General features: G+C 71.5%; 44 protein-coding genes (1 of these 44 running past the window's edge). 30 read left to right on the forward strand and 14 right to left on the reverse strand.

The features are described from left to right. Positions 1–123 precede the first annotated feature (123 nt). The 7 genes from AC1DZA_RS02970 (at position 124) to AC1DZA_RS03000 (ending at position 7,552) form a co-directional block, all read left to right on the forward strand. A complete protein-coding gene (locus AC1DZA_RS02970; protein WP_476771634.1) occupies positions 124–1,218 on the forward strand; it encodes a Gfo/Idh/MocA family protein in 1,095 nt (364 codons plus the stop codon). Positions 1,219–1,223: 5 nt separating this feature from the next. Continuing rightward, entirely contained in the window at positions 1,224–2,189 is a 966-nt protein-coding gene (locus tag AC1DZA_RS02975) for a family 43 glycosylhydrolase (protein ID WP_476771635.1), read from the forward strand. Positions 2,190–2,341: 152 nt separating this feature from the next. Further along, the gene (locus tag AC1DZA_RS02980) at positions 2,342–3,646 is read left to right on the forward strand and encodes an ABC transporter substrate-binding protein (protein WP_476762225.1); all 1,305 of its coding nucleotides are present in this window, start codon (positions 2,342–2,344) and stop codon (positions 3,644–3,646) included. Positions 3,647–3,826: 180 nt separating this feature from the next. Further along, positions 3,827–4,741, forward strand: a complete 915-nt coding sequence (locus AC1DZA_RS02985) for a carbohydrate ABC transporter permease (RefSeq protein WP_309977772.1) — start codon at positions 3,827–3,829, stop codon at positions 4,739–4,741. Beyond that, entirely contained in the window at positions 4,738–5,658 is a 921-nt protein-coding gene (locus AC1DZA_RS02990; RefSeq protein ID WP_476771636.1) for a carbohydrate ABC transporter permease, read from the forward strand. Before AC1DZA_RS02985 ends, AC1DZA_RS02990 begins: the two co-directional genes overlap by 4 nt. 8 nt (positions 5,659–5,666) lie before the next feature. Further along, positions 5,667–6,341 (forward strand): hypothetical protein, encoded by a 675-nt coding sequence (locus tag AC1DZA_RS02995; protein WP_476771637.1) that lies wholly within the window; start codon positions 5,667–5,669, stop codon positions 6,339–6,341. Next, positions 6,341–7,552, forward strand: a complete 1,212-nt coding sequence (locus tag AC1DZA_RS03000; RefSeq protein ID WP_476771638.1) for an alpha-L-fucosidase — start codon at positions 6,341–6,343, stop codon at positions 7,550–7,552. Before AC1DZA_RS02995 ends, AC1DZA_RS03000 begins: the two co-directional genes overlap by 1 nt. A gap of 25 nt (positions 7,553–7,577) precedes the next feature. Here the strand turns inward: AC1DZA_RS03000 and AC1DZA_RS03005 are convergent, their stop codons facing one another. Together AC1DZA_RS03005 and AC1DZA_RS03010 are read right to left on the reverse strand one after the other, a co-directional pair. Beyond that, entirely contained in the window at positions 7,578–8,885 is a 1,308-nt protein-coding gene (locus tag AC1DZA_RS03005) for a cellulase-like family protein (protein WP_476771639.1), read from the reverse strand. After that, on the reverse strand, positions 8,882–12,163 hold the full coding sequence (locus AC1DZA_RS03010) for a DUF5107 domain-containing protein (protein ID WP_476771640.1): 3,282 nt from the start codon (positions 12,161–12,163) through the stop codon (positions 8,882–8,884). The genes AC1DZA_RS03005 and AC1DZA_RS03010 overlap by 4 nt, the downstream gene beginning before the upstream one ends. Before the next feature lie 89 nt (positions 12,164–12,252). Between AC1DZA_RS03010 and AC1DZA_RS03015 the strand changes: the two genes are divergently transcribed. Both AC1DZA_RS03015 and AC1DZA_RS03020 read left to right on the forward strand, forming a co-directional pair. After that, on the forward strand, positions 12,253–13,116 hold the full coding sequence (locus tag AC1DZA_RS03015) for an AraC family transcriptional regulator (RefSeq protein WP_476771641.1): 864 nt from the start codon (positions 12,253–12,255) through the stop codon (positions 13,114–13,116). A gap of 102 nt (positions 13,117–13,218) precedes the next feature. Continuing rightward, positions 13,219–14,919, forward strand: a complete 1,701-nt coding sequence (locus AC1DZA_RS03020) for an FAD-dependent oxidoreductase (RefSeq protein WP_476771642.1) — start codon at positions 13,219–13,221, stop codon at positions 14,917–14,919. 2 nt (positions 14,920–14,921) lie between these two features. Here AC1DZA_RS03020 and AC1DZA_RS03025 read toward each other — a convergent pair whose 3' ends face one another. From AC1DZA_RS03025 to AC1DZA_RS03035, 3 genes are all read right to left on the reverse strand, one after another. Beyond that, a complete protein-coding gene (locus AC1DZA_RS03025) occupies positions 14,922–15,869 on the reverse strand; it encodes a carbohydrate ABC transporter permease (RefSeq protein ID WP_476771643.1) in 948 nt (315 codons plus the stop codon). Beyond that, positions 15,863–16,783, reverse strand: a complete 921-nt coding sequence (locus tag AC1DZA_RS03030; protein WP_476771644.1) for a carbohydrate ABC transporter permease — start codon at positions 16,781–16,783, stop codon at positions 15,863–15,865. Before AC1DZA_RS03030 ends, AC1DZA_RS03025 begins: the two co-directional genes overlap by 7 nt. Before the next feature lie 97 nt (positions 16,784–16,880). Beyond that, positions 16,881–18,203: an ABC transporter substrate-binding protein gene (locus AC1DZA_RS03035; protein WP_476762289.1), complete on the reverse strand. Its 1,323-nt coding sequence runs from the start codon at positions 18,201–18,203 to the stop codon at positions 16,881–16,883. 286 nt (positions 18,204–18,489) lie between these two features. Here AC1DZA_RS03035 and AC1DZA_RS03040 point away from each other — a divergent pair, with 286 nt between their 5' ends. The 5 genes from AC1DZA_RS03040 (at position 18,490) to AC1DZA_RS03060 (ending at position 26,614) form a co-directional block, all read left to right on the forward strand. Continuing rightward, a complete protein-coding gene (locus tag AC1DZA_RS03040; protein ID WP_476771645.1) occupies positions 18,490–19,791 on the forward strand; it encodes an ABC transporter substrate-binding protein in 1,302 nt (433 codons plus the stop codon). Positions 19,792–19,943: 152 nt separating this feature from the next. Next, positions 19,944–21,947, forward strand: a complete 2,004-nt coding sequence (locus AC1DZA_RS03045; protein WP_476771646.1) for a beta-galactosidase — start codon at positions 19,944–19,946, stop codon at positions 21,945–21,947. 53 nt (positions 21,948–22,000) lie between these two features. Further along, the gene (locus AC1DZA_RS03050; RefSeq protein WP_476771647.1) at positions 22,001–22,705 is read left to right on the forward strand and encodes a ThuA domain-containing protein; all 705 of its coding nucleotides are present in this window, start codon (positions 22,001–22,003) and stop codon (positions 22,703–22,705) included. Then, on the forward strand, positions 22,702–23,811 hold the full coding sequence (locus AC1DZA_RS03055; RefSeq protein WP_476771648.1) for a glycerate kinase: 1,110 nt from the start codon (positions 22,702–22,704) through the stop codon (positions 23,809–23,811). The genes AC1DZA_RS03050 and AC1DZA_RS03055 overlap by 4 nt, the downstream gene beginning before the upstream one ends. A gap of 262 nt (positions 23,812–24,073) precedes the next feature. Further along, positions 24,074–26,614 (forward strand): DUF4062 domain-containing protein, encoded by a 2,541-nt coding sequence (locus AC1DZA_RS03060; RefSeq protein WP_476771649.1) that lies wholly within the window; start codon positions 24,074–24,076, stop codon positions 26,612–26,614. A gap of 28 nt (positions 26,615–26,642) precedes the next feature. On the opposite strand, the gene AC1DZA_RS03065 is transcribed toward AC1DZA_RS03060, so the two are convergent. The 4 genes from AC1DZA_RS03065 to xylA all read right to left on the reverse strand — a co-directional run bounded on the left by AC1DZA_RS03065 (position 26,643) and on the right by xylA (position 31,083). Further along, positions 26,643–26,972: a hypothetical protein gene (locus tag AC1DZA_RS03065; RefSeq protein ID WP_476771650.1), complete on the reverse strand. Its 330-nt coding sequence runs from the start codon at positions 26,970–26,972 to the stop codon at positions 26,643–26,645. Positions 26,973–27,102: 130 nt separating this feature from the next. Continuing rightward, entirely contained in the window at positions 27,103–28,362 is a 1,260-nt protein-coding gene (locus tag AC1DZA_RS03070) for an endo-1,4-beta-xylanase (protein WP_476771651.1), read from the reverse strand. Further along, positions 28,359–29,780 (reverse strand): xylulokinase, encoded by a 1,422-nt coding sequence (gene xylB, locus AC1DZA_RS03075; protein ID WP_476771652.1) that lies wholly within the window; start codon positions 29,778–29,780, stop codon positions 28,359–28,361. The genes AC1DZA_RS03070 and xylB overlap by 4 nt, the downstream gene beginning before the upstream one ends. A gap of 109 nt (positions 29,781–29,889) precedes the next feature. Continuing rightward, on the reverse strand, positions 29,890–31,083 hold the full coding sequence (gene xylA / locus AC1DZA_RS03080) for a xylose isomerase (protein ID WP_476771653.1): 1,194 nt from the start codon (positions 31,081–31,083) through the stop codon (positions 29,890–29,892). 193 nt (positions 31,084–31,276) lie between these two features. Here xylA and AC1DZA_RS03085 point away from each other — a divergent pair, with 193 nt between their 5' ends. The 6 genes from AC1DZA_RS03085 to AC1DZA_RS03110 all read left to right on the forward strand — a co-directional run bounded on the left by AC1DZA_RS03085 (position 31,277) and on the right by AC1DZA_RS03110 (position 39,021). Then, positions 31,277–32,302 carry a LacI family DNA-binding transcriptional regulator gene (locus AC1DZA_RS03085; protein WP_476771654.1) on the forward strand — a complete coding sequence of 342 codons (1,026 nt, stop codon included), beginning with the start codon at positions 31,277–31,279 and terminating at the stop codon, positions 32,300–32,302. Between the two features lie 152 nt (positions 32,303–32,454). Next, positions 32,455–33,747, forward strand: a complete 1,293-nt coding sequence (locus AC1DZA_RS03090) for an ABC transporter substrate-binding protein (protein WP_476771655.1) — start codon at positions 32,455–32,457, stop codon at positions 33,745–33,747. 71 nt (positions 33,748–33,818) lie between these two features. Beyond that, positions 33,819–34,799, forward strand: coding sequence for a carbohydrate ABC transporter permease (locus AC1DZA_RS03095; protein ID WP_476771656.1), 981 nt, complete (start codon positions 33,819–33,821; stop codon positions 34,797–34,799). After that, positions 34,796–35,707 carry a carbohydrate ABC transporter permease gene (locus tag AC1DZA_RS03100; RefSeq protein WP_476771657.1) on the forward strand — a complete coding sequence of 304 codons (912 nt, stop codon included), beginning with the start codon at positions 34,796–34,798 and terminating at the stop codon, positions 35,705–35,707. The genes AC1DZA_RS03095 and AC1DZA_RS03100 overlap by 4 nt, the downstream gene beginning before the upstream one ends. A gap of 2 nt (positions 35,708–35,709) precedes the next feature. After that, positions 35,710–37,887 (forward strand): alpha-xylosidase, encoded by a 2,178-nt coding sequence (yicI, locus tag AC1DZA_RS03105; RefSeq protein ID WP_476771658.1) that lies wholly within the window; start codon positions 35,710–35,712, stop codon positions 37,885–37,887. A gap of 63 nt (positions 37,888–37,950) precedes the next feature. Continuing rightward, positions 37,951–39,021: a LacI family DNA-binding transcriptional regulator gene (locus AC1DZA_RS03110; protein WP_476762417.1), complete on the forward strand. Its 1,071-nt coding sequence runs from the start codon at positions 37,951–37,953 to the stop codon at positions 39,019–39,021. A 52-nt stretch (positions 39,022–39,073) separates the two neighbouring features. Here AC1DZA_RS03110 and AC1DZA_RS03115 read toward each other — a convergent pair whose 3' ends face one another. Genes AC1DZA_RS03115 through AC1DZA_RS03135 form a run of 5 tightly spaced genes read right to left on the reverse strand, consistent with a single transcriptional unit; the run spans position 39,074 to position 46,302 of the window. Then, positions 39,074–40,678, reverse strand: coding sequence for a glycoside hydrolase family 43 protein (locus AC1DZA_RS03115; protein WP_476771659.1), 1,605 nt, complete (start codon positions 40,676–40,678; stop codon positions 39,074–39,076). Continuing rightward, positions 40,675–43,092 carry a beta-xylosidase/alpha-l-arabinosidase gene (locus tag AC1DZA_RS03120; RefSeq protein WP_476771660.1) on the reverse strand — a complete coding sequence of 806 codons (2,418 nt, stop codon included), beginning with the start codon at positions 43,090–43,092 and terminating at the stop codon, positions 40,675–40,677. Before AC1DZA_RS03120 ends, AC1DZA_RS03115 begins: the two co-directional genes overlap by 4 nt. After that, positions 43,089–43,958, reverse strand: a complete 870-nt coding sequence (locus AC1DZA_RS03125; protein ID WP_476762220.1) for a carbohydrate ABC transporter permease — start codon at positions 43,956–43,958, stop codon at positions 43,089–43,091. Before AC1DZA_RS03125 ends, AC1DZA_RS03120 begins: the two co-directional genes overlap by 4 nt. After that, the gene (locus AC1DZA_RS03130) at positions 43,955–44,992 is read right to left on the reverse strand and encodes a carbohydrate ABC transporter permease (protein ID WP_476771661.1); all 1,038 of its coding nucleotides are present in this window, start codon (positions 44,990–44,992) and stop codon (positions 43,955–43,957) included. The genes AC1DZA_RS03125 and AC1DZA_RS03130 overlap by 4 nt, the downstream gene beginning before the upstream one ends. 14 nt (positions 44,993–45,006) lie before the next feature. Further along, positions 45,007–46,302 (reverse strand): ABC transporter substrate-binding protein, encoded by a 1,296-nt coding sequence (locus AC1DZA_RS03135; protein ID WP_476771662.1) that lies wholly within the window; start codon positions 46,300–46,302, stop codon positions 45,007–45,009. Between the two features lie 144 nt (positions 46,303–46,446). On the opposite strand from AC1DZA_RS03135, the gene AC1DZA_RS03140 reads away from it, so the two are divergent. The 10 genes from AC1DZA_RS03140 to AC1DZA_RS03185 all read left to right on the forward strand — a co-directional run. Then, the gene (locus AC1DZA_RS03140; protein ID WP_476771663.1) at positions 46,447–47,637 is read left to right on the forward strand and encodes an ROK family protein; all 1,191 of its coding nucleotides are present in this window, start codon (positions 46,447–46,449) and stop codon (positions 47,635–47,637) included. 196 nt (positions 47,638–47,833) lie between these two features. After that, positions 47,834–49,108 carry a multidrug effflux MFS transporter gene (locus AC1DZA_RS03145; protein ID WP_476771664.1) on the forward strand — a complete coding sequence of 425 codons (1,275 nt, stop codon included), beginning with the start codon at positions 47,834–47,836 and terminating at the stop codon, positions 49,106–49,108. A 115-nt stretch (positions 49,109–49,223) separates the two neighbouring features. Continuing rightward, positions 49,224–50,120 carry a phosphatase PAP2 family protein gene (locus tag AC1DZA_RS03150; protein WP_476771665.1) on the forward strand — a complete coding sequence of 299 codons (897 nt, stop codon included), beginning with the start codon at positions 49,224–49,226 and terminating at the stop codon, positions 50,118–50,120. 109 nt (positions 50,121–50,229) lie between these two features. Then, positions 50,230–51,249: a LacI family DNA-binding transcriptional regulator gene (locus tag AC1DZA_RS03155; RefSeq protein ID WP_476763455.1), complete on the forward strand. Its 1,020-nt coding sequence runs from the start codon at positions 50,230–50,232 to the stop codon at positions 51,247–51,249. Between the two features lie 192 nt (positions 51,250–51,441). After that, a complete protein-coding gene (locus AC1DZA_RS03160) occupies positions 51,442–52,770 on the forward strand; it encodes an ABC transporter substrate-binding protein (protein WP_309973689.1) in 1,329 nt (442 codons plus the stop codon). Positions 52,771–52,840: 70 nt separating this feature from the next. Next, positions 52,841–53,806 carry a carbohydrate ABC transporter permease gene (locus tag AC1DZA_RS03165; protein ID WP_476771666.1) on the forward strand — a complete coding sequence of 322 codons (966 nt, stop codon included), beginning with the start codon at positions 52,841–52,843 and terminating at the stop codon, positions 53,804–53,806. After that, the gene (locus AC1DZA_RS03170; protein WP_309973686.1) at positions 53,806–54,753 is read left to right on the forward strand and encodes a carbohydrate ABC transporter permease; all 948 of its coding nucleotides are present in this window, start codon (positions 53,806–53,808) and stop codon (positions 54,751–54,753) included. The genes AC1DZA_RS03165 and AC1DZA_RS03170 overlap by 1 nt, the downstream gene beginning before the upstream one ends. 39 nt (positions 54,754–54,792) lie before the next feature. Further along, positions 54,793–56,307: an arabinosylfuranosidase ArfA gene (arfA, locus tag AC1DZA_RS03175; protein ID WP_476771667.1), complete on the forward strand. Its 1,515-nt coding sequence runs from the start codon at positions 54,793–54,795 to the stop codon at positions 56,305–56,307. Positions 56,308–56,333: 26 nt separating this feature from the next. Beyond that, on the forward strand, positions 56,334–57,341 hold the full coding sequence (locus AC1DZA_RS03180) for an arabinan endo-1,5-alpha-L-arabinosidase (RefSeq protein WP_476771668.1): 1,008 nt from the start codon (positions 56,334–56,336) through the stop codon (positions 57,339–57,341). Between the two features lie 8 nt (positions 57,342–57,349). Next, positions 57,350–57,671: the start of a D-arabinono-1,4-lactone oxidase gene (locus tag AC1DZA_RS03185; protein ID WP_476771669.1), read on the forward strand. It continues 938 nt past the right edge of the window; 322 of the gene's 1,260 nt are visible here — the first part of the coding sequence; it begins with the start codon at positions 57,350–57,352; the stop codon falls past the right edge of the window.

Below are 57,671 nucleotides of genomic sequence, written 5' to 3' on the forward strand. Positions count from 1 at the left end.
CGCTCGAGGCGGGGCGCGACCCGGGCCTGGCCGACGCCCGCGTCGCGCAGTCGCCCGCCGCCGACGCCTTCGGCATGTGCGGGCGCCTGCGCACCTACCGCACCGACCCCTTGGAGGAGCCCCATGCCTGAGCACACCCCGCTGCGCGCCGCGATCGTCGGCACCGGCGCCATCGCCAACGCGCACGCCGAGGCCATCGCCGCCACCGCGGACGCCGAGCTCGTGGCCGTCGTCGACCGCGACCCCGAGCTCGCCCGCGCCTTCGCCGAACGGTGGAGCGTGCCGTCGACCGCCGCATCGCTCGACGCGCTGCTCGCCGACGGCGGCATCGACGTGCTGCACGTGTGCACCCCGCCGGGCGTGCACGCCGAGCAGGCGATCGCCGCCCTCGATGCCGGCGTGCACGTCGTTTGCGAGAAGCCGGCTGCGCTCTCCCTCGACCAGCTCGACGCGATGACGGATGCCGCGGCGCGCAACGACCGCCGCCTCGCGGTCGTATTCCAGCAGCGCACCGGCTCGGCTGCGGCGCACGTGCGGGGCCTCCTCGACTCGGGCGCGCTCGGGCGACCGCTCGTCGCGACGTGCCAGACCCTGTGGTTCCGGGATCCGGCCTACTTCGAGGTGCCCTGGCGAGGAAAGTGGGCCACCGAGGGCGGCGGCCCCACCCTAGGCCTCGGCATCCACCAGATCGACCTGCTCGCGTGGTTGCTCGGCGACTGGGCGAGCGTGCAGGGCCAGCTCTGGCGCCTGGATCGCGAGACGCAGATGGAGGACGTGTCGACGGCGGTGGTCTCGTTCGCCGGCGGAGCCGTGGCATCCGTCATCACCAGTGCCCTCTCACCGCGCGAGACGAGCTCGATCCGCATCGACACCGAGCTCGCCACCGTCACGGTCGACCACCTCTACGGGCACGGCCACGAGCACTGGCGCATCACCCCGGCTCCGCACGTCGACCCCGAGACGGCCGCCGGCTGGGCGCTTCCCGAGGTCGAGGAGGCGAGCGGGCACGGGCCGCTCGTGCGCGACATCTACGCGTCGCTACAGTCGGGCGCGCGGCTGCCGTCGACCGCGTCGGATGCCGCGCGCTCGTTCGAGATCGTCACCGCGATCTACTCCTCGGCGGCCTCGGGCGCCCTGGTCACTCCCACGACCCTGCGCGACGACGCGGACCGGCGGCGGAGCCTGGAGAGCCCGGTCACCGACCTGCGCCGGGGCTGACCGGGATGCCCGCCGACGCGCCCGACGACGCGCTGTTCCACGACCCCGTGTACGACGGCGCGACCGATCCGACCGTCATCCGCCACCGCGACACGGGGGAGTGGTGGATGTTCTACACCCAGCGTCGCGCGACGGTCGACGAGCCCGGCGTCGCCTGGGTGCACGGGTCGCGCATCGGCGTGGCCCGGTCGCGCGACGGCCTCGCCTGGCGCTACGACGGCACCGTCGCCGGGCTCGAGCTCGGCGCCGGGCCCGCGACGCACTGGGCGCCCGAGGTGATCGACGACGGCGAGCGGTACCGGATGTACCTCACCGTCATCGACGGCATCCCCGACCGCTGGGAGGGTCACGCGCGCCGCATCGTCGAGTACGCGAGCGACGACCTCGAGCGGTGGTCGGTGGTGGGCGAGATCCCGTTGAGCTCCGACCGGGTCATCGACGCGTGCGTCGCGCACTGCCCCGACGGGCGGTGGCGGCTCTGGTACAAGGACGAGGCGGACGACTCGACCACCTGGGTCGCGGCGAGCGACGACCTCGCGGCATGGCGGGTCGAGGGACGCGCGATCGGCGGCCGGCCGCACGAGGGGCCGAACGTGTTCGAGCTCGGCGGCTGGTGGTGGATGCTCGTCGACGAGTGGCGCGGCATGGGCGTGCACCGGTCGCGCGACGCCGTGACGTGGCAGCGCCAGGGCGGGCCCGACGACGTGATCCTCGGCGCGCCCGGGCCGCGGGTCGGCGACACGACGTTCGGCCGCCACGGGGACGTGGTCGTCGAGGGCGACCACGCCGTGCTGTACTACTTCACGCACCCGCACTGGGACGGCTCGGAGCTCGGCTCCAGCGACGCCTCCGCGGCCCGGCTCAGCGCCGTGTTCTCGGCGCCGCTGCGAGTTGTGGACGATCGGCTCGTGTGCATCCGCGATGCCCGGAACGCCGAAACGTCACCTGACCGGGTGATTCGCGCGGTGTGACCGGCGCAGCCGCGGCATCCGATAACGAATTGAAACGATTTTCTGGATTCAGTTGACCCACCTGCCCGCCTGGGCTATCTTTGGGGAAGCGCTTTCCCATGGCGTGACATGCACCAGGCAGACAGAGACGTTTTCATCCCGGGAGGACAACGATGTTCAACATTCGCAAGCGCCGCATGGCGGCCGCCGCAGCGGCGATCGCCGCGAGCGCGGCCCTCGTGCTGACGGGCTGCTCGGGCGGCAGCGGCGGCAGCGAGGCGGCCGCGACCTACGACCCCGACGAGAAGGTCACGCTGAACCTCGCCTTCTGGGGCAACGACGTTCGTGCCGCGCTCTACGACGAGGCCATCGCCGCCTTCAACGAGGAGTACCCGAACATCACCGTCAACTCCTCGTTCCTCGGCTTCCCCGAGTTCTGGGAGAAGCGCCAGACCGAGGCGGCCGGTGGCGGCCTGCCCGACGTCATGCAGTTCGACTACTCGTACCTGCGCCAGTACTCCGAGAACGGGCTCCTGCTCGACCTCGAGCCGTACCTGGGTAACATCATCGACACCGAGCCCCTCGCCGACAACATCCTGCAGATCGGCGTCGTCGACGGCGAGACCACCGGCATCCCCACCTCCACCAACGCGTGGGGCCTCTTCACGAACCCGAAGCTGCTCGAGCAGGTCGGCGTCGAGGAGTTCGAGGGCGGCAGCTGGGAGGACTACTCCGACTGGATGGCCGAGGTCAGCGAGGCCGGCGGCGGCGCGCTCTGGGGCGGCACCGACTACACGGGCCGCATCCAGAACTTCGAGATCCAGCAGCGCGCCAAGGGTGAGGACCTCTTCACCGAAGACGGTGAGCCCAACTTCACCGAGAAGGACCTCGCCGCGTTCTGGGAGCAGGGCGAGGACGTGCGCGCCAACACCATCCCGCAGCAGCGACTCGAGGAGATCTACCCGGTCTCCGGCTTCGACGCCGCGCTCACCACGAGCGAGCTCACCTGGGACAACTTCGGCGCCGGCTACCTCGGCAACCTCGGCGAGGGCTACACCGAGCTGGGCCTCGTCGCCCCGCCGGTGACCGAGGAGGGCGCGAAGGACCTCTACCTCAAGCCGTCGATGCTGCACTCGATCGCCTCCACCACCAAGCACCCCGAGGCCGCGGCCACGCTCGTGAACTTCCTGGTCAACAGCCCCGAGGCGGGCGCGATCTTCGGCACCAACCGCGGCCTGCCCGCGTCGAAGACCATGCTCGAGGGCGCGGAGCTCGACCCGCTGGGCCAGCAGATCAGCGACTACGAGGACTCCATCGCCGACCGCCTCGGCGACGCCCCGCCCGTGCCGATCGTCGGCTACGGCAGCCTGGAGGAGAAGTTCCGCCAGCTCGGCCAGGAGCTCGGCTTCGGCACCCTGACCGTCGACGAGGCCGTCGAGCAGTTCTTCAACGAGATGGACGTCGTCCTCAACCAGTAACACCTGAGCAGTCGTTCCGGGCCCGGTGGGGCGCCACGCCCCGCCGGGCCCGGACTACTGTTTCTCGAGGAACCGGAGAATCACGTGAGCACGGAAACCGAATCGATCGTCACGGCATCCGCCGGGTCGAGAAGCGTCCGGCGGGAGCTGCGCCAGGTCCGCCGAGCAGAGGGCGGCAAGATCCCCTCCACCGCCGGCAGGCGAGCAGCGGTCCGTCGCGAGACCGCGGCCGGGTACGGATTCCTCGTGCCGTGGCTGATCGGATTCCTCGGCCTCACGGTCGGGCCGATGGTCTTCTCGCTCTACCTGGCCTTCACCAAGTACAACCTCTTCACCGAACCCGAGTGGATCGGCTTCGACAACTTCGTGCGCATGTTCACGGAGGACCCGAACTACATCCAGTCGGTGCAGATCACGCTCGTCTACGTGCTGGTCGGCACCCCGATCAAGCTCGCGGCCGCACTCGGCATCGCGATGCTGCTGAACTACCGCGACCGCGGCAGCGGCTTCTTCCGCTCGTCGTTCTATGCCCCCTCGCTCATCGGCGCGTCGGTGTCGGTCGCGATCGTGTGGCGGGCGATGTTCTCCAACGACGGCCCGGTCGACAACAGCCTGAGCTTCTTCGGCATCGACCTGGGCGGCTGGGTCGGCAACGTGCAGCTCGTCATCCCGATGATGATCCTGCTCGCGGTCTGGCAGTTCGGCGCCCCGATGGTCATCTTCCTCGCGGGCCTCAAGCAGATCCCGCAGGAGCTCTACGAGGCCGCCGAGGTCGACGGAGCCGGCCCCTGGCACAAGTTCCGCAACGTCACCATTCCGATGCTCTCGAGCGTGATCTTCTTCAACCTGCTGCTCGAGCTCATCAACGCCTTCCAGGTCTTCGCGTCGGCGTACATCATCTCGAACGGCTCGGGCGGACCGGCCGGCATGACGAACTTCTACACCCTCTACCTCTACAAGCGCGGCTTCGCCGACCTGCAGATGGGCTACGCCTCGGCGATGGCGTGGGTGCTGGTGATCGCGGTCGCGATCATCGCCTTCATCCTGTTCAAGACCCAGAAGTCCTGGGTGCACTACGCCGGAGAGAACCGATGACCACGTTCGAAGCCCCCCGCGTCGAGGTCGTCGAGAACGCCCTCGAGCCCGGCCCCTCCACCCAGCCGCGCCGGCGCGTCAAGCGCCGCACGATCAACACCGTCATCTGGTTCGTGGTGCTGCTCGCCTTCACGGCGATCGTGCTCTACCCGCTGCTCTGGCTGTTCCTGTCGACGTTCAAGCCGTCGAGCGAGTTCGCCCAGAACCCGGGGCTGATCCCCGAGAACCCGACGTTCGACAACTACACGAAGGTCGTCGAGGGCATCGCCGGCACTCCGCTGTGGCGGTTCTTCGCGAACTCGTTCTTCATCGCGATCATGGCCGTGATCGGTACGGTGCTCTCGTCGGCGCTCGCCGCCTATGCGTTCGCCCGCATCAAGTTCCGCGGCGTGGGCGTGCTGTTCGCGGCGATGATCGGCACGCTGCTGCTGCCGTTCCACGTGATCATCATCCCCCAGTACGTGCTCTTCAATAAGCTCGAGCTGGTCGACACGTACTGGCCGCTGATCCTGCCGAAGTTCCTCGCCACCGAGGCGTTCTTCGTGTTCCTGATCGTGCAGTTCATCCGCAACATCCCGCGCGACATGGACGAGGCGGCCCGCATCGACGGCGCCGGGCACATCCGGATCTTCTTCTCGATCATCCTGCCGCTCATCAAGCCCGCCCTGATCACGAGCGCGATCTTCACGTTCATCTGGACGTGGAACGACTTCCTGGGCCCGCTGCTCTACATCAACTCGCCCGAGAAGTACCCGCTCCCGATCGCGCTGCGGCTCTACAACGACGCGACGTCGACGTCCGACTACGGGGCGACCGCCGCGGTGTCGTTCCTCGCCCTGGTGCCGATCCTGATCTTCTTCATCGTGTTCCAGCGCTTCCTCGTCGCGGGTGTCGCCACCCAGGGACTCAAGGGCTAGGTCGGCGGATGTCGCGAGCCACCGATCGTGCCGCACGCCGCGCCGCCCTCTCGGGCAGCGGGCCGACGCACGACGACGCAGCCACCACGGCGAGGTTCCCGGGCGCCAAGAGCGCGTTCGGCCTCCTCGGCGAGGTGCTGCTGATCGGGGTGCTCGTCGCGGTCGTCTCGCTGCCGATCATCACGCTTCCGGCGGCCCTCGCGGCCGGGGTGCGGCACCTCCGGCGGTACCTCACGGCCGACGACGACGCGCTCACCTGGTTCTGGCGCGACGTGCGGGCCGCGTTCGTCGGCGGGATCGGCGTGGGCGCGGCATCCGTCGTCGTCGCCGCCGTGCTGGCGCTCGACGTCGACCTCGCCGCATCCGGCGTGCTGCCCGGTGGCCCCGTCGTCGGGATCGTCGGCTGGCTCGGCCTCGCGGCCCTGGCGCTGGCGCTCTTCGTCGCGGCCGGCCGGTGGACCCCCGAGCTCGGCTGGCTCGGCGCGCTCAAGGGCGTGCCCGCCGCCGTGCGGGAGGACCCGGCCGGTGCTGCCTACCTCGTCGCCACCGCGGTGTTCGCGGGCGTCGTCACCTGGCAGCTCGTGCCGCTCGTGATTCCCGCGCTCGGCTGCATCGCGCTCGCGATCGTGGCGGTGCCCGAGCGCCCGCGGCGCGGTGTGGCCGCCGACGACGCCGCCGACTGATGGCCGCTGCCGCACGGCCGCGGCCCCTGCCCCGGTGGGCGCGCGACGCGAGCCTCGGCATCTTCGTGCACTGGGGCGCCTACTCGGTGCCGGCGTGGGCCGAGCCGACGGGCGCGCTCGGCGCGGTGCCCGACGACGAGTGGTTCGCGCACAACGCCTACGCCGAGTGGTACGCCAACACGATCCGCATCGAGGGGTCGCCTGCGGCCGAGCACCACGCCCGTGAGTACGGCGGTGCGCCCTACGAGCGATTCCTCGACGACTGGCGCGCCGAGGCGTACGACCCCGTCGACTGGGCGCGGCTGTTCCGCGCGGTGGGGGCCGACTACGTGGTGCCCACCACGAAGCATCATGACGGCATCGCTCTCTGGGACGCCCCGGGCTCCGGTGACCTCACGACCGTCGCCCGCGGACCGCGACGCGACCTGATCGCCCCGCTCGCCGACGCCGTGCGCGCCGAGGGCATGCGGTTCGGCGTCTACTACTCGGGCGGACTCGACTGGGCGGTCACCGACTTCCCGCCGCACCGGTCGAGCGCCGACGTCGAGGCGCTGCGGCCGACAGATGCCGCCTACCACGCCTACGCGTACGGCCACGTCGCCGACCTCGTCGACCGCTACCGGCCCGACCTCATCTGGAACGACATCGACTGGCCCGACGCCGGCAAGCAGCCCAGCCCGAACTCGATCGGGTCGCTGCTCGCGCACTACCGGTCGGTCGTGCCCGAGGGCATCGTGAACGATCGCTGGGGCGCCGACGTCTGGGACTACCGCACGAGCGAGTACGACCACGGCACGGCGAACGAGGCCGACGCCGGCTGGGAGCACTGCCGCGGCCTCGGCTTCTCGTTCGGCTACAACCGGGTCGAGGACGAGTCGCTCACGCTCTCGCCGCGCGAGCTCGCCCGCCTCTACGCCGACGTCGTGTCGCGGGGCGGACGCCTCCTGCTCAACGTCGGCCCGACCGCGGCGGGCGAGATCCCGCCGGTGCAGCGTCGCACCCTCGAGGGCGTGGCGTCGTGGATGACCGCGATCAAGCCGCACACACTCGGGCGACGCGTGCTCGACCGCGGCGAGCTCGAGGTGACGGATGCCGCGTGGTGGCGGGCCTGGGCCACGCCCGACGGCGTCGTGGCGGTCGTGGACCGGCCCGAGGCATCCGTGCGCGCCCGTGACGGCCGCCCGGTCACGACGTTCGCCCTGCCCGACTGAGCGTGCGGCGCGGCCACCGGGCCGCTCAGCTGCCGGTGACGAGCGCGTTCACGCGGCGCTGCCACGCGGCATCCGCCCACATGGGGTGGTGGGGCGCCGCGTTGGAACACGCGACCACGCCCCAGACGCCGTGCGTGAGCGCGGTGCGGATGCCGTGCTCGGCCAGCGACCGCCCGACGGGGCTCTCCTCGAACCAGCCGTCGCGCGGGGTGTAGCCGACCCAGCCCTCGCCGATCACCGCGGGCACCCCTCGCCACCGCGCCCACTCCGCGATCGCGACGACGCGAGACTCGATCTCGCGCAGCATCACCTCGCGGTGCTCGCCGTAGTGGTCGAGGAGCCAGGCGTCCCACGCGTCGGTGTCGATCCAGTCGTAGCCGTAGACCATCTGGTCGGTGATCACCGTGGCCCGCAGCTTCCACTCGGCGGGCCGGCCGTAGTCGGCGAACGAGGGCGCATCGGGGCGGAGGAGTGCGCGGAGCGCCGAGTTCGGGAAGCCCTCGCTGCCCTCGGAGCGGATGTCGATGCGACGCTGCAGAGCATCGAGCACGCCGTAGCTGTAGACGTGGAACTGCGCGACGGCCAGGGCGGGGGAGAGCCGGTGCATGGCGAGGTGCGGCGGCTTGCCGTAGCTCACCGTGACGAGCTGGTCGGGATGCCGGGTGCGCAGCCGCTCCATGGCGGCCTCTCCTCCCTGCTCCACCGGCGGCAGGATCGAGAAGTCGACCTCGTTGTGCAGCTCGGTGAACGCGACGACGTCGATGAGGCCCGCGGCCCGCACGTCGTCGAGCAGTCGTGCGAAGGCGTCGGCGAGCGTGTCGTAGCGGCGGTCGAGCGGCACGGCGTCGATGGCGTCGAACCAGCGCGGGTCGCCCGCGAACGACGGCGACTGCTGGTACTCCCAGCTCGCGAGGATCACCACGATGCCGTGTCGTCGCGCCGCCTCGAGGAGCTCGAACAGGCGCCCCCTGACGTCGAGCCGGTAGCCGCCGGGGGTGTCGTACCAGCGGGTGCGCTGCCCGAAGAACCCGCCGGTCGGCGCAGGGCCGAGTCCCTCGACGGGAAGGTCGGTCGCGAGCCCCTCGAGCCCGAGGTCGCCGGCGACGAGGAGCGGAGCGGCGCAGATGCGCACGGCGTTGTAGCCGCGGTCGGCGGTCTCGGCCATCGCGCGGTCGACGTCGTCGAAGGGTTCGCCCTCGCCGGCACGCGTGTACCAGGAGAAGTCCCAGAGGCAGATCGCCAGGCGGCGCGGCAGGTGGTCGGGCACCGGGCCCGTGAGCGAGGGATCCGGTGCGGAGGGCAGCACCGGCGTGCCGAGGTAGCGATCGGTCATGCCAGTGCCTCCTTTGCCCGGGCGTCCGCCTCGTGTCGGCCCTGCGCCGCGAGTTCGCGCAGCACCGCCGCCTCGGATGCGCGGCGCTCGGCGGTGTCGACCGGGAACAGCAGCAGTTCGGGCAGCGAGGTGGCGAAGTAGTCCACGCGGTCCGCGGATGCCTCGAGGGTGGCCGCCCTGGCTTCGAGGCTCGCCCAGACGCGCTCGGCCTCGGCGTGCTCGCCCAGGCGCAGGTGCGCGAGGCCGACCCACCCGTCGCGCGCGTCGACGACGTGCCCGGTCGCGGCGAGGGGTCCGTCGACGTCGCGGGCCCGACGCCAGGCCGCCTCCGCCGCATCGACGTCGCCGAGCGCCAGTTCGGCGTCGCCGAGGAGCACGAATCGCTCCGCGACGACGTCGGCCGGATGGCGTCCCTCGCCGAGGTGCTCGGGCACCCGGATGCCGCTTCGCAGCAGCGCGCGGGCGGACTCGGGGTCCGACGGGAGCAGCTCACGGGCGACGGCGGCGCTCGCGCGGTCGAACACGGCGATCACGCGGCCCTCGCCGCCCTCGAACGGCTGGAACTCGCGGCCGTCGAGGAAGGCGAGCGCGTCGCCGGCTCGCGCCACCTCGACGAGCAGGCCTGCGTATTCGATCGCGAGGTCGTCGCGCACGAGGACCTGGGCGCCGGCCCCCTCGATGGCGGTGAGCCGTGAGGCGGCATCGACGCCGCGCAGCGCGGCGAGCTGGTCGCGTTCGTAGACGAGCCTGGCGTCACCGGCACTGAGCTCGAGCGCTCGCGCATACCGCCGGTCGGCCTGATCGAGGTCGCCGCCCGACCTGACGATCGCGACCGCGGCGTTCCGCCACACCACGGGGTCGTCAGCGCCGCCGAGGGTCGCCGTCTCGAGGTGGAGGCGGGCGTCCTCCACTCGCCCGACGGCGAGGAGCCAGCAGCCGAGGTAGCCGTGCGCGCGCTCGTCGGCCGCGTCGGCTTCGACGGCGGCGAGCAGCACGGCGAGATCGTCGAGGCCCGCGGGGAAGGCGAGCAGGGGGCTCGCGCGACGCGCCTCGGCTCGCGCCATCCGGGCGCCGGCCGCATCACCGGCCGCGTCGAGGAACACCGCGAGCGCGTAGGCGGCGAGCGGCGCCGGGTGGCCGAACGGGCCAGGACCGGTCGTCGCGGCGCGCCGAGCGAGTGCGATGGCGCGGTCGGCGTCGCCGAGCCGGTGGAGCTCGTGGGCGATCGTGAGGAGCGTTCGCGGATCCACCGGGTCGAGCACGTCGTCGAGGGCCGCGAGGAGCGGGTCGAGGGGATCCTCGGCCCGAGCCGACGCGATTGACGCCCTGGCCGCCGCGCCGTGGCCGAGCGAGCGGAGCGCCACGACCCGGGCCGCCACGGCCTGCCCGCTGCCGGGATCGGCGCGCACCGCGGCATCCGCGAACCCGAGGGCGCGTTCGGCGTCGCCCGACCGTTGCGCGAGCCGTGCGCGTCCGAGCGAGGCGGGCAGGACGACGGCGCCGTCCCATGAGGCCTTGCCGAACGCGTCCGCCGCGTCATCCGATCGCCCGAGCCGTTCCAGTACGAGGCCGCGCAGCAGGTGGGCATCGCCGCGTTCGGGATTGAGGTTGCGGCGCGAGAGCCGTGCCACCGCGAGGTCGAGGTGGTCGAGGGCCTCGTCGAGGTCGCCGCGGTCGTGGGCGAGCCGGGCCAGGGCGAGGCGGGCGCGGGAATCACCCGGGTCCCGTCGCACCGCCTCGGCGAAGTACGGCTCGGCGGGCCTCGTGGGATGACGGTACTGCACGAGGTGCACGCCCGTGAGCACCAGCTCGTCGGCACTGGCGATCTCGGCCGGGGCCGGCGGCTCGGTCGCCACCCACGGCTCACCGGCCGGCACCGCGTGCGCCCGCCAGCGCACGAGCTCGCGCTCGCTGTCGGTGACGGTGACGACGAGGTCGTCGCGAGTGGCGGATGCCTCGAGCTCCACCTCGGTGACGAAGGGGTGCCCGGGCTCGATCGGCACGGTCCATTCGGCGATCACGGCCTCCGCCCGCCGCAGCTCGACCCGCGCGGAGGAGTGCACGCCCGTCGTCGCGACACCCAGCCGCACGCGGCATCCGTCGACCTCGAGACCGATCGCCGCGTCGAGCGTCGCCTGCACCGCCGGGCCGATGTCCTGGATCGGGTACCAGTACTGGCGGAATCGCCGCGTCTCGCCCGGCTGCAGCCAGCTGAAGTCGGGCTGGTTGTCGGTGAAGACGCCCGCCATGAGCTCGACGTACGGGCCGTCGCCGTCGGTGAGGTGCCGATCCCACGCGCGCCCGACCTCGCCGTCGCCCCAGGTCCACTGCTTCTTGCCCGGGGCGATCGCCCGGTCGGCCCAGTGCACGAACCCGGCTCCGGCGTCGTGGTCGTAGCCGCCGAAGAAGTCATCGGCCGTGTCGGTGACCATGTACGACGTCGGCACGGGGATGTTCGCGTACACGTCGAGGCGATCGGCGCCCGGCCGTTCGGCCGCGAGAGCCGGGTAGTCCACGCCGTAGTACGGCCGGTCGGCGCGGGGGAAGGCGGTGATCGCACGGCGCGCGTGATCGGCGACGTAGCGCACGTCGGTGGGGAAGAAGGACTGGTAGTGCTCGTGCGAGCGAGCGGCGACGTTCGCCCACCAGAGGAAGGACTGGGGTGCGTCCGTGCGGTTCACGAGGCGCGCCTCGAGTTCGATGAGCGCCGAGTCGCCGCGCAGGCGGATGCCGTGGCTGCCGCGCATCCGCTGCAGCTGGTCGAGGTCCGAGTGCCACACCGTCACGGATCCGTCGTCGTGGCGCTCGAGGCGCGTCTCGACCGGGAGGAAGGTCGCCGGGCGGTGGTGCTGCGGCCAGTTGAACTCCACGCCGCCCGAGACCCAGGGGCCGGCGAGCCCGACCAGCGCCGGCTTGATGACGTTGTTGCGGTAGAAGAAGTCGTAGTCGCGAGTCTTGTCGTAGCCGATGTGGATCCGTCCGCCCAGCTCGGGCAGGAGCACCAGCCGCACCCAGCGGTTCTCGAGGTGGATCGCCCGCCAGGTGCGCGGCGCGCGCCCGGGCAGGATCCGGTCGGTGAATGGGATCGGGTAGACCGCCCCGCTCGAACCCTGGTACACGCGTCGATCGAGGAAGAGCGGGTAGCGATCGGGCGCGGCAGGCTCGTAGGTGTCGATCGTGAGCGGCGCCTCCCAGCAGGCGACGCCGCCCGCCGCGATCGCCTCGCGCTGCTCTTCGGGCGCATCGGGCAGCACGATCCTGGGGTTCTCGTCGGTCACGGGCTCCACGCTACGCGCGGGCCCGATGCGCGGACATGGCCGATCGTGGGGCGCGCATGGACGATTCGACACCATGGGATCATTGACGGATGGAGCGGCGCGACGGGTTCGAGCACCAGCGGCTGTGCGTCGTCCCGCGCCCCGCCGTCGCCGAGGCGCTCGCGCGGCCGGTCACGCGCCGACTGGTGGTGACGGATGCCGGGTGGTTCCCCCGCGCGGACGGGCATCTCCGCGTTCGTCCGGCCGGGGCCGACGAGGCCATCGTCATCGTCTGCGTGGCCGGCGGTGGGTGGGTGGACGTCGATGGCACGCGGGTGCGCGTGACCCCGTCGACCGCTGCGCTGATCCCGCCGCGCGCGCCGCACTCGTACGGGGCCGATGCGGAGGACCCATGGACGATCTGGTGGTGTCACGTGCGCGGCAGCGATCTCGGCGACCTGTGGGCCGCGATCGGCGCGGACGCCGCGCGTCCCCTGGTGTCGCTGCGCGCCGTCGATCGGGTCACGGTGCTCCTCGATGAGATCGTCTCGGGCTTGGAGCGAGACCAGTCCCCGGCTCGGCTGTTGTCGGTGTCGGGCATCGCGTGGCGGCTGATGACTCAGCTCGCGGTCGACCGGAAGCTGCCCGAGCAGGGCGAACCGCTCGAGCGGGCGATGCGGTACCTCGAGGAGCGCATCGACGGCGGCATCCGGGTGTCCGACCTCGCCCGGCTCGTCGGGGTCTCGACGTCGCACCTCGGCGCGCTCTTCCGCGACGCCACCGGCGGCGGGGTGCTGGCGTACCACACGGGGCTCAAGATGGCGCGGGCCCGCGGCCTGCTCGACACCACCGACCTGCACGTCGCCGAGGTCGGGCGCGAGGTCGGGTACGCCGACCCGTTCTACTTCTCGCGGCAGTTCAGCCGCGTGCACGGCATGAGCCCCACCGACTACCGCGTGCACCGCAAGGGCTGACGCGGCATTGACGGCCTCGCCGGTGCGCGGATACCGTCGCAGGGTGCGACGAGCGGATGTGGCGACGATCGAGTCCTGCAGTGCGCCGTCCGGAACACGTCCATGATCACCGTCGAGGGCCTCCGCGGCATCCACATCTTCGCGCCCCTCTCCGACGCGGCCCTCGAGTACGTCGCCGGCGCCGTCGAGGACATCCATCTCGTGCCGGGCGAGTACTTCGCGCACGAGGGCGACGAACGCGCGCTGTTCGTCGTCGTCGAGGGCCGCGCGGAGATCACCAAGGTCGTGAACGGCGAGGAGCGGGTGATCGGGATACGCACGCCCGGCCGGTTCTTCGGCGAGGTGCCGATGACCCTGAGCACCCCGTTCCCGGCGAGCGGACGCGCCGCAGAGGCATCCCGCATCCTGAAGCTCGACGTGACGGCGTTCTACACGTTGGCGGCCATGGCCCCGTCGATCCCGGCCCGCGTCGCGGAACTCGCGCGACGCTACCTGGAGTCGCTGCAGGTGATCGCCGCCGAGCAGCCCGACATCGAGGTGCGGCTCACGGGTCCCCGACACGATGCCGCGACCCACGGCACGGCGACCTTCCTCACGAGGAACCAGGTCGCCTTCGAGCGGGTGACCCTCGAACGCCCGGCAGAGGGCGAGGCCTACCCGATCCTAGAACTGGCCGACGGGACCCGGTTGGCGGCCCCGACGATGCGCGAGGTGGCGGATGCCGCGGGGCTCGACATCGAGCCCGCGTCGGCCGACTACGACGTCGTGATCCTCGGCGGAGGGCCCGCCGGCCTCACCGCCGCCGTGAACGGCGCGGCCGAGGGACTGCGCACGGTGGTCATCGAGTCCCTAGCGCCCGGTGGCCAGGCCGGCACCTCCACGCGCATCGAGAACTACACCGGATTCCCGTTCGGGATCTCGGGAGACGACCTCGCGAGCCGGGCGCTGAAGCAGGCGAAGCGCCTCGGCGCCGAGATCGTCGTCACCCGCAGCGTCGAGGCGATCCGCCCTCACGGTGGACAACGCGACGCGGGGCGCGACGCAGCACCGGACGTGTTGCTCGACGAGGCGCGCGACCCCGTGCACGAGGTCGTCCTCGATGGCGGCGAGACCCTGCGGGCCCGGGTCGTCATCGCGGCCACCGGCGTCGAATGGCGCACGCTGCCCCTGCCCGCGGTCGACCGCTATCTCGGCAACGGCGTCTTCTACGGCGCCGCGCGCAGCGACGCGGCCATCGCGAAGGGCGCCGACGTCTGCATCATCGGTGCGGGCAACTCGGCGGGGCAGGCCGCGCTGTTCTTCTCCCGGCACGCCCGATCGGTGACGATGCTCGTGCGCGGCAGTTCGCTCGAGGCGAGCATGTCGCGCTACCTCATCGACCAGATCGCCGCCAACGACGGCATCCGCGTCGAGACGCGCAGTGAGGTCGTGGGCCTGCACGGCGAGGGGAGCCTCGAGGGCGTCGACGTCGTCGACCGGGCCACCGGGCGGACCTCCCGGCGCAGCTTCCCGGTCGTCTTCGTGATGATCGGCGCGAATGCCGTCACCGACTGGCTGCCCCCAGAGATCGCGCGCGACGCGCACGGCTTCGTGCTCACGGGCGCGGATGCCTCGGCCGCCGAGGCGTGGACGGCCGATCGTCGTCCGTTCGCGCTCGAGACGAGCACGCCCGGGATCTTCGCTGTGGGCGACGTGCGCTCGGGGTCCGTCAAGCGCGTCGCGGCGGGCGTCGGCGAAGGCGGCATGGCGATCGCGTACGCGCATCAGTACCTCGCGCTGGAACGCCAGGTCGGCTCCGCCTGAGCTCAGCCCTTGGTCGCGCCCGCCGTGAGGTCGGCCTTCCAGAACCGCTGGAGCGAGACCATGAGCACGACGAGCAGCACCACCGACACGGCCGACCCGGTCACCACCAGGGTGGTGAACGACGGATCGCGCTGGGTCTGCGAGTTCCACAGGGTCAGGCCGAGCGTGATCGGGAATCGCTTCGGGTCGCTCAGCATCACCAAGGGAAGCAGGTAGTTGTTCCAGATCGTCACGAACTGGAAGAGGAAGATCGTCACGATCGCCGGGGTCATCATGCGCGCGGCGATCGAGCCGAAGATGCGCAGGTCGCCGGCGCCATCGATGCGGGCGGCCTCGATGACCTCGTCGGGCACCGAGGCGTTCGCGTGGATGCGCGCGAGGAAGACGCCGAACGGGCTCACCATGCACGGCAGGAGCACGCTCCAGTAGCTTCCGGTGAGGCCGACCGAGTTGAGCAGGAAGTACAGCGGCAACGCGATGACCGTCGCCGGCACGAGCACGCCGCCGAGGATCGTCCAGAAGACCGCCTCCTTCGCCGGGAAGTCGTACTTCGCGAACGCGTAGCCGGCCGCCGTCGAGATGACCGTCGCCACCAGGGCGCCGACCCCTGAGTACAGGATGCTGTTCAGGATCCAGACCGAGAAGGCGCCGTTGTCCTGGGTGAACAGGGCGACGAGGTTCTGCCACGCCTGCGGGCTGTCGGAGAACCAGAGCCCGAACGTCGAGGAGAGGTCGCCCGGCGACTTGGTCGCCGCGATCAGCACCCAGGCGATCGGCAGCAGGAAGTACGCCGACGCCACGACGAGTGCGGCGTTCACCAGCACGGTGCCGGCCGCGCCAGTGCGGGTGGCGGGTGGTCGTCGGTTGGGCGCTGCTGCGCCGGATGCCGCGGGGCCGGCCGGTCGGCGGGTGCGCGCGACGGGGCGGGCGGGGGCGTCGGTGGTCACCATGCGCGGTTCCCCTTCCGGTTCACGACGCGGAGGAACAGGGCCGAGAAGGCGAACGCGAGGAGCGCCACGATCACGGCCATCGCCGCCGCGAGGTTCGGGTTGCCCTGCGAGAACGCCTGGTTGTAGGCGGCGAGGTTGGGCGTGTAGTCGGAGCTGATGGCGGTGGTGAGCGGGCGGAGCACGAGGGGCTCGACGAACAGCTGCAGCGTGCCGATGATCGTGAAGAGGGTGATGAGCACGATCGAGGGGCGGATGAGCGGCAGCTTGATGTGCCAGATCATGCGCCACTCGCCGGCGCCGTCGAGCCGGGCGGCCTCGTACAGCTCGGAGGGGATGGCGTCGAGCGCCGCGATGAGGATGAGCATGTTGTAGCCCGCGAACCCCCACAGGGCGATGTTCGCGATGGCGAAGAGCACCGCGTCGCTCGACAGCGGATCGACGTCGATGCCGACCGCGCCGAGCGACTGCAGCACCGGGCTGGTGGCCGGGATGTACAGGAAGCCCCAGAGCAGCGCGGCGATCACGCCGGGAACGCCGTAGGGCATGAAGTACGTCACGCGGAAGGCCCGCGGGAACCGCGCGGCCGCGGCGCCCAGGAGGAGCGCCAGTGCCAGGGCCGAGACCACCATGAGCGGCACCTCGATCGCCGAGAAGGCGACGAGGCGGCCGAGGCTCGCGACGAACGAGGGGGTCGACAGCGCGGCGGCGTAGTTGTCGAGGAACACGAACTCCCGGGTGGGGGCGGTGAGTCCCAGGCCGCTCGACTGCTGGGAGAACATGCTGTCGACCACCGCGAAGATGATCGGGGCGACGAAGAACGCCGCGAACATCACGAGGAACGGCACGAGCAGCACCCAGAGGGCGGCCGCGGGCCGGTGACGTCGACGCGGTGGGGCGGTGGCAGTGGCGGACACGGCGGTGCTCCTCGGGTGATGGACGATCGGATGCCGCGGGGGTGCGGCCGTGGAAGGCGAGCGGGCGGCCCGGCCGGAGCCGGACCGCCCGCCCGGGTCACTCGGCGACCGAGATGCCCTTGTCCTCGAGGGCGGCGACGAAGTCCGCCTGGGTGGCGATGTAGGCGTCGGTGAGCGGCGTGCCCGCCTCGACGGCCGCCTTGACGTTGTCGGTCAGCGAGGCGAACAGCGTCTGCGACAGCGGCGGCCACTTCCACGTCGCGGCGACCGCGGCATCCGACTCGGCGAAGACGTCCCAGATGTCCTGGCCGCCGTAGAACGCGAACACCTCGGGGTCGTCCTGGAGGCTCTCGATCGCGCCGAGGTCGGTGATCGCGGGCCATCCGGCGCCGATGCTCGTGAGGGTGCTCACGCTGCCGGGATCGCTGTTCAGCCAGAGCGCGAACTCGGCCGCCTCCTCCGGGTGCTCGGAGCCCTTCAGCACGACGTTGGCCGAGCCGCCGGCCCACGTCGCCGACACGGTCTCGCCGTCGGACCACTGCGGCATGGGCGCGACCGCCCAGCTGCCCGCGGTGTCGGGCGCGGTGCCGCGCACGATCGCATCGGCCCACGAGCCCGAGATCCACGACGCGACGTTGCCGTTCTGGAGGTCGGCGTTCCACTCGCTCGAGAAGTCGGCCTCGACCTTCACGAGGTCCTCGTCGAGAAGTCGCTGCCAGAACTCGGCGACCTTCAGCGTCGCCTCGTCGTCGATGCCGACCTTCCACGCGTCGCCCTCGGTGGCGAACCACTCGCCCCCGCCCTGCTGGGAGAGCCCGATCAGCCAGGGCGCCTGGTTGAACGCGAACGCCGCGATGTAGCGGTTGGGGTCCGAGGCGTGGATCGCCTTGGCCGCCTCGTAGTACTCCTCCCACGTGGTGGGTGCCGCGAGGCCGAGGGAGTCGAAGATGTCCTTGCGGTAGAACTGGCCGAGCGGCCCGGAGGCCTGCGGGATCGCGTAGACGTGGTCGTCGAACACGCCCGTCTGCCACTGCCAGTCGGTGAAGCGGTCGGCGTCGTCGGCCACGTAGTCCGTGATGTCCTCGAGTGCGCCGTTGACCAGGAAGTCGGGGATGGCGTCGTAGCCGACCTGCGCGACGTCGGCGGGGTTCCCGGCCTGCACGGCGGAGAGCATCTTGGCGTACCCGCCGTCGGGGCCGGCCGTGATCGTCTCGAGCTCGACGTGGATGTCGTCGTGCGCGTCGTTGAAGGCGTCGACGGCCTGGTCGATGTTCGGGACCCAGGACTGGAAGGTGAGCTCGACGGGTTCGTCCGCTGAACCGGACTCGCCGCCCGAGCACGACGCGAGGGCGAGCGTTGCGACGACGGCGCCCGCGAGGATCGCGGTGGTGCGCAGGCGCCGGTGGTCACGCTGTGGCATGGAGATGCTCCTTTGCATGTGGATGCGTGTTGCATGGTGGATGCGTGCCTGCGATGCAGGCCGATGATGCGGTGCGGAAAGCGACGCTACGCCGCACGGCGCACGCGCCCCATAGGGGATCGACCCGCGAGCATGGACATTTCCACGGTGGGGAACGCCAGCGCGCCCGGCACGCGCGCTGCTCGGCCGTTGACGGAATGAAACGTCTCAGGCTACGGTGCGGGGAAGCGTTTTCCGCACCGATTCCCATGATGAGGTGCGGACACCCAACACACCTTGGAGGACGATGATGTTCACGACCCGACGGATGCGTCGCGTGCTGGCGGTTGCCGCGGCATCCGGTGCCACCGTGCTCGCGCTGGCCGGATGCGCCGGCGGCGGCACCGGTGGCGGCAGCGAAGCGGCCTACGACCCCGACGAGGAGGTCACGCTGACCTTCACGTGGTGGGGCAACGACGACCGCGCCCAGCGGTACCAGAAGCTCATCGACGCGTTCGAGGCCGAGCACCCGAACATCACGATCGAGGGCACGTTCACCGATTTCCCCTCGTACTGGGAGAAGCGCCAGACCGAGGCCGCCGGCGGCGGACTGCCCGACGTGTGGCAGTTCTCCGACTCCTACCTGCGCGAGTACGCGGAGCCCGGGCTCCTGCTCGATCTCGACACCGTCGGCGAGTACGTCGACTTCGACGCGTTCGACGACGGCCTGCGCGCCACCGGCCAGCTCGACGGCGTGCAGTACTCGCTGCCGACGGGCTACAGCGCCTGGGCCATGTTCCTGAACGACGGGCTCGTCGAGCAGGCGGGCGTCGAGCCCTACGAGGGCGGCACGAGCTTCGACGACTACGCCGACTGGATGGCCGACGTGACCGAGGCCACCGGCGGGGCGGTCTACGGCGGCACCGACCTGACCCAGCGCATCCAGAACTTCGAGAACGTGCTGCGCGCCGACGGCAAGAACCTCTACACCGAGGACGGCGAGCTCGGGTTCACCGAGAAGGACCTGCGCGACTTCTGGAACTCCGGCGCCGAGGCTCGCGAGGGCGTCGTCGTGCCGCAGCAGCGGCTCGAGGAGATCTCGCCCAAGTCGGGCTTCGGCGCCAACCTCACGGCCAGCGAGGCGAGCTGGAGCAACTTCCTCGGCGGCTACCTCGCCGACTCCGGCGCCGAGCACGTCACGCTCGTGGCGCCGCCGACCGCCGACCCCGACGCGAAGGACCTCTACCGGCAGGCCGGCCTGCAGGTCGCGATCGCGGCCGACACCGAGCACCCCGAGGCGGCCGCGCTGTGGCTCGACTACGTGGTGAACAGCGAGGAGGCCGGTGAGATCTTCGGCACCACCCTGGGCTTCCCGGCATCCGAGACGAAGCTCGCCGGCACCACCCTCGAGGGCGTCGACGCGCAGGTCTCCGACTACCTCGACTCGGTCGCCGACCGCCTCGGCGAGGCGCCGCCCGTGCCGGTCGTCGGCTACGGCTCGCTGGAGCAGACGTTCTGGGATCTCGGCAAGTCGATCGGCCTCGGCGCGCTCAGCGTCGACGACGCGGTCGACCAGTTCTTCACCGAGGCGAAGGTCATCCTGGGCTGAGCCCAGGGCCTCGCGGCGCCGAGCCGAGCCGATCCGTCATCGAGTGGGCGATCCTGGCGCGCATCCAGCGGATGCCGCACGTGGCGGGGTAGGCTGGAATGCGCTTTCCCGTTCTGGTAGTCCCAGTCCCGACCGATCGACGAAGGAGTCCCGTGCACTACGGCGCCGACTACAACCCCGAGCAGTGGCCCGAGGAGATCTGGCCCGAGGATGTCGCGCGCATGCACGAGGCCGGCGTGACCATGGTGAGCCTCGGCATCTTCGCCTGGTCGCGCATCCAGCCGCGCGAGGGCGAGTTCGACTTCGGCTGGCTCGACCGCGTCATCGGCCTGCTGCACGAGGGCGGCATCGCCGTCGACCTCGCCACGGCCACCGCGTCGCCGCCGCCCTGGGCGAGCGCCGCCTACCCCGAGCTCCTCCCGCAGGACGAGAACGGCGCCACGTACTGGCCGGGCAGCCGCCAGCAGTTCGCGCCGTCGTCGCCCGTGTACCGACGCCTGGCCGCCGAGCTCGTGACCGCCATCGCGGAGCGGTATGCGCAGCATCCGGCCGTCGTCATGTGGCACGTGAACAACGAGTACGGCTGCCACCTGAACATGGACTTCTCGGACGCCGCGCGCGACGCGTTCCGGCGGTGGCTGGCCGACCGCTACGGCGACGTCGACGCGCTCAACGCCGCGTGGGGCACGAACTTCTGGTCGCAGCGCTACGGATCGTTCGACGAGGTGTTCCCGCCGCGCAAGGCGCCGTACAGCCTGAACCCCGGCCAGACGCTCGACTACCGCAGGTTCACGAGCGACATGCTGCTCGAGTGCTACCTCATGGAGCGCGAGATCATCCGGGCGGCCGGGGCGACCCAACCGATCACCACGAACTTCATGGGCGCGTTCAAGCCCGCGAACTACCAGCAGTGGGCCGAGCACCTGGACCTCGTGAGCGACGACGCCTACCCCGACCCGAACGACCCCGAGTCGTTCCGGGCGGCGGCATTCCAGCGCGACCTCGTGCGCTCACTGAAGCCCGACGTGCCGTGGATCCTCATGGAGCAGTCCACGAACGCGCTGAACTGGCGCCCCTCGAACGCGCCGAAGGCCCCGGGGCAGATGGCGGCCCTCAGCGCGCAGGCGATCGGGCGGGGCGCCGACGGCATCCTCTTCTTCCAGTGGCGGCAGAGCCGGGCCGGCGCCGAGAAGTTCCACTCGGCGATGCTGCCGCACGCCGGCACGGAGACGCGCACCTGGCGCGAGGTCACCGAGCTGGGCGCGCAGCTCGCCGCGCTGCCGACGCTCCCGGTCGCCCCTGCCGGCACGAGTGACGCGCAGGTCGCGCTCGTGTTCGACTGGGAGAACTGGTGGGCGGTCGAGGCCTCCGACCACCCCCAGAACCGGCTCGACCACCTCGCCGTCGTGCAGCGCTGGTACCGCGCGCTGCACCGCCGCCACGTGCAGGTCGACGTCGTGCCGCCCGAGCGCGTCGACGAGCGGTACGCGCTCGCGGTCGCACCCCTGCTGTACCTCCTGCGCGACGAGGGCGCCGCGGCGCTCACCTCCTTCGTCGAGGGCGGCGGGCACCTGCTCGCCGGTCCGTTCAGCGACGTCGTCGACGAGCGCGACGCGTTCCGCGACGGCGGGTTCGCGACCCGGCTCGGCCCCCTGTGCGGCATCCGGGTCGAGGACTTCGGCGCCCTCGTGCCACCCGATGCCGCGCCGGGTGAACCAGGCGAACGGGAGGCGCGGTTCGAGGGTGTGGCGGGATCGGGGCTCGGTGCAGCCGTCGGCACGCTGTTCGCCGAGGAGATCGAGGCGACGGATGCCACGGTCGAGGCCTCGTTCACGAGCGGGCGCCGCGCGGGGCATCCGGCGCTCACCGCGCGCCGCGCCGGACGCGGGGTCGCCCGGTACCTCGCCACCGTGCCCGACGAGGCCGGCGCCCAGGCCGTCGTCGACCACGTGCTCGCCGACGCGGGCGTCGAACCCGTCGTCGCCGGCCTGCCCGAACACGTCGAGGCGGCGCGACGCGGCGCACTCGTCACGGTCGTCAACCACGGCGGCGACCCGGTCGACGTCGCCGTGCGCGGCACCGACGCGGTCTCGGGCGAAGAGGTCGACGGAGTCCGCCTCGGCGCCTTCGACTGGGCCATGGTGGTCGGGCGATGACGGCGAACACCTCAGGGGGTTACGATGCACGCGAGGGCGGAGGAGGTGGTGGCATGCGCGCCGTCATCCTCAGCGGGTCGGGTCGCTACGCCGACCCGTGGCACCGCTTCGCGGAGACCAGCGCGGCGCTCGCGGGAATCATCGGCGGCGCGGGCTACCACGTCGAGGTGAGCGACGACCTGCTCGGCGGGCTCGCCGACCTCGGCGACGCCGACCTGCTCGTCGTGAACGCCGGCAACCCCGACAACCCCCAGCCCGAGGGTGAACCCGAACCACCCGCGCCCACCGACGCCCAGCTCACGGCTGCGGCGGCCGGCCTCGACGCCGCGCTGGCCCGCGGCATCGGCCTCCTCGCCGTGCACGCCGCGGCATCGACGCTGCCCGAGCTGCCCGCGTTCGGCCACGCGCTCGGCGCCCGCTGGATCGAGGGCGCGTCGTGGCATCCGCCCATCGGCGAGGCGACGGTCCACCTCGTCGGCACGCATCCGATCGCCGAGGGGGTCGCCGACTTCACCGTGTTCGACGAACGGTACTCGGGCCTGCGACTCGACGGCGTGATCGAGCCGATCGCCGAGCACGAGGAGGACGGCATGCGGCATCCGCTCGTCTGGGCCCGTGAGCTCGGTGCGTCGCGCGTCGTCTACGACGCGCTGGGCCACGACACGCGCTCCTACGACTCGCCCGAGCACCGCGAACTGCTCACCCGCGCGCTCGACTGGCTGTCGCGCGTGCCCGCCCCCACCTTCGACGCGTCGTGACGCGCGTCGTCATCGCTCCCGACTCGTTCAAGGGCACGGCGAGCGCTGCGGATGCCGCGGCGGCGCTCGCGGCGGGATGGCGGGCCGTTCGCCCCGACGACGTCCTCGTCGAGCGTCCGATGGCGGACGGCGGCGAGGGCACCCTCGACGCGTTCGCCTCGGCGGTTCCCGGCGCCCGGCTCATGCCGGTGACGGTGCGCGGGCCGCTCTCCGACCCCGTCGACACGTGGTGGCTGCTGCTGCCCGACGGCACGGGCGTGGTCGAGCTCGCCGCGACGTCGGGGATCACGCTGCTCGATCCGCTCGCGCCGCTCGACGCCCATACCGCCGGGTTCGGCGAGGCCATCGCCGCCGCGCTCGACGCCGGCGTGGATCGCCTGCTGCTCGCACTCGGCGGCAGCTCGTCAACCGACGGCGGCACGGCCGCGCTCGCCGTGCTCGGGGCCCGCTTCCTCAACGAGTCGGGCGACCCCGTTCCGCTCGGCGGCGGTGGGCTGGGCGCGCTCGCCGGGGTCGATCTCGAGGCGCTCCGCGCGTTGCCGCCGGGTGGGGCCGTCATCCTCGGCGACGTGACGAACCCGCTGCTCGGTCCGCTCGGCGCCGCGGCGGTCTTCGGCCCGCAGAAGGGGGCGGATGCCGCGACCGTCGCCGAGCTCGACGCGAGCCTGGCGCGGCTCGCGGGGCTCGTTCCCGCCCGACTGCGGCCGCTCGCCGAGAGCCCCGGCGCCGGTGCGGCCGGCGGCACCGGGTTCGGGCTGCTCGCGTGGGGCGCCCGGATGGGCGGCGGCGCGGCCCTCGTCGCCGAAGCGGTCGGCCTGCCCGACGCGATCGCCGGCGCCGACCTCGTGATCACGGGGGAGGGGCGCTTCGACGGGCAGTCCGAGGCGGGCAAGGCGCCCACGATCGTGGCCGCGCTCGCCCGCGACGCCGGCGTGCCGACGGCGCTCGTCGCCGGGGCGATCACGGCCGAGCCGCGCGGATTCTCGGCATCCGTCGCCCTCGCCGAGCTCGCCGGGAGCGGAGCGGCCGCGATGGCGGAGCCGCTGCGCTGGCTCGAGGCCACCGGCGCGCAGCTCGCCCGCACGCACGTCGTCCGAACGGCCTGAGCTTCCGCCGGCCCGGCCCGGCGCGGCCCGCCGGCTGCTCCGGCGCACGTCGAAATGGAGGAACTTCCGAGCGACACGCGGGTGCGGCGCACTGCCGCCGCGGTGAGCCGCTCCGAAGTTCCTCCATTTCGCACCGGCGCTCGGTGGGCACAACGCGCCGCGTCCGGCCCCGCCGACCCGCGCTCCGGCGGCCCTCGACATCCGTTCTGGGGGTGCCCGCCGATCTGGACACGCCCGCGAGCGGACGGCCAGACTGTGACCCATGAACCCGGACGGCGCCATCCGGACGCCGGACCAGCGCCTGCGCGTCTTCGTCAGCTCCACCCTGAAGGAGCTCGCGCCCGAGCGGCGCGCCGCCCGCGCGGCGATCGAACGGCTCGCCCTCGCGCCGGTGATGTTCGAGCTCGGCGCGCGACCGCATCCGCCGCGCGAGCTCTATCGTGCCTACCTCGAGCAGAGCGACATCTTCGTCGGGGTCTACTGGGAGCAGTACGGCTGGATCGCGCCGGGGGAGGCCGTCTCGGGGCTCGAGGACGAGTGGAACCTCGCGCCCGACATCCCGAAGCTGATCTACCTCAAGCGCAGCGAGCACCGTGAGGGGCGGCTCGACGACCTGCTCGGTCGCATCCGCGGCGACGACGACGCATCGTATGTGGCATTCGCGGATGCCGCCGAGCTCGCCGACCTCGTCACGGCCGACCTCGCCACACTGCTGGCCGAACGCTTCGACGCGGCGAGCGCCCGCACCGCCCCGCTCGCCGAACCGGCAGCGGAGGTCTTCTCGACGGAACCCGTGCGGCCGCCGTCGCCGCTGACCCGGCTCGTCGGTCGGGACGCCGAGCTCGCGACGGTCACGAGGATGCTGACCGTCGAAGGACAGCGGCTCGTGACCCTCACCGGCCCCGGCGGGATCGGCAAGAGCCGACTCGCCGTGGAGGCCGCACGCGCGGTGGAGGCCGCGTTCCCCGACGGCGTCGTGTTCGTCGACCTCGCCCCCGTGCTGGACGCCGGACTCGTGATCACCGCGGTCGCGAACGCGCTTGGCATCCGCGACACCGGTGACCCCCCGCTGCACGAGAAGCTCGCCCGGGCGCTCGGACGACGACGGCTCCTGCTGGTGCTCGACAACGTCGAGCAGGTCGTCGAGGCCGCGCCCGAGCTCAGCGCGATGCTCGCCGCGTCGTCCGCCTGCGCGCTCGCGACCAGCCGGATCCTGCTCCGGGTGCGCGGCGAGCAGAACGTCCCGCTCGGACCGCTCCCGTCGCAGGAGGCCGCGGAGTTGTTCGTGGAGCGTGCGCGCGCGGTGAAGCCCGACTTCGAGCTCACGGACGAGAACGCGGCGCAGGTCGTCGCGATCTGCGGGGCGCTCGACGACGTGCCGCTCGCGCTCGAGCTCGCTGCCGCCCGGTTGCGCGTGCTGACGCCGGCCGCGCTCCTGGAACGCCTCGACCACGCGCTGCCGCTGCTCGTCGGCGGCGCGCGCGACCTCCCCGAACGCCAGCGCACGCTGAGGGCGACCATCGACTGGAGCGCGCAGCTGCTGGCGGAGCCCGAACGCGAGCTCCTTCTCCGCCTGGGCGTGTTCCGCGCCGGCTTCGGGCTCGATGCGGTCGAGTGGATGTCCGACGGCCTGGGCGGGGAGGACGCCGTCGAGGCGCTCGGCGCACTCGTCGACGGCAGCCTCGTGCGCGAGCAGGACCGCGGCTCGCGTGCCTGGTTCACGATGCTCTCCACGGTGCGCGAGTACGGAAGGGACCGGCTCGCCGAGCGCGGTGCGCTGACCGCGACGCAGCAGCGGCACGCCGACTTGTACGTCGGGCTCGCGGTCGAGGCGGATTCCGCGGCGACCTGGCAGGGGCAGGTCGAGCGGGTGCGGCGTCTTCTCGACGAGCACGACGAACTGCGGGCGGCGGTCGACCACCTCTTCGCGACGCGCCGCTTCGACGACGTCGCGCAACTCGCCTGGCCGCTCTACGCGTTCTGGTGGGGCGGCGGCCGGGCCGGCGAGCTCAGGGCCTGGACGATCCGGCTGCTCGAGCCCGGTGTCGAGCTCAGCGAGCGGTCGTGGGTCATCGCCGAGTACTGCCTGAACGCCATCCGCTACTGGCGCACCTCGGACGAGTCGGTCGTCCCAGCGATGGCGCGATGCGCCGAGTACTTCAGCCGGGTGGGCGACGTACGCGGCGAGGCCCTCGCGCGCGCGTCACTCGCCATCTCGCAGTTCGCGCAGGAGCCGGTCGAGGTCGAGGCGGCGGAAGAGGACGCCCGGCGCTCCCTCGAGCTCGCCGAGGAGTTCGACGTCGCGTTCGCGGGGGCGATGGTCGGGATCATGCTCGGCCGTGCCCGGCTGGCGCAGGGGCGGGTCGATGAGGCCGCCCGGCAGTTCGAGACGAGCCTGGCGGTCGCTCGCCGGATCCGCGACACGCTCGGCCAGGCGGTCTCGCTCAGTCACCTCGGCTGGGCCCGGCTGGGCGGCGGCGAGCCCGATCGTGCCCGCGAGTGCTTCGGCGAGCAGCTCCTGCTCGCGTCGACCATCGGGCACGAGGAGGGGATCGCGGACGCGCTCGAGGGGATGTTCGCCGTGGCAACGACGGCGGGCGACCTCGAGCGTGCGGGCCGGATGCTCGGGGCGGCCGAGGACATCCGGGAGCGCAAGGGCCTGCCGACGCGCTCGCCGCTCTCGTTCTTCGAGACCTATCTCGACCGCGTGCTCGCGGGGCCCGGGGCGTCCCGGTTCGAGGCGGCGCGCCGCCTGGGGCGCGAGGCCGAACTCGCCGACATCGTCGAGGCGGCGCTCGCCTGAGGCCGGTGGCTCGGCATGGCGCGCCTGATCAGTCGGGCGCGTGCTCCTCGGCCTTGTGCGAACCGGGATGCGGCTTCGGCGGCTGCGTTCGCACGAACTTGCCGTGCCGCTCCGACGGGTCGTGGGTCTCGGGGTGACGGTCGGTCGAGGTGTAGTCGCCCACCGTGGGCTCCTCGTCGGGCCGGCCGTCGGTGCGGGTGTATTCGCCTGCCACGGTGCGCTCGTGCGCCGGCTGCCCGCCGACCTCGGTGTACTGTCCCTCGAGCCGATCCGTGGCGGTCTCGGGCTCGGAGTGCCGGTGGGGCTGGTCGGGCAGTTCGGTCTGGTCCTCGGCGTTCGCGTCGTTCGATTCGGACATCATCGCTCCCTCGCTCTTGAGCATCCGGGGCGCCGTCAGCGGGCGACGTCTCGCCTCAATGCTACGCCGACGGGTGTGCGTCGAGGCCGGCATGCGCCGGTGAGAGCTCGGGCACGCCACGAACGCGAACTCAGGCGAGGACGACGGATGCCTCGCCGGAGACGGCCCTCGCGACGGTGAACGCCGCCGGCGCGGCATCCGCTCGGCCCCGTGCCGGCCGCACCGCGTAGTCGCCCGCGAATCCGCGGACGGACACCCGCCCCGCGGCATCCGTGCGCACGGTCGTCGGCGGAAGCCAACACTCGCCCTTCACGAGGCGGTGCAGCGCGTCGTACGACGGCTTCGGCGTGCCGTCGGCACGGAGCAGCCCGATCGGCGCGTTGAGCCAGGCGCCCCGGTCGGTGATGCCCCAGTACGTGATCGCCTCGACCGCGGGGTGCCCGACGAGCGTTCGGTAGTGGCGTTCGAGCTGGTCGGCCTGGCGGGCCTCGCCCTCGGGCGTCGACGGCCATTCGTCGACCCGCCAGTCGTTGAGGTCCTCGATGTGCGGAGGCATGAGGTCGCCCGAGACGAGCGACGTCTCGGTGAAGTGCAGCGGCACCCCGTAACGTGCGAACCGGTCGGCGATCGCGACGAGCGCCTCCTCGCCGCGGAAGCCCTGGTGCATGTGGGTCTGCAGGCCGATCGCGTCGATGCGGATGCCGGCCTCGAGCACGCCCTCGATGAGGCACTCGTAGGCGCTCGAGAGGTCGAAGTCGTTGAGCAGCAGCGTCGCCGCCGGATTCGCGGCACGCGCCTCCTCGAACGCGAGGCGGATCAGGTGGATGCGCCCGCGCGCACGTGCGAGGGGCGTGATCGCGTTGTCCTCGGCCTCGAAGACCGGCATGATCACGACCTCGTTGATCGCGTCCCACGTGTCGATGAGGCCTGCGAACTCGCCGACCTCGCGGCGGATGCGGCCGCGCAGCGCCGCCTCCACTTCGTCCAGCGGGAGGTCCAGCAGCCACTCGGGGGCGAGCGTGTGCCAGGCGAGCGGATGCCCCTTCACGGCCACTCCGCGCTGACGGAGCCACTCGGCGGTGCGGCGCAGCTCGGTCGTGCGCGGCCGGCCGGGTTCTGGCTCGAAGTCGCGCCAGTAGAACGGCAGCGTGGCGACGTTGAAGAGCTCGACCAGGCGGGCGGCGAGCTCCTCGTCGCCGGGCGCGCCCCGGCCGTTGGCCATCGGCACGAGGTCGAAGCCGATGTTGCCGAAGCCGAACGCGTGCTCGGTCTGCTCGACGACCACCTCGGTGTCGGCGAGGGGCGCGCCGTCCCGACCGGTGACGGTGACGGTGGTGGCGCCTCGGCGGTGCTCGGGGCCGCCGGCCGCGGCATCGATCAGGTGGTTCACTTCGCGGCGGTTGCGGCGGCGGCGGCGGTGGCAGCAGCGGCCGCGTACTGCTCGCGGATCTCGGGCCGGGCGTCGACGGCCAGCTCCTCGGCGACCTCGACGGGCCAGCCCGGCCGTGCGCCGGTGAGCACCCACGCGGCCTGGCGCGCGGCCCCGTCGGCGACGTACTCGCCGGGCGCGGGCACGACCACGGGCGCGTCGAACACCTGGGCTGCGACCGCCCGCACGGCGGGGTTCTGCGCGGCGCCGCCGATGAGCAGCACCCGCTGCGCCTCGACGCCCTGGCCGCGCACCGCGTCGAGGCCGTCGGCGAGTCCGCAGAGCATGCCCTCGATCGCCGCGCGGGCGATCGACGGTCGGGTCGTGTTCGCCAGCGTCAGCCCAGAGAACGACGCCGTGGCGTGCGGCAGGTTCGGCGTGCGCTCGCCCTCGAAGTAGGGCACGAGCACGGCACCGGATGCCCCAGGCTCGGCGTCGAGCGCCAGGCGTCCGAGCTCGGCGTGGTCGACGCCGAGCAGTCGCGCAGTCGCGTCGAGCACCCGGGCCGCGTTGAGCGTGGCGATGAGCGGCAGGAAGCGCCCCGTGGCATCCGCGAACCCGGCGACGGTGCCCGACGCGTCGGCGATGGGGGCATCCGTCACGGCGAAGACCGTGCCGCTCGTGCCGATCGACACGACGACGTCGCCTGATGCCGCATCGAGCCCGAGTGCGGCCGCGGCGTTGTCGCCCGCGCCCGGGCCGACGAGGATGCCGTCGGGCGTGCGGCCCGCCGCTTCGCCGGGGCCGAGCACCCGCGGCAGGATCACGTCGTGGCCGAGCGCGCGCACGAGCAGGTCGCGGTCGTACCCGTCGGCGCCCCAGTAGGCCGTGCCGCTCGCGTCGGAGCGGTCGGTCGTGAGCTCGTCGAGCACGGGGCCGAGCGGCGACTCGTCCGCGGGGCCGTAGCCGCGGAGGCGCCACGTCAGCCAGTCGTGGGGGAGGGCCACCGCCGCGACGCGGGCCGCGGCATCCGGCTCGGCGTCGCGCAGCCAGCGCAGCTTCGTCGCCGTGAACGACGCGACCGGCACGACGCCCGTGCGCTGGGCGTACTGGTCGGCGCCGACCTCGTCGATCAGGTCTCGTGCCGCCTGCGCCGAGCGGGTGTCGTTCCAGAGCAGGGCGTCGCGGATGACGCGGCCCTCGTCGTCGAGCACGACCATGCCGTGCTGCTGGCCGCCGACCGAGATCGCCTCGACGCCGTCGAGCCCGTCCGCGTCCGCGAACGCCGAGAGGAGGGCGCCCCACCAGGCGGCGGGATCGACCTCGGTGCCGTCGGGGTGCGGGGCGCGGCCGGAGCGCACGAGCGCCCCGGTCGCGGCATCCCGGATCACGACCTTGCAGGACTGCGTCGACGAGTCGACGCCGGCGACGAGTGCCATTTGAGGGTTACTCCTTCGTGGTCCTGCGTGTCACGTTCTCAAGGCTGCCGCGGCACGCCCTTCGGCGCTGCGCGCCTCTCGGGGCTACGGCTGCCGCCTTTGCGCGAGGCTAGCGCCTCGCGCCCAGCAGGTGCTCGGTGGCGAGCTGCTGCAGGCGCACGAAGCCGCCGCCCTTGCCGTTCAGGTAGACGCTCGGGTCGAAGTCCTCGTAGGCCGACCGGTCGGCGAGGAAGTCGTCGTAGGTCTCGCCGTCGTTGAGCGTCGGGGTCGACAGCTCGAAGACCTTGGCGGCCTCGAGCGCCTCCTGCACCTCGGGGTCGGCGCGGAAGGCCGCGGCGCGCTCCTTGAGGAGCAGGTAGGTGCGCATGTTGGCCGCAGCCGACTCCCACACGCCCTTCTCGTCCTCGGTGCGCGAGGGCTTGTAGTCGAAGTGGCGCGGGCCGTCGTAGGCCGGGACGCCGCCGGGGCCGCCGTTCTCGAGCAGGTCGACGAGCGCGAACGCGTTGTGCAGGTCGCCGTGGCCGAACACGAGGTCCTGGTCGTACTTGATGCCGCGCTGGCCGTTGAGGTCGATGTGGAAGAGCTTGCCGTGGTACAGCGCCTGCGCGATGCCGGCCGCGAAGTTGAGGCCCGCCATCTGCTCGTGGCCGACCTCGGGGTTGAGGCCGACGAGCTCGGGGCGCTCGAGCGAGTCGATGAAGGCGATCGCGTGGCCGAGCGTCGGCAGCAGGATGTCGCCGCGGGGCTCGTTCGGCTTCGGCTCGATGGCGAAGCGGATGTCGTAGCCCTTGTCGGTCACGTAGTCGCCGAGGAGGTTGACGGCCTCGCGGTAGCGCTCGAGCGCCTGGCGGATGTCCTTGGCCGCGTCGTACTCGGCCCCCTCGCGGCCGCCCCACATGACGAACGTCTTCGCGCCGAGCTCGGCGCCGAGGTCGAGCTGGCGGAACACCTTGCGCAGCGCGTAGCGGCGCACGTCGCGATCGTTCGCGGTGAAGCCGCCGTCCTTGAAGACCGGCGCCGAGAAGAGGTTGGTGGTGACCATCGGCACGATGAGGCCGGTGTCATCGAGCGCGCCCTTGAGGCGGTCGATCTGCGTCTGGCGCTCGGCGTCGGTCGAGCCGAACGCGAAGAGGTCGTCGTCGTGGAAGGTGAGGCCGTAGGCGCCGAGCTCGGCGAGCTTCTCGACCACGTGCACGACGTCGAGCGGATGCCGCGTGGGGCCGCCGAACGGGTCCGTGCCGTTGTAGCCGACCGTCCAGAGGCCGAAGGAGAACTTGTCGTCGCGGGTGGGCGCGCTGGCCATGGGTGATCCGCCTTTCAGCGTCATCGATGATTTGTTGGCAGGTACAACATAAGGCCACGACGGGGCGGATGCAAGTCGGCCCGGCACCCTGAGCCATTTGTTCGCAAATCCCACAAACCACTTGCGCGGCCCGTCGACGTGTGCGTAGAGTCCCCGACGAACCAATCGAAACGTTTAGACGATGGAGTCCGGCATGGCGAAGATCCACGAGGTGGCGAAGGCCGCCGGCGTGTCGATCAGCACCGTGTCGTACGCCCTAAGCGGCAAGCGCACGATCTCGGCCGAGACCCGCCGGCGCATCGAGCTGGCCGTGCGCGAGCTCGACTACCGGCCGAACGCCGGGGCCCGCATGCTCGCCGGCCGTCGCACCAACATCTTCGCCGTGACCGAGCCGTTCCGCGCCGACACCCATGCGCCCGCGCACATGGCGTTCGTGCTGGCCACGTCGATCGCCGCACGGCGCTTCGACTACGACGTGCTGCTCCTCACCGACGAGCAGGCCACCGCGGGCATGCACCGCGTCGCCACCAGCGGCCTCGCCGACGCGGTGCTCGTGCTCGATGTGGCCCCCGACGACGAGCGGGTCGCCCTGGCCCGTCGCCTCGACATCCCGTCGATCTTCATCGGCGTGCCGACCGACCACGAGGGCCTCGTCTGCGTCGACCTCGACTTCGAGGCGGCCGCCGCGCTCGCCGTCGACCGCCTCGCCGACGCCGGGCATCGCTCGATCGGACTCGTCGGGCACCCGCCGGTCGCGTACCGGCGCTCCAACTTCCCGCCGCGCATCCGCGCCGGGTTCGAAGGCCGGGCGGCGGAACGGTCGCTCGCGTACGCCGTGGAACTGCCCGAGGTGGGCGACGGCCGCCGCTCCCGCGCCGCCCAGGTGCGCTCGGCGGTCGGCGCGCTGCTCGACGGCGGCGCCACCGGCCTCGTGCTGCACTGCGACGACGCCACGCACGCCGCCGTGCTCGAGGAGCTTGCGTCCCGTGAGCTCGCCGTGCCGGGCGACGTCGCCGTCGTCTCGGTCGGCTCCACGTTCGACACCACCTCGTTCCAACCGCCCCTCGACGTCATTCCCCTGGTGCCCCAGGCCTCGTGCGACCTCGCCGTCGGCCTCGCCATCCAGTCGATGACGGAGGCGCCGCCCGCTCCGGGCGTGCACCTCATCGCGCCCGAGTACCACGCGCACGGCTCCGTGGTGCCGCTCCCGCCCGACTGACCCGACCGACCCCGCGTCGGCTCCGTCCAGACGGAACCCGACCGACCCGCCGCGCATCGTCGAAGCGCTTCGACCAGCACCCTGCGACATCCGCTCGACACGACCGACCACGCGGCATCCGCACCAACGAACCACCCACCAAGGAGAACGCAATGAAGCACACCAGAATCGTGGGCGCGGCGGCGACGATCGCCGCCGCGGCACTCGTCCTCTCCGGATGCTCCGGCTCGGGAGGAGGCGGCGACGACGACACGCTCCGCCTCTGGCACTACGAGAGCGACACCAGCGCGATGGGCATCGCCTGGGCCGAGGCCATCAAGCTCTTCGAGGAGGAGACCGGCGCGAAGGTCGAGTTCGAGGAGAAGAGCTTCGAGCAGATCCGCTCGACGGCCAGCCAGGTGCTCAACTCCGACGAGGCGCCCGACCTGCTCGAGTACAACAAGGGCAACGCGACCGCCGGGCTGCTCTCGAGCCAGGGCCTGCTCTCGAACCTCGACGACGTGGTCGCCGAGCACGGCTGGGACGACCAGCTCAGCCCGAGCCTGCAGACCACCGCCAAGTACGACGAGAACGGCATCATGGGATCGGGCAGCTGGTACGGCGTGCCCAACTACGGCGAGTTCGTCGAGGTCTACTACAACAAGGACGCGTTCGCCGCGGCGGGCCTCGAGGTGCCGACCACGCTCGACGAGTTCGAGGACGTGCTGCAGGCGTTCGCCGACCAGGGCATCACCCCGTTGTCGGAGTCTGCCGCGGAGTACCCGCTCGGCCAGCTCTGGTACCAGCTCGCGCTGTCGAAGGCCGACCGCTCGTTCGTCGACGACTACCAGCTCTACACGGGCGACGTCGACTGGGAGGGCGACGAGATCTCATACGCCACCGAGACGATCAAGGACTGGACCGACAAGGGCTACATCTCGACCGACGCGAGCGGCCTCAAGGCCGAGGACGCCGGCGTGAGCTTCATCAACGGCGACGCCCCGATCTTCTTCTCGGGCAGCTGGTGGCACAACCGGTTCACCACCGAGATCGACGGCTTCGAGTGGGGCACGTTCCTCTTCCCCGGCGCCGAGATGTCGCCCGGATCGGCGGGAAACATGTGGGTCATCCCCGAGCGCGCGCAGAACAAGGAGCTCGCCGCCGAGTTCATCGACATCACGATGCGGCCCGAGATCCAGGCGCTCATCGGCAACAACGGCGGCGTGCCCGTCGCGGCCGACCCCGCCGACATCACCGACGAGAAGAGCGCCGAGCTCATCGCGAACTTCAACGCCCTCACCGACCGCGACGGCATCGCGTTCTACCCCGACTGGCCCACCCCGACCTTCTACGACGAGCTGAACGCGGGCCTCCAGGAGCTCGTGAACGGCACCAAGTCGCCCGCCGAGGTGCAGCAGCAGCTCGGCGAGCAGTACCAGGCCGGCGTCGACGACATCGTCGGCTGACGCCACGGATGCCGCGGGCCGGAGTGTGCGCCGAGCCCGCGGCATCCGACCCCTGAACGGAAGGACCCACCATGGCCATCGCTCCCGACACCCGAGCGCTCACCGCCCGCGACGCCGGGCCGCGCGCCCGTCGCGCGCCGTCGAGCCAGATCCCCGGATCGAGCCGCAACGCGTACTGGCTCTACCTCGTGCCCGGCCTCGCGCTGCTCGCCGTCATCATCGTCGTCCCGCTGGTCTGGAACGTCTACCTGACGTTCACCGATTACCGCGGCATCCGCCCGCCCGAGTGGATCGGGCTCGACAACTGGATCGAGCTCGCCGGCGACTCGGTGTTCTGGACGTCGTTCGGCAACTCCATCGCCATGATCGTCGCGATGGTCGTCGTGCCAACGCTCCTCGGGCTCGTGCTCGCGGCCATGCTGTTCGACCTCATCGGCAAGAAGTTCGGCGGGAAGCTCGCGAGCTTCCTTCGGGCGACGTACTACCTGCCGCAGATCCTGCCCGCGGTGATCGCGGCCATCGTCATCGGCTGGATCCTGCGCCCCCAGAACGGCGCCCTCAACCAGATGCTCGAGGCGGTCGGCCTCGGCGCACTGCAGCAGAACTGGCTCGGCGATCCCGACACGGCGCTGCCGAGCATCATGGTCATCATGATCTGGGTGCAGCTCGGCTACCCGATCGTCATCTTCATGGCCGCGCTGCAGCGCGTCGATCCCGAGCTCTACGAGGCGGCCGAGCTCGACGGTGCGAACTGGTTCCAGCGGTTCCAGGCGATCACCGTCGGCATCATCCGGCCCGAGATCTTCGTGGTCACGCTCACCTGCACGATCGCCGCGCTCAAGGTGTTCGGGCCGATCTACGCGCTCACGGGCGGCGGCCCCGGCACGGCCACCATCGTGCCCGCGTACTACGCGTACAGCGAGTTCTTCCAGTCTCAGCAGGTGGGCTACGGCGCGACCATCGCGACCGCCCTCACCGTCGTCATCGCCGCGGTCAGCGTGGTGTTCATCCTCGTGCAGAACCGCGTGGAGCAGAAGGAGGAGGCACGATGAGCGCCGTACTCGACGAGGCCACCGCCACCCTCGACGCCTCCGTCGAGGAACCGAAGCCGGCGCGGCCCGGCCGCGGCGGCAGCCGGCGCAAGACGGTCGGCGACTGGATCGTGCTGCTGGTGGCGATCCTGCTCGGCCTGCTCATCGCGGTGCCGTTCCTGCTCATCCTCATCAACTCGTTCAAGTCGCCGGCCGACTACAACACCTCGGGTCCGCTGACGCTGCCGACGTCGCTGTACTTCGACGGCATCACGGCGTTCTGGGAGCGCGTCGACTTCCCGCAGAAGCTCTGGAACAGCGCGTTCATCTCGGGGCTCGTCGCGGTCTTCGCGGTGCTGCTCTCGATGCTCAACGCGTTTGCGCTCGGCATCGGCCGGGTGAAGGGGCGCCTCTGGATCGTCGTCGTCATCCTGCTCGCGAACATGCTGCCGCAGGAGGTGCTGCTCTACCCGCTGTACTTCATGTTCAAGGAGGTCGGCCTCTACGACAGCCAGTGGGCGGTCATCATCATCTTCACGGTCATCCAGTCGGCGTTCGGCACCTACCTGCTCGCCTCGGTCTACGGCACCTTCCCGAAGGAGCTGCTCGAGGCGGCATCCCTCGACGGCGCCAGCCGCTGGCAGATCCTCTGGCGGGTGGTCTACCCGATCTCGCGGCCGACGCTCTCGGTGCTGCTCATCTTCTTCTTCATCTGGACGTGGAACGAGTTCCTGATCCCACTCACGTTCCTGGTGTCGAACGACACGCAGACCGTGCCGGTGGCGATCACCGTGCTGCAGGGCGACCGGCTCATGGATGTCACGACGACGAGCGCGTCGGCCCTGCTCGGCCTCATCCCCACCCTCGTGTTCTTCCTCATCTTCCAACGCACCCTCACCCGGGGCATCACCGCAGGAGCAGTCAAGTAACCATGAAGTTCACCGATGGGTTCTGGCACACGCGTCCTGGCGTCGAGGCGCTCTACGCCCAGGACGTGCGCGACCTCGCGGTCGTCGGCGACGAGCTCGTCGCCTGGGCGTCGACGCGGGTCGTGGAGCGGCGCGGCGACACCCTCAACCGTCCGATGCTCACGGTGTCGTTGGCGAGCCCCGCCGAGGGCGTCATCCGGGTGCGCGTCGAGCACCACCAGGGTGGGCGGCGCGACCCCGGCTTCGAGATCGCGACGGATGCCGCATACCGGCCCGAGCTCACCGTCGACGACGAGGGTGGCGTCGTCGACGCCGGCTCCCTGCGTGCCCGCGTGCGCCGCGGCGCGCCGTGGGAGCTGTCGTTCGAGCGGGCGGGGGACGGCGAGGACTCGGGCGCCGAGGACGCCACCGAGGCCGGCGACGACCGCGTCTACACGACGAGCGGGCACAAGTCCGTGGGCTACGTGCAGCTCGCGCCCGGCGCGCCCGTCGCCGCGGAGCCCACGGGGGTGGCCGGCATCACGACGACCGGCCTCGCCGAGGCATCCGCGTACCTGCACACCCAGCTCTCGCTGGGCGTGGGCGAGCTCGTGTACGGACTCGGCGAGCGGTTCGGCCCGCTCGTGAAGAACGGCCAGACGGTCGACATCTGGAACGCCGACGGCGGCACGTCGAGCGAGCAGGCCTACAAGAACGTGCCGTTCTACCTCACGAACCGCGGCTACGGCGTGCTCGTGAACCACGCGGGGCACGTGTCGTTCGAGGTCGGCTCGGAGGCCGTGGAGCAGGTGCAGTTCTCGGTGGCGGGGGAGTCGCTCGAGTACTTCGTGATCGCCGGGCCCAGCCCCGCGGAGGTGCTCGACCGCTACACGCGGCTCACCGGCCGCCCCGCACGGGTGCCCGAGTGGTCGTACGGGCTGTGGCTCTCGACGAGCTTCACGACGGACTACGACGAGGCGACGGTGAACTCGTTCATCGATGGCATGGCCGAGCGCGACATCCCGCTCGAGGTGTTCCACTTCGACTGCTTCTGGATGCGCGAGTTCCACTGGACCGACTTCGAGTGGGATCCGGCCGTCTTCCCCGATCCCGAGGGCATGCTCGCGCGCCTCCACGAGCGCGGCCTGAAGGTCAGCGCGTGGCTGAATCCGTATATCGCGCAGCGGTCGCGGCTCTTCCGCGAGGGCGCCGAGCGGGGGTACCTCGTGCGCCGGCCCGACGGGTCGGTCTGGCAGTGGGACCTCTGGCAGGCGGGCATGGCGCTCGTCGACTTCACGAACTCCGAGGCCATGCGCTGGTTCCAGGAGCACGTGCGCACGCTCCTCGGCCAGGGCGTCGACGCCATCAAGACCGACTTCGGCGAGCGGGTGCCGATCGACGTCGTGTGGCACGACGGCAGCGACCCCGAGGCGATGCACCACCGCTACACCGACCTCTACAACCGGGCCGTGTTCGACGTGCTCGAGGAGGTGCGCGGCGTGGGTCAGGCGGTGCTGTTCGCCCGCTCGGCGACCGCGGGCGGCCAGTCGATGCCCGTGCACTGGGGCGGCGACAACTCCTCGTCGTTCACGTCGATGGCCGAGAGCCTGCGCGGCGGCCTGTCGCTCGCCTTGAGCGGCTTCGGCTACTGGAGCCACGACATCGGCGGCTTCGAGGGCGACCCCGACCCCGCCGTGTTCAAGCGCTGGCTCGCGTTCGGGCTCCTGTCGAGCCACTCGCGCCTGCACGGCTCGACGAGCTATCGGGTGCCGTGGGCGTTCGACGACGGCAGCGAGGCGGCGGGCCAGAGCGCGGTCGAGGTGGCGCGGACGTTCACGAAGCTCAAGGCGTCGCTGCGGCCCTACCTCGTCGCGGCCGGCGAGGAGGCGCATCGCACCGGGCGGCCGATCATGCGGCCGATGCAGCTCGAGTTCCCAAGCGACCCCGCCGTCGCCCACCTCGACCGGCAGTACCTGCTCGGACCGAGCCTGCTCGTCGCGCCGGTGTTCTCGGCATCGGGTGAGGTGGAGTACTACCTGCCGGCCGGGCGGTGGACGAACTGGTTCACGCGCGAGGTCGCCGAGGGCGGCGGCTGGCGGCGCGAGGTGCACGGGTTCGACACGGTGCCGCTGTGGGTGCGCGAGGACGCGGTCGTGCCGATCGTCGAGGAGGATGGCACGCCGGAGGAGTTCCGCGGCTGACCCCGCGCGGCGCGCTTGCATAGCATCTTCGCCGTCGCAACTTTCGGGCCTAGAATTCGAAACATGGAAACGGATGCCGCAGACGGCCGTGTCACGCTCGCGAGCGTGGCCGAGGAGGCGGGCGTCTCGCTGTCCACGATCTCGAAGGTGCTGAACGGCCGGGCGGATGTCTCGCCGCCCACGCGCGCCCGCGTCGAGCAGCTCCTCGCCGAGCGCGGCTATCGACGCCGGGGCGGCGGCCGTTCCGAGTCGCGTGCCGAGCTCATCGAGCTCGTCTTCCACGAGCTCGACCCGATCTGGTCGATGGAGCTGATCGGCGGCGTGGAACAGGTCGCAAAGGAGCATGGCCTGAGCGTCGTGCTCACCGTGAGCGGCAGCCGGCACGCGCCCGACCCCGACTGGATCGAAGGCGTCATGCGGCGACGCCCGGTCGCCATCGTCCTCGTCTTCTCCGAGCTCGCGCCCGAGTACCGCGAGCGCCTGCACTCGCGAGCGATCCCGTTCGTCATCGTGGATCCCGCCGGCGACCCGTCGCCCGACGCGCCCTCGGTGGGCTCGGCGAACTGGTCTGGCGGCCTCGCGGCCACCCGGCATCTCATCGAACTCGGCCACACGCGCATCGCCGCGATCACCGGCCCCGAGGACATGATGTGCTCCCTCGCCAGGGTCGACGGCTACCGGTCGGCGATGAACTCCGCGGGACTCGCCATCGAGCCCGACTGGATCCGGTTCGGCGACTTCCACGTGAGCGGCGGACGCGAGCGCGCCCGCGAGCTGCTCGGCCGCGACGACCGGCCCACCGCGATCTTCGCCGGCAGCGACATGCAGGCGCTCGGGGTCATGGAGGCGGCGCGCGAGCGCGGCATCCGGGTGCCGGAGGAGCTCTCGATCGTCGGCTACGACGACATCCCGCTCGCGCGCTGGCTCACGCCGCGGCTCACCACCGTGCACCAGCCGCTGCGCCGCATGGGCGAGGAGGCCGCCAGGCTCGCGATCCGGCTCGCCGACGAGCTCGACCACGAGCACGGTGCGACGGATGCCGTGTCGGGTGCGACCGGGTCGGCGCCCACGCCGCGCATGGACCTCGCGACGAGCCTCGTCGTGCGCGAGAGCACGGCACCGCCGGCCGGGTAGGGGAGGACCCGGCCGGCGGTGCCGGCCCGCGGAACGCGCGGAACCCGCGCGTTCAGCGCGCCGGCGCGTGGACCAGGCTGAGCCGGTCGAAGTCGGCCCATGCCGCGGCCGCGGCGCCGTCTGCGGCTGCCGCGGGCTCGCCGACCACGAACACCCCGCCGACGACGCCGACGAACCCGCCTCCCTCGCTCGGGCTCAGCGGCGTGAGGTCGACGGTGCCGACCGGGATGGGCCGTTCGCCGGACTCGGCCCGGGCGACGGCCGCGAAGCCGTCGATCTCGAGGACGAGGCCGATCGGGCCCGCGGGCACGTCCACGACGCCGAGCAGGCGGTCGTCGCCGTCGAGGTGGAGCACGAGCTCGACCACGCGGCCGTCCGTGCCCGCGCGAACGCCGAGCGTCACGAACCGGTCGTCGGTGAGCCGCAGCGCCAGCCCGGCGAGCAGGCCCGGCGACGCGGCATCCGGAATCTCGACGACCGTCGCGAGCGTCGCGACCGGCTGCTCGAGGCGGAAGCCCGCGAAGGCGTGCGCGACCGGCTGCTGCAGGGCGCGCGACACGGCGGAGAGGCGCAGGAATCCCAGGCGCTCGCCCAGCCGGGCGCGGGGTGCACCGGGGGCGGTGCGCACCTGCAGCAGTTCGGGATGCGGCGACGGGCCGTCGAAGTCGTCGACGAGAGTTCTGGCCCCGGCGGCCGGCGCGTCCGCCCAGGGAACCTCGACCTCCTCGGCGAGACGGCCGGATCCCGGCGCGAACACGGGCCAGCCGTCCTCGAACGCCACGGGGACGAGCCACGTCTCGCGGCCCTGCAGCGCGTCGGCTCGCGCCTCGCCGCCGTCGCCCCGGGGCAGCCGCCTCGTCGCCAGCGCCGTCGCCCACCATCCGCCGCGGCCGTCGTCGACGAGGTCGGCATGGCCGACATTCGCCACGTCGACCGCGCCGCCGAGATGGCGGTGGGTGAGCAGGGGATTCGCCTTCGACCCGGTAAAGGGGCCGGTCGGGCTCGGGCCGCGCGCGGCGCTCACGGCGTGGTGGCGCTCGGTGCCGCCCTCACTGGCGAGCAGCAGCACGTCGTCGTCTCGTCGGTAGAGGTGCGGACCCTCGGCCCACACCGCGCCCTCGACCGCACCGTGCCAGACGACGTGCTCGTCGCCGATGAGCGACATCGCGGCGAGGTCGAGCTCGCGCACCCAGACCTCGGTCTGCTCCGGCCAGTCGCCCGGATCGGCGAGCCGGGTGCCGCACCACCACGCCCGCCCGTCGTCGTCGAAGAGGATCGACGGGTCGATGCCGGGGCCGTCGTCGATCCATGACGGATCCGACCACGGTCCGGCCGGATCCGTCGCCGTGACCACGAAGCTGCCCTGCCGGCCCTCGCCGCCGACGAGGGTGCAGGCCACGAAGAACCGGCCGTCGTGGTGGCGGATCGTCGGCGCGAACAGCCCGCCTGACGCCGCCACGGACGACAGGTCGAGCTGCTCCTCGCGGTGCACCGCGTGGCCCACGAGCTCCCACTCGACCAGGTCCCGTGAGCGGTGCACCGGCAGGCCGGGGAAGTACTCGAACGTCGAGGTCACCACGAAGAACTCGTCGCCCACCCGGCAGATGCTGGGATCGGGGTGGAATCCCGGCAGCACCGGGTTGCGTGCGGCGGTCACGGCGATTCGTGGCCGATCGGCTGGGCGGACCACACCGGGTGCAGGGCGCGGGTGTGGTCGACGACACGCACGGGCCCGGTGAGCTCGACGGTCGCCTGCAGCGCCAGGTCGGCGCTCGACCGCCCGAAGCCCAGCACGAGCGAGCCCGGCTCGACGATGCGGCGACCGTCGCGCCCGGTGAACGCCGCGAGATCGGCCGGCACCTCGACGTCGAGGCGGACGGATGCCCCGGGGGCCAGTTCCACGCGCTCGAACCCGATCAGCCGCTGCACCGGTCGCACCACCGAGGCGACCAGGTCGTGCAGGTACAGCTGCACGATCTCGGCACCCGGGCGGTCGCCGGTGTTCTCGACGGTGAGCGACAGCCGCAGTGCGCCGTCGGTCGACGCCTCGCCCGCCGTCACCTCGAGGTCGCGCCAGGCGAACGTCGTGTAGCCGAGCCCGTGTCCGAAGGGGTACCTCGCGGTCGGGTCGATGTTGGACACGCCGTTGCTGCGGGCGAGCGTCGACGCCAGGTAGGTCGACGGCTGCGCACCGGGCGTGGCCGGCACGCTCACGGGCAGGCGCCCGCTCGGGTTCACCCGTCCCGAGAGGATGGCCGCCACGGCGCGCGTGCCCTCCTCGCCGGGGAAGAACGCCTGCACGATGCCGGCGGCACGTTCGGGTGCCGTTCCGAGCACGTACGGACGGCCCGCGAGCAGCGTGAGCACGGTCGGCGTGCCGGCGTCGAGCACGGCCTCGAGCAGCGCTCCCTGCGCACCGGGCAGGTCGAGGCTCTCGGCGTCGCAGCCCTCACCGCTGGTACCCCGGCCGAAGAGGCCGGCGCGGTCGCCGAGGGCGAGCACGACGAGGTCGGCGGATGCCGCGAGCTCGACCGCGTGCGGGATGCCGTCGATCTCCGCGCCGTCGATCGAGGTCCCCGGCGCGAGCGTGATCTCGCTGTCCGGGAACTCCGCGCGCAGCGCCTCGACGAGCGTGGGCAGTTCGATGCCCAGGCCGCTCTCCGGGTGGTGCACGCCGACGTGCGTGGGGAACGCGTAGCAGCCGAGCACCGCGAGCGGGTCGTCGGCGGTCGGGCCGATCACCGCGATGCGGGCAGGGGCGGCCACGGGCAGCGTGCCGTCGTTGTGCAGCAGCACGATCGCCTGCTCGGCGATGCGACGGGCGAGCGCGCGGTTCTCGGCGGGGTCGAGGTCGATCGTGCCCTTGGCAGCGCTCGCCGCGGGCGGCGCGGCCGGGTCGTCGAGCAGGCCGAGCTCGACCTTCTGCACGAGCACGCGCAGCAGGGCCCGATCGACGACCGCCTCGTCGACGCGGCCGTCGGCCACGGCATGCACGAGCGGCTCGCCGAAGGCGTGCACGGTGGGCAGTTCCACGTCGATGCCGGCCTCGAGCGCGGCCGCGGCCGCCTCGCCGAGGTCGCCGGCGGTGCCGTGCAGGGTCTGCAGGAACGCGACCGAGAAGTAGTCGGCGACGACGGTGCCGTCGAAGCCCCACGTCTCGCGCAGGAGTCCGGTGAGCAGGTCGCGGTCGGCGGCGGTGGGCACGCCGTCGAGGTCGGTGTAGGCGTTCATCACCGAACGCGGCTTCGCCTCGCGCACCACCATCTCGAACGGCGGCAGCAGCACGTCGGCGAGCTCCCGTGCCCCGACGGAGACGGGCGCCAGGTTGCGGCCCGCCCGCGACGCCGAGTACCCGACGAAGTGCTTGAGCGTCGCCACGATCCCGGATGCCTCGAGCCCGCGCACGTACGCCGTGCCGACCGTGCCGACGAGGTAGGGGTCTTCGCCCATGGTCTCCTCGACGCGGCCCCATCGCGCGTCGCGCACGACGTCGAGCACCGGGGCGAGCCCCTGGTGCACGCCGACCGAGCGCATGTCGGCGCCGATCCGGCGGGCCATCTGCTCGATGAGGCCGGGATCGAAGGTGGCGCCCCACGACAGCGGCACCGGATACGCGGTCGCGCCGTGGGCGGCGAAGCCGGCGAGGCATTCCTCGTGCACGAGCGCCGGGATGCCGAACCGGCTCGACGCGACGATGCGCTCCTGCAGCCGGGCGAGCGACTGGGCGCCGACCGCCGCGTCGACGGGCGCGGTGCCGAAGGCGCGGGTGACCTGGCCGAGTCCCTTGGGGAGCAGGGTATCGAGGTCGACGTCGCCGGTCATCTCGTGCTGGTGGGGTGCCACGTCGGCGCCGTCGGCCGAGGCCCCCATCCAGATGCCGTAGAGCTGGGCGATCTTCTCCTCGAGGGTGAGCTCGGCGATGAGGGCGCTCGCACGGGCGGTCGGGGTCAGCGACCGGTCGCGCCACGGGGCATCCGTCGTCACGCGGTCGCTCGCGGCATCCGTCGTCGACGTGGCATCCGCCGCGGCATCCGTCGTCGAGGACTGGATCGACGTCATCGGCTCGGTCATCCCTTCACCGCCCCGGTGAGGCCGCCGACGATGCGGCGCTCGAAGATGCTGAAGAAGATGAGGGCGGGAATCATCGACAGCGACGTGAAGGCGAGCACCTTGGCGGTGTCGACCGAGTACTGCGAGGCGAACGCCTGCACGCCGAGCGGCAGGGTGAAGCTGTCCTCGTTGTTCAGGATGAACAGCGGCAGGATGTAGCTGTTCCAGCTCGCGATGAAGGCGAGGATGCCGACGGTGATGACGCCCGGCAGCGCCAGCGGCACCACCATGCGCCAGAAGAACCCGAGCCGCGAGGCGCCGTCGATGGAGGCGGCCTCCTCGATCTCGTCGGGGATGGCGCGCAGGAACGGCACCAGGATGATGATCGTCGTCGGCAGGGCGAAGGCGATCTGGGGCAGGATGATGCCGGCCAGCGAGTTCATCAGGCCGAGGTTGCGCACCACGATGTACAGCGGCGTGATGGCCACGGTCATCGGGAACATCAGGCCGGCGGCGAAGAGCGCGTAGAGGAGCCCGCGCGCCTTGAACTGGTAGCGGGCGAGCACGTAGCTCGCCATGAGCCCGAGCGCGACGACCCCGATCGTCGTGACGACGGCGGCCACCGTGGAGTTCGCCACCTCGCCCCAGAAGGTCGTGCTGCTGAGCACTCCGGCGTAGTTCTTCGTGACCCAGGGGTCGGGCATGCCCGAGGGGTCCGCGGTGATCTGCGCGTTGGTGCGGAAGCCGCCGATGATGATGTACAGGATCGGCGCCAGCATGAGCGCGATGACCACGAGGGCGCCGAAGTAGATCGCGGGGCTGCCCCAGGGCAGCCGGCCGTTGCGCGGTCGTCTGGCCCGTGGGATGGCGATGGCCGAGGCGGTCATGGCTCGCTCCGTTCGGTGAGGGCGCCGGCCGTGTCACGGCGCAGCACGAAGCGCTGGTAGACGAGGGCGACGACGAGAGAGATGAGGAAGAGCACGACCGCGACCGCGTTGCCGTAGCCGTAGTTGCCGGCGTTGCGGCCGTTGGCCACCATGTAGGTCGCCATCGTCGAGGTGCCCGCGGTCGAGGCGATGTACTGGCCCCAGATGATGTACACGAGGTCGAACAGCTGCAGCGAGCCGATGATCGACAGGAACGCCCAGATGCGCAGGGTCGGACCGAGCAGCGGCAGCGTGATGCGCCGCTGGATCTGCCAGTACGACGCGCCGTCGATCTGCGCGGCCTCGGTGAGCTCCTGCGGGATGCCCTGGAGTCCGGCGAGGAAGAGGATGACGGCGAAGCCGACGTACTTCCACGTGATGATGCCCAGCAGCGTCCAGATCGCGAGGTCGGGGTTCGAGAGCCAGTCCTGGGTGAAGGCGCCGAGGCCGACCTTGTCGAGCAGGCCGTTGAGGGCCCCGTCGGACTGGAGCATGAGGCTCCAGCCGGTGCCGACCACGACCTCGGCGATGACGTAGGGCACGAAGATGAGCACCCGGATCAGCGACTGGCCGCGCATCGGACGGTTGAGGAGCAGTGCGAGCAGCAGCGCCACCGGGCCCTGCAGCACGAGCGACATCACGACGATGACGAGGTTGTGCCAGAGGGCTTCCTGGAACGTGGGGTCCTGGAAGATCGTGACGTAGTTCTGCAGGCCGATGAAGTCGGTGGGCGGACCGTAGCCCTTCCACTTGAAGAAGCCGTAGTAGCCGGCCATGACGACCGGGAAGATGACGAAGCCGAGGAAGATCACGAGGGCCGGGCCGACGAGCACGGCGATCTCGAGGACCTTCCGCCAGTCGCGCCGGCTGCGACGCGCGACCGGGGCCGGCGCGTCGCCGGCCCGGCGCAGGGCCGGGGACGAGAGCTCGTCCCCGGCCCGCACGTCGTCCGCCGGGGCTCGCCTCGGTGCGGGGGAGCTGGTGCGAACGTTCATGGTGCGAGAGCCTCTCAGCCCTTCTTGATGGCGTCTTCGACGGCGTCGACGATGCCCTGGGCGTCACCCTTGCCGGCGAGCAGGTCGACGACACCCACGTTCAATGCGTTGCCGACGTTCTGGCCGAGCAGCGTGTCGAGCCACACCGAGACGTACGGCGCGTCGTTGTACGACGCGAGCACCTCCTGCAGCGCGGGGTCGGTCACGACGCCCTGGGCGTCCTTGTTCGCCGGCAGGGTCACGAACGCGTCGGCGTAGGCCTCCTGCTGCGCCTTCTGCGAGGCGAACTCGAGGAACTCGGCGCACTCCTTGGGTGCGTCGACGTAGCAGCTGTAGCCGTCGACGCCGCCCATCATCGCGCCCTCGCCGCCGTCGCCGCCGTCGACGGCCGGGAAGGGGAACCAGCCGAGGTCGGCGAGCGGCTTCTCGTCAGGCGTGAGCGAGGCGATCACTCCCGGGTCCCATGCGCCCATGAGCTCCATGGCGGCCTTGTGGTTGGCGACCAGGCCGGCCGACGAGCCGGCGCCCTGCTGCGCGGAGGTCGTGAGGAAGCCCTCGTTGTAGGGCTCGGTCGCGGCGAAGTCCGCGAGGTCCTGGCCGGCGCGCAGGAAGCACTCGTCGGAGAAGTCGGGGTCGGTGGCAAGTCCGGCCACGACGTCCTCCGAGCACTCCCGCAGCACGAAGAAGTAGTACCAGTGGGCGGCGGGCCACGCGTCCTTCGCGCCGAGCGCGATGGGGGCGACGCCGGCGGCCTTGAGCTTGTCGACGTCCTCGCTCAGCTCCTCGAAGGTCGTGGGCGGGGCGGTGATGCCGGCCTGGGCGAACAGGTCCTTGCTGTAGTAGATGCCGCCGGGCAGCACCGATGACGGCACGCCGTAGATCTTGTCGTCGACCGAGAGGGCGGCGAGCGAGGCGTCGCCGAGCGCCGTCTTCGTGTCGTCGGAGAGCTGGTCGGTGAGGTCCTGCACCTGGCCGGCCTCGACGACGGCCGCGAGCTTGCCGCCGCCGCGCGCCATGAAGATGTCAGGTGCGTCACCAGAGTTCAGGGCGGTCTGGAGCTTGCCGTCCATGTCCTCGTTCTGGATGGACTGGATCTTGATGTCGACGCCCGGGTGCTCCGCCTCGAAGTCCTTGGCGGTCTGCTCCCAGTAGGCCTTGCCGGGGCCGGTGGTGGAGTTGTGCCAGAAGCTCAGCTCGGTCGAACCGTCGCCCGAGTCGTCACCTCCGGCGGCGCACCCGGCGAGGGTGCCGACGGCGAGTGCGGCCACGGCTCCCAGCGTGACGAGCCGTGTCATGCTGCGTCTGTTCATCTTTGAACCTCTCGAAAGTTTCGACGACTACGTCGAAAGTGATCTGGACGCCTCGAATAGTACGTGGCTTCGCATTTGGGGTCAAGCGCAACAAATTGGGCGCGCCGCTGGGACGCCGGATCCGCCCGCCCCTAGAGTGGTCGCGTGGCAGACCGGCCCGGAACCTTCGACGGCGTCCACCGTCGAAACCTCTCGAAACTCCTCGCGCTCGTGCACCTCGAGGGGCCGCTCTCGCGCGCCCGCCTCACCGCGGCGACCGGGCTCAACCGCTCCACCGTGGCCGCCCTCGCGGGTGAGCTCGTCGACGCCGGACTCGTGGAGGAGCGGGCGCCCGACCCGACCAATCGCGTCGGCCGGCCCTCACCGGTCGTCGCCCCGCACCCCGACGTGATGGCCGTCACCGTGAACCCCGAGGTCGACGCCGTCACGATCGCCGCGGTCGGCCTGGACGGACGCATCGCCGTGCGCGAGCGCCTCGAGGTCGACCACCTCGTCACCCCGGAAGAGACCGCGGACCTCGTCGGCCGCACGATCGAGCGCTGGCGAGGCGACGTGCTCCGCTCCAGCCGGATGGTCGCGGTCGGCCTCGCCGTGCCCGGACTCGTGCGGGCGTCAGACGGCCTCATCCGGCTGGCGCCGCACCTGGAGTGGACGGATGCCCCGCTGCGCACCCTCGTCGAGGAGGCCACCGGCCTGCCCGCCTTCGTCGGCAACGACGCCAGCCTCGGCGCCCTCGCCGAGCACCTCTTCGGAGCCGGTCGCGGCGTCGACGACATCGTCTACCTCAACGGCGGCGCGAGCGGCATCGGCGGCGGCCTCATCGTGCACGGGCAGCCGATCGGCGGCTCGGGCGGCTACGCCGGCGAGTTCGGCCAGAACCGACCCGGCATCCCGTCGGCCGAGGATCGTCGCGCCACCGGCGGCGTGCTCGAGGACGAGGTGAGCCGCGCCCGCCTGCTCGCCGTCGTCGGGCTCCCGGCCGCCGACGAGCCGACGCTCGCATCGGCCCTCGCGGCCGCGTTGGCTGCGCCCGACGCCCCCGAAGCGATTGAGGTCGCGGCCGAGCTCGCGCGGCAGCGCCGCATCCTCTCGACCGCCCTGGCCAACGCCGTCAACGTGCTGAACCCGTCGCTGGTGGTGCTCGGCGGGTTCCTCGCCACGGTGGCCGAGAGCGACCCTGACGCCCTCGCCGCGGCGGTCGCCGCGCAGGCGATGCCCGCCGCGGGGGAGGAGCTCGTCATCCGGGTCGCCGCCCTCGGCGAGGACCGGCTGGCGATCGGCGCGGCCGAGCTCGCGTTCGAACGGCTGCTCGCGGATCCGCTCCAGGAGGGCTGACCGAAACGCTCGGGATGCGCATTCCCCGTTGCGTGGTGGGGGGAGGCATCCGCTAGAATCGTTCACAGTCGAATCGATTCGAGGCCGCCCGACGGCCGAGATCGCCTCACGACGGCATCCCGCGTGGATGCCGTCGTTCCTGTTTCCCGGCGTCCGAGGGCGTGCGCCGCCGCACTCGAGCACGCCCAGGATCAGCATGTCCTCAACCGCCTCCATCCCCATCATCCGGCCCGACGACTACTCGGCGCCCGCGCACCCCGGCGACCTCCTCTCCCGGCGCCAGCGCCTCGTCTACGTGCTCGTGCTCGGCGCGCTCACCGCGCTCGGGCCGTTCACGATCGACCTCTATCTGCCGGCGTTCCCGGTGCTGCAGTCCGAGCTCGGCGTCAACGCCGCGGCGGTGCAGCTCACCCTCACCGGCACGATGATCGGCTTCGGCCTCGGCCAGCTCATCGTCGGACCGTGGAGCGACAAGGTCGGTCGCCGCCTGCCGCTCATCCTCGCCACGGCGCTGCACATCGCGGCATCCGTCGCGGCGGCGCTCGCGCCCGACATCGGCTGGCTCATGGCCTTCCGCCTGCTGCAGGGCTTCGGCGCGGCCGCCGGCGGCGTGGTCGCCATGGCGATGGTGCGCGACCTGTTCGGCGGCAAGCCGCTGGTGCGCATGCTCTCGCGCCTCGCGCTCGTCAACGGACTCGCGCCCGTGCTGGCGCCCGTCATCGGCTCGCAGCTCCTCAACGTCATGGACTGGCGCGGGGTGTTCGTCGTGCTCGCGATCTACGGCGCCGTGGTGCTCCTCGCGGTCGCGTTCCTGATCGTCGAGACCCTGCCCAAGTCACGCCGCCACGTCGCCGGGCATTCGACGCTGCGCGACCGCTACGCGGCGCTCTTCCGCGACCGCGTGTACCTCGGCGCGGCGATCGTCGGCGGCATGACGTTCACGGGCCTCTTCGGCTACCTCTCGACGTCGTCGTTCCTGTTCCAGGAGGTCTACCACTTCAGCGCGCAGCAGTACGGACTGCTGTTCGCGGTGAACTCCATCGGCATCATCATCGGCGTGCAGACGAGCTCGCGGCTCATGCGCGGGTCGGTGCAGCCGCAGTGGATCCTCGCGATCATGACGATGGTGCACCTCGCGATGGCGGTCGCGATCATCGTGCTCGACAGCGCCGACGCCGGCTTCTGGGGGGTGGCGATCCCGCTGTGGTTCTACATCCTCGCCTGCGGGTTCTCGTTCCCCGCGGTGCAGGTGCTCGCCCTCGCGCACCACGGCGCCGAGGCCGGCACGGCCGCGTCGCTGCTCGGCGCGCTGAACTTCGGCCTCGCCGGGGTCATCTCGCCGCTGATCGGCCTCATGGGCGTCGGCAGCGCGGGCCCGATGGCCCTCATCATGGCGCTGGCGGCGATCGTCGCGGTCGCCGCGCTCTGGGGACTCGTGCGGCCCAAGACGGTGCCGCCGCTCAGCGACTGACGGGCGTCGGATGCCGCGGGTCGGCGACCGCGCGGCGGAACCCGACCACGCCCGCCGATGTCAAGGGGCGCGCGCCGCGGCATCCGATCGTGCCGACCTTGGCTAGCGTGGACGGATGACGGACCGCGACGAGGAGCCGACCCGCCGACCGAGCGACGCACTCGACACGTCAGCGCCCGACCTGGACGCTGCTGAAGCGGACGCGCCCGACGCGGAGGCGCCCGACACCGAGGCCGAGGCCGCCGGCCACGACGAGACGCCGGCCGCCGTCGACGACCTGCATCCCGTGCAGCGGGAGGCGCGGGCCCGCCGGCTCGGGCGACGCGTACCGCTGGTGGCCGGGATCGTCGCGGTCGTCATGGCCGCGCTCCTGGGCCTCGTGATCATGGCGCGATTCGACGGGCTGCCCTTCGAGTTCGACGAGGAGTGGGCCGAGGAGCTGTTCGAGGCGCGGGGGCCGGTCGGCGACATCTTCGCGTTCTTCATGAACGACCTGGGCGGCGGGGTCTTCGGCGTGTTCGTCGTGCCCGTCGTCATCGCGGTGGTGCTGCTCGTCTGTCGCAGGCCGTGGGGGGCGCTGTATTTCATCGTCGCGTCGATCGTGAGCGCGGGGGTCGTGCAGCTGCTGAAGAACCTCTTCGGCCGGGCGCGGCCCGAGGACATCCTCGTGCACTCGGACTTCGGCTCATTCCCGTCGGGGCATGTGGCGAATGCGGCCACGATCGCTGTGGCGATCGGGGTGATCGTGCCGATCGTCTGGGTGTGGATCACCGGCGCGGCGTACACCGTGCTGATGGCCGTGAGCCGCACGTACCTGGGCGCGCACTGGCTCTCGGACACGCTCGGCGGACTCCTCGTGGGTGCGGGCGCCGCCCTCGTGCTCTGGGCGGTCTTCGCGACGCCGCTCGAGCGCGAACGCCTCGCGTGGATCGCCCGGGTCTCGAAGCGCAATGCCGAGCGGGCGCAGGCGCACGTCACGCCGCCCGCGCGGCCCCGCGGCACCGCGGCCTGACCGTCGCCCCACCGACGCCCGAGGCGTCGCCACGCCGTCGCCCGACCACGACTCCGGCAGGCGCCTACAACGTTGTAGAGTGGGCGCTCAGGAATCGAGGAGGCCGTCCATGGCGTCGACGCTGCACGATGTCGCGAAGCTCGCCGGCGTCTCCATCAAGACGGTGTCGAACGTCATCAACGACTATCCGCACATCCGCCCGGCGACCCGGGCGCGCGTGGAGGCCGCCGTCGCAGAGCTCGGCTACACGCCGAACCTCACCGCTCGCAGCCTGCGATCGGGCCGCACCGGCGCGATCGCCCTCGCGGTGCCCGACCTGGGGCTCAGCTACTTCGCCGAGCTCGCGGCATCCGTCATCGAGGCGGCCGAGGAGGCCGGGGTCGTGGTGCTCGTCGAGCAGACCGGCGGAGACCGCGACCGCGAGATCGAGCTCCTGCGCAGCCCGCGCCTGAAGATGACCGACGGGCTGATCTTCAGCCCGCTCGGCATGGGGCAGGAGGACGTCGAGCGGCTCGAGGTGCCGTACCCGCTCGTCGTGCTCGGCGAGCGCATCTTCGACGGCCCGGCCGACCACGTGACGATGCAGAACGTGGAGGCGGCCCGCGCAGCCACGCAGCTGCTGCTCGAGTCGGACCGGCGCCGCATCGCCGTCATCGGCGCGCACGAGGGCGAGGTGATCGGCTCCGCCGGCCTGCGCCTGCGCGGCTATCGCGAGGCGCTGGATGCCGCGGGCGTGCCGTTCGACGAGTCGATCATCGGCTACACCACGCTCTGGCATCGGTCGAACGGCGCCAGGTGCCTGCACGAGCTGCTCGACCGCGGCGTGGAGTTCGACGCCGTCTTCGGGCTCAACGACACGCTCGCGCTGGGTGCGATGCGCGCCCTCCAGGAGTCGGGGCGCCGCGTGCCCGAAGACGTCGCGGTCATCGGGTTCGACGACCTCGACGAGGCGCGCTATACGATCCCGTCGCTCACGACGGTCGATCCGGGGCGGGAGTGGATCGCCAGGACGGCCGTCCGCACGCTCCTGCAGCGCATCGAGACGGCCGACGCGGCTGGGCCTCCGCGACTGCTCCTCGCGGACTTCACGATCGCAGAGCGCGAGTCCGCGCGACCGCGTCCGGCGTGATCGGGGGCCATCCGTCACGGTGTCGTCATGCGGCTTGACATCGAACGGATCGCACGGCACCATGTCTCTACAACGTTTACTTTACAACGTTGTAGAAGACTCGGAACTCGCCGTGGAGCCCCCTCTCGCGGCGAGTTCGAGCACATCGCCAGAGACAACGGTGTCAGCACCGCGAGAGGAACGAACACAGCCATGAAGTCGAAGATCCTGGCCGCGAGCGGCGTCATCGCCGTGGCCGCCGCCGCGCTCACGGGCTGCTCGGCCGGCGAGGCCGAAGCATCCTGCACCAACGAGATCACCAAGCCCGACGCGACGCAGGTCAGCGTCTGGGCCTGGTACCCCGCCTTCGAAGACGTCGTCGACCTCTTCAACGAGAACCACGATGACGTGCAGATCTGCTGGACGAACGCCGGCCAGGGCAACGACGAGTACACGAAGTTCTCGACGGCCGTCGAGTCGGGCTCGGGCGCCCCCGACGTCATCATGCTCGAGTCCGAGGTGCTCTCGAGCTTCTCGATCCGCGACGCACTCGTCGACCTCACCGAGTTCGGCGCCGACGACGTGAAGGGCGACTACACCGAGGGCGCATGGAAGGACGTCTCCAGCGGCGACGCCGTCTACGCGATCCCGGTCGACGGCGGCCCCATGGGCATGCTCTACCGCAAGGACATCCTCGACCAGTACGGCATCGCCGTGCCCACGACGTGGGACGAGTTCGCGGCCGCCGCGCAGGCCCTGAAGGACGCGGGCGCGCCCGGCGTGCTCGCCGACTTCCCGACCAACGGCCGTGCCTACAACCAGGCCCTGTTCGCGCAGGCCGGCTCCGTGCCGTTCGCCTACGACAACGCTGAGCCGACCTCGATCGGCATCGACGTGAACGACGAGGGCTCGAAGAGCGTGCTCGCCTACTGGGACCAGCTCGTCAAGGACGGCCTCGTCGCGACCGACGACGCCTTCACCGCCGACTACAACACGAAGCTCGTCGACGGCAGCTACGCGATCTACGTCGCCGCGGCATGGGGCCCCGGCTACCTCGGGGGCCTCTCCGACGCCGACGCCGACGCCGAGTGGAAGGCCGCACCGGTTCCCCAGTGGGATCCGGCCAACCCCGTGCAGATCAACTGGGGCGGCTCGACGTTCGCCGTGACGAGCCAGGCCAAGGACAAGGAGGCGGCCGCGGTCGTCGCCAAGGAGGTCTTCGGCACCGAGGAGGCGTGGAAGATCGGCATCGAGAAGGCCGCGCTGTTCCCGCTGTGGAAGCCGATCCTCGAGTCCGACTACTTCCGCGACCTCGAGTACCCGTTCTTCGGCGGCCAGCAGATCAACAAGGACGTGTTCCTCCCGGCGGCGGCGGGCTACACGGGCTTCACGTTCAGCCCGTTCCAGAACTACGCCTACGACCAGCTGACCGAGGAGCTGTACGCGATGGTGCAGGGCGAGAAGGGCTCCGACCAGGCGCTCGACGACCTGCAGGCCTCGCTCGAGCAGTACGCCACCGAGCAGGGCTTCACCCTCCAGTGACCGGATGCCGCGTCCCGGCGCTCGCCGGGACGCGGCACCCATCGCACGCACCGATGAAGGAAGCGAGACCATGACCACGCACTCGACCCTGGCCGCACCCGCCGCGGCCGTGGCGCCCGCGAGGCCCGCGAGGCGGCGCGCGCCCCGAGGGGGATCGAAGCTCGAGCAGCGTCGCCAGCGCTGGGGGTGGCTGTTCGTCTCCCCGTTCCTCCTGGTGTTCGCGCTCTTCCTGATCTTCCCCTTGTTCTACGCCTTCGGCATGAGCCTGTTCACCTCGACGCTCGCCACGGGCACGAAGTTCACCGGCATCGACAACTACCTGAAGGCGTTCAGCGACCCCCTCTTCCTCGAGGGCCTCCTGCGCGTGGCGGCATTCGCGGTCGTGATGATCCCGGCGCAGCTGATCGTCGCGATGGCCGCGGCGCTCGTGCTCGACACCCTCGTCACCCGCCTCGCGAGCCTCTCCCGGCTGCTGATCTTCGCGCCGTACGCGATCCCCGTCGTCATCGGCGCCCTCATGTGGAGCTTCCTCTACAGCCCCCGGTTCGGCCCTGGCGCGACCCTGTTCGATCTCATCGGCCAGCCCACGCCAGACTTCCTCGCCTCCGACACCGTGTTCGCGAGCCTCGTCAACATCGTCACGTGGCAGTGGTCGGGCTACTACATGGTGGTCATCTACGCGGCGCTGCGATCGATCGACCCGGCGATCTACGAGGCCGCCCGCATCGACGGGGCCAACGGCTGGCAGACGGCGACCCGCATCAAGGTGCCGATGATCTCGTCCTCCGTGGTGATGGTCATCACGTTCGCCCTCATCGGCACGCTGCAGTTCTTCACCGAGCCGGTGGTGCTCCGCAACATCGCGCAGGGCGCCATCGACGCGGCCTACACCCCGAACATGTACGCGTACTCGCTGGCGTTCTCCTACAGCCAGTTCAACTACGCCTCGGCCATCGCGTTCTCGCTCGGCATGCTCGTGTTCGCGGGGTCCTTCGTCTTCCTCTTCCTCACGCGCAAGCAGAGCGGACTCAAGTGATGAGCGTCTTCGCACCCCGCGCCGACGTGCGCGACGAACCCCTCACGACGGTCACCGGCGTGCCCTCGCGGACCGACCGCGGCGCATCCGATCGACGCCGTCGCAACGGCGGGCGCCGCATCGGCTCACAGGCCTTCCTGATCATCCTCGCGATCTACTTCGTCTTCCCGATCTGGTGGCTCGTCGTCGCCGCGACGAAGAACACGTCGGGCCTGTTCGGCTCCAGCCCGTTCTGGTTCGACGACCACTTCGCCCTCTTCGAGAACATCGCGGGGCTGTTCACGCACCAGGGCGGCATCTACTGGCGCTGGCTCGCGAACTCGTTCGTCTACGCGTTCGCCGGAGGCATCGGTGCGACCGTGCTGGCGATCCTCGCGGGATACGGCTTCGCGAAGTACCGGTTCCGAGGTCGTGGCGCCGTGTTCACGATCATCCTCGGCTCCGTCATGGTGCCGCTGACGGCGCTCGTGATCCCGACGTTCATGCTGCTGAGCCAGTACGGCATCATCAACACGCCGTGGGCCGTCATCCTGCCGAGCCTGCTCAGCCCGTTCGGCGTGTACCTGATGCGCGTCTACACGCAGGACGCCGTGCCCGACGAGATGCTCGAGGCCGCCCGCATCGACGGCGCGGGCGAGCTGCGCACGTTCTTCCAGGTGGCGCTGCCGCTGCTCCGGCCGGCGATCGTCACGGTGCTGCTGCTCTCGGTGGTCGGCACCTGGAACAACTTCTTCCTTCCCCTCGCCGTGCTCACCGATCCCGACCTGCTCCCCGTCACCGTCGGCTTGAACCGCTGGACGGCGCTCTCGAACGCGGGCGCCGGCGGCGAACAGGTCTGGAACCTCATCACGACGGGCTCGTTCGTGTCGATCCTGCCGCTGATCCTCTCGTTCCTGTTCCTCCAGCGCTACTGGCAGGGCGGCCTTGCCATCGGCAGCATCAAGTAGTCCCGACAGATCCACCGCACCTCAGACAGAAAGCAGTCCATGCCCACCGCACGCCTGACCATCGACCCGCACTTCACCATCGGGCCCGTCAACCGGCGCGTCTTCGGCGGCTTCGTCGAACACCTCGGCCGGCACGTCTACGACGGCATCCACGAGCCCAGCCACCCCACCGCCGATGCCGACGGCTTCCGCGCCGACGTCGTCGAGCTCGTGAAGGAGCTCGGCGTCTCGACGATCCGCTACCCGGGCGGAAACTTCGTCTCAGGCTTCCGCTGGGAGGACAGCGTCGGGCCCCGCGAGGAACGGCCGCGCCGCCTCGACCTCGCCTGGCACTCCACCGAGACGAACGAGGTGGGCCTGCACGAGTTCGCCGGCTGGCTCGACCAGGTGGGCAGCGAGCTGATGCTCGCCGTGAACCTGGGCACCCGGGGCACGCTCGAGGCGCTCGACCTGCTCGAGTACTCGAACATCGCGGGCGGCACCGCCCTCTCGCAGCGCCGCATCGACAACGGCCGCACCGACGCGTTCGGCGTGAAGATGTGGTGCCTCGGCAACGAGATGGACGGTCCGTGGCAGCTCGGCCACCGCTCGGCGGAGGACTACGGCAAGCTCGCGTCGCGCACCGCGAAGGCCATGCGCCAGCTCGACCCGTCGGTCGAGCTCGTGGTCTGCGGCTCGTCCAGCGCGCACATGCCGACGTTCGGCGAGTGGGAGCGCGTCGTGCTCTCGCACACCTACGACGACATCGATTACATCTCGTGCCACGCGTACTACGAGGAGAAGGACGGCGACCTCGGCAGCTTCCTCGCCTCGGCGGTCGACATGGACGGCTTCATCGAGACGGTCGTCGCGACCGCCGACCACGTGAAGGCCGTGCGCGGCAGCGACAAGACCGTGAACATCTCGTTCGACGAGTGGAACGTCTGGTACCTCTCCCGGTTCCAGAACGTCGACAAGATCGAGGGGCTCGACAACTGGCCGGTCGCGCCGCGCCTCCTCGAGGACGTGTACTCCGTGGCCGACGCCGTGGTGTTCGGCAACCTCATGATCTCGCTCATCAAGCACGCCGACCGGGTCACGAGCGCCTCGCTCGCACAGCTCGTGAACGTCATCGCGCCGATCATGACGGAGCCCGGCGGCCCGGCGTGGCGGCAGACGACGTTCTTCCCGTTCTCGATCACGTCGCGGCTCGCGCAGGGCGAGGCGCTCGAGCTGAAGCTCGATGCGCCGACGTACGAGACGAAGGAGTACGGCGAGGTCCCTCTCGTCGACGCCGTGGCCACCCACGAACGCGAGACCGGCCGCACGGCGGTGTTCCTCGTGAACCGCAGCCAGGACGAGGCGCTGACCCTCACGATCGACATCGCCACGCTCGGCGGTGACCTCTCGGTGCTCGAGGCCCACACCCTGTCCGACGACGACGTGTACGCGAAGAACACCCTCGAGGAGCCCGAGCGCGTGGCGCCCCGGGCGAACGACTCCGTGCGCATCGACGGCGGCGAGCTCGCTGTGACCCTGCCGCCGGTGTCGTGGACCGCGATCTCGCTCGGCTGAGGCCCGGCGCGGCGCGGCGGTCGTCCATGCCGCCGCGCCGCGCCGCGTTCCGATCGGGGATCGCGCTCGTCGCGGCATCCGCTCTGCTGATGCTGATGTCGGCGCTCGCCGGCTGTGCGCCGATTTCTGGCGCGTGGCAGCTGTCGGGCGACCTTTCGACGCACGACCCGGCGCTCGCGAAGGACGGCGGCACCTGGTACGTCTACTCGACCGGCAACGGCACGGTCGCCGACGGCAACGTGCAGGTCCGCTCGTCGTCCGACGGCCGCACCTGGCGCTACGAGGGCGAGGTGTGGGACGAGAAGCCCGCCTGGATCGACGTGGCCGTACCCGGCGTCGACAACCTGTGGGCACCCGAGCTCGTCGAGCACGACGGCACCTGGTACCTGTACTACTCGGCGTCTCGGTTCGGCAAGAACTCCTCGGTGATCGCCCTCGCGACCAACACCACGCTCGATCCCGACGACCCGGCGTACGAATGGGTGGACCGCGGGCCGGTCATCGAATCGGACTCGAGCGACGACTTCAATGCCATCGACCCCGGCGTAGCGACCGACGAGGACGGCACGCCCTGGATGTCGTTCGGCTCGTTCTGGAGCGGCATCCGCATGGTCGAGCTGGCGTGGCCGGGCGGGCTGCGCGCCGACGAGGCCGAGCCGCTCCGCCTCGCCGACCGCGGCGCGCCGCCGAACGCCATCGAGGCGCCGTACCTCGTCGAGCACGACGGCGCGTGGTTCCTCTTCGTCTCACGCGACGCCTGCTGCCAGGGCGCCGACAGCACGTACAAGATCGCCGTCGGCCGAGCGGATGCCCCGACGGGGCCGTTCGTCGATCGCGACGGCGTCCCGCTGCTCGAGGACGGCGGCACGGTGCTGCTCGAGACCCAGGGACACCGCATCGGACCCGGCGGGCAGTCCGTGTCGGATGGGATGATGGCGCTGCACTACTACGACGGCGACCTGAACGGGCAGTTCCAGCTCGCGCTGCTGCCGCTCGGCTGGGATGCCGAGGGGTGGCCCGAGCTGCACTGGTGAGGAGCACGATGGAACGCAACTGGGCCGGCAACCTGACCTATCGGGCGCAGCGGATCGTGCATCCGTCATCGGTGGAGGAGCTGCAGGAGGTGCTCGCCGGCGATGGGCCGTTCCGCGTGCTCGGCACGCGTCACTCGTTCAACGACCTCGCCGACACCGTGGGCACCCTCATCGCGACCGACCGGCTGCCGGTCGACGTCGACGCCTCGAGCGCGCCCGGCGCCGTGCGGCTCACGGGGGCGCCGAGGTACGGCGACCTCGCACCGATCCTGCAGCGGAAGGGCCTCGCGCTCGCGAACCTCGCGTCGCTGCCGCACATCTCGGTGCCCG

Source organism: Agromyces sp. P2_B3 (genome assembly GCF_056404815.1).

Coding starts and splice junctions, on each gene's coding strand:
- AC1DZA_RS02970 (WP_476771634.1), top strand. CDS start 124: ATGCCTGAGCACACCCCGCTGCGCGCCGCGATCGTCGGCACCGGCGCC.
- AC1DZA_RS02975 (WP_476771635.1), top strand. CDS start 1,224: ATGCCCGCCGACGCGCCCGACGACGCGCTGTTCCACGACCCCGTGTAC.
- AC1DZA_RS02980 (WP_476762225.1), top strand. CDS start 2,342: ATGTTCAACATTCGCAAGCGCCGCATGGCGGCCGCCGCAGCGGCGATC.
- AC1DZA_RS02990 (WP_476771636.1), top strand. CDS start 4,738: ATGACCACGTTCGAAGCCCCCCGCGTCGAGGTCGTCGAGAACGCCCTC.
- AC1DZA_RS02995 (WP_476771637.1), top strand. CDS start 5,667: ATGTCGCGAGCCACCGATCGTGCCGCACGCCGCGCCGCCCTCTCGGGC.
- AC1DZA_RS03000 (WP_476771638.1), top strand. CDS start 6,341: ATGGCCGCTGCCGCACGGCCGCGGCCCCTGCCCCGGTGGGCGCGCGAC.
- AC1DZA_RS03005 (WP_476771639.1), bottom strand. CDS start 8,885: ATGACCGATCGCTACCTCGGCACGCCGGTGCTGCCCTCCGCACCGGAT.
- AC1DZA_RS03015 (WP_476771641.1), top strand. CDS start 12,253: ATGGAGCGGCGCGACGGGTTCGAGCACCAGCGGCTGTGCGTCGTCCCG.
- AC1DZA_RS03020 (WP_476771642.1), top strand. CDS start 13,219: ATGATCACCGTCGAGGGCCTCCGCGGCATCCACATCTTCGCGCCCCTC.
- AC1DZA_RS03025 (WP_476771643.1), bottom strand. CDS start 15,869: ATGGTGACCACCGACGCCCCCGCCCGCCCCGTCGCGCGCACCCGCCGA.
- AC1DZA_RS03035 (WP_476762289.1), bottom strand. CDS start 18,203: ATGCCACAGCGTGACCACCGGCGCCTGCGCACCACCGCGATCCTCGCG.
- AC1DZA_RS03040 (WP_476771645.1), top strand. CDS start 18,490: ATGATGTTCACGACCCGACGGATGCGTCGCGTGCTGGCGGTTGCCGCG.
- AC1DZA_RS03050 (WP_476771647.1), top strand. CDS start 22,001: ATGCGCGCCGTCATCCTCAGCGGGTCGGGTCGCTACGCCGACCCGTGG.
- AC1DZA_RS03060 (WP_476771649.1), top strand. CDS start 24,074: ATGAACCCGGACGGCGCCATCCGGACGCCGGACCAGCGCCTGCGCGTC.
- AC1DZA_RS03065 (WP_476771650.1), bottom strand. CDS start 26,972: ATGTCCGAATCGAACGACGCGAACGCCGAGGACCAGACCGAACTGCCC.
- xylB (WP_476771652.1), bottom strand. CDS start 29,780: ATGGCACTCGTCGCCGGCGTCGACTCGTCGACGCAGTCCTGCAAGGTC.
- xylA (WP_476771653.1), bottom strand. CDS start 31,083: ATGGCCAGCGCGCCCACCCGCGACGACAAGTTCTCCTTCGGCCTCTGG.
- AC1DZA_RS03085 (WP_476771654.1), top strand. CDS start 31,277: ATGGCGAAGATCCACGAGGTGGCGAAGGCCGCCGGCGTGTCGATCAGC.
- AC1DZA_RS03090 (WP_476771655.1), top strand. CDS start 32,455: ATGAAGCACACCAGAATCGTGGGCGCGGCGGCGACGATCGCCGCCGCG.
- AC1DZA_RS03095 (WP_476771656.1), top strand. CDS start 33,819: ATGGCCATCGCTCCCGACACCCGAGCGCTCACCGCCCGCGACGCCGGG.
- AC1DZA_RS03100 (WP_476771657.1), top strand. CDS start 34,796: ATGAGCGCCGTACTCGACGAGGCCACCGCCACCCTCGACGCCTCCGTC.
- yicI (WP_476771658.1), top strand. CDS start 35,710: ATGAAGTTCACCGATGGGTTCTGGCACACGCGTCCTGGCGTCGAGGCG.
- AC1DZA_RS03110 (WP_476762417.1), top strand. CDS start 37,951: ATGGAAACGGATGCCGCAGACGGCCGTGTCACGCTCGCGAGCGTGGCC.
- AC1DZA_RS03120 (WP_476771660.1), bottom strand. CDS start 43,092: ATGACCGAGCCGATGACGTCGATCCAGTCCTCGACGACGGATGCCGCG.
- AC1DZA_RS03125 (WP_476762220.1), bottom strand. CDS start 43,958: ATGACCGCCTCGGCCATCGCCATCCCACGGGCCAGACGACCGCGCAAC.
- AC1DZA_RS03130 (WP_476771661.1), bottom strand. CDS start 44,992: ATGAACGTTCGCACCAGCTCCCCCGCACCGAGGCGAGCCCCGGCGGAC.
- AC1DZA_RS03135 (WP_476771662.1), bottom strand. CDS start 46,302: ATGAACAGACGCAGCATGACACGGCTCGTCACGCTGGGAGCCGTGGCC.
- AC1DZA_RS03145 (WP_476771664.1), top strand. CDS start 47,834: ATGTCCTCAACCGCCTCCATCCCCATCATCCGGCCCGACGACTACTCG.
- AC1DZA_RS03150 (WP_476771665.1), top strand. CDS start 49,224: ATGACGGACCGCGACGAGGAGCCGACCCGCCGACCGAGCGACGCACTC.
- AC1DZA_RS03155 (WP_476763455.1), top strand. CDS start 50,230: ATGGCGTCGACGCTGCACGATGTCGCGAAGCTCGCCGGCGTCTCCATC.
- AC1DZA_RS03160 (WP_309973689.1), top strand. CDS start 51,442: ATGAAGTCGAAGATCCTGGCCGCGAGCGGCGTCATCGCCGTGGCCGCC.
- AC1DZA_RS03165 (WP_476771666.1), top strand. CDS start 52,841: ATGACCACGCACTCGACCCTGGCCGCACCCGCCGCGGCCGTGGCGCCC.
- AC1DZA_RS03170 (WP_309973686.1), top strand. CDS start 53,806: ATGAGCGTCTTCGCACCCCGCGCCGACGTGCGCGACGAACCCCTCACG.
- arfA (WP_476771667.1), top strand. CDS start 54,793: ATGCCCACCGCACGCCTGACCATCGACCCGCACTTCACCATCGGGCCC.
- AC1DZA_RS03180 (WP_476771668.1), top strand. CDS start 56,334: ATGCCGCCGCGCCGCGCCGCGTTCCGATCGGGGATCGCGCTCGTCGCG.